40 protein-coding genes are annotated in these 46,235 nt (G+C 40.6%); 23 read left to right on the forward strand and 17 right to left on the reverse strand.

Translation table 11 applies throughout. The features are described 5' to 3' along the window. A partial coding sequence (locus AX660_RS09480; RefSeq protein WP_162266416.1) for a hypothetical protein occupies positions 1–836 on the forward strand: 836 nt, incomplete at its 5' end. Between the two features lie 313 nt (positions 837–1,149). Here AX660_RS09480 and AX660_RS09485 read toward each other — a convergent pair. Next, positions 1,150–1,920, reverse strand: a complete 771-nt coding sequence (locus AX660_RS09485) for an HNH endonuclease family protein (protein WP_068375907.1) — start codon at positions 1,918–1,920, stop codon at positions 1,150–1,152. A 447-nt stretch (positions 1,921–2,367) separates the two neighbouring features. Here AX660_RS09485 and AX660_RS23190 point away from each other — a divergent pair, with 447 nt between their 5' ends. The 4 genes from AX660_RS23190 to AX660_RS09500 all read left to right on the forward strand — a co-directional run bounded on the left by AX660_RS23190 (position 2,368) and on the right by AX660_RS09500 (position 7,501). After that, positions 2,368–2,541 (forward strand): hypothetical protein, encoded by a 174-nt coding sequence (locus tag AX660_RS23190; protein ID WP_157884320.1) that lies wholly within the window; start codon positions 2,368–2,370, stop codon positions 2,539–2,541. A 1,919-nt stretch (positions 2,542–4,460) separates the two neighbouring features. Next, entirely contained in the window at positions 4,461–5,762 is a 1,302-nt protein-coding gene (locus tag AX660_RS09490; RefSeq protein WP_068375909.1) for a site-specific integrase, read from the forward strand. A gap of 71 nt (positions 5,763–5,833) precedes the next feature. After that, positions 5,834–6,598 carry a hypothetical protein gene (locus AX660_RS09495; RefSeq protein ID WP_068375911.1) on the forward strand — a complete coding sequence of 255 codons (765 nt, stop codon included), beginning with the start codon at positions 5,834–5,836 and terminating at the stop codon, positions 6,596–6,598. A gap of 420 nt (positions 6,599–7,018) precedes the next feature. Beyond that, positions 7,019–7,501 (forward strand): DUF2165 family protein, encoded by a 483-nt coding sequence (locus AX660_RS09500; RefSeq protein ID WP_068375913.1) that lies wholly within the window; start codon positions 7,019–7,021, stop codon positions 7,499–7,501. A 51-nt stretch (positions 7,502–7,552) separates the two neighbouring features. Here AX660_RS09500 and AX660_RS09505 read toward each other — a convergent pair whose 3' ends face one another. Then, positions 7,553–8,323, reverse strand: coding sequence for an HNH endonuclease family protein (locus tag AX660_RS09505; RefSeq protein WP_082768827.1), 771 nt, complete (start codon positions 8,321–8,323; stop codon positions 7,553–7,555). Between the two features lie 207 nt (positions 8,324–8,530). Here AX660_RS09505 and AX660_RS09510 point away from each other — a divergent pair, with 207 nt between their 5' ends. Both AX660_RS09510 and AX660_RS09515 read left to right on the forward strand, forming a co-directional pair. After that, a complete protein-coding gene (locus tag AX660_RS09510; RefSeq protein ID WP_068377031.1) occupies positions 8,531–9,154 on the forward strand; it encodes a LysE family translocator in 624 nt (207 codons plus the stop codon). A gap of 93 nt (positions 9,155–9,247) precedes the next feature. Then, on the forward strand, positions 9,248–9,850 hold the full coding sequence (locus AX660_RS09515) for a DUF4202 domain-containing protein (RefSeq protein ID WP_068375915.1): 603 nt from the start codon (positions 9,248–9,250) through the stop codon (positions 9,848–9,850). Between the two features lie 105 nt (positions 9,851–9,955). On the opposite strand, the gene AX660_RS09520 is transcribed toward AX660_RS09515, so the two are convergent. From AX660_RS09520 to AX660_RS09530, 3 genes are all read right to left on the reverse strand, one after another. Continuing rightward, positions 9,956–10,807: a hypothetical protein gene (locus AX660_RS09520; RefSeq protein ID WP_082768828.1), complete on the reverse strand. Its 852-nt coding sequence runs from the start codon at positions 10,805–10,807 to the stop codon at positions 9,956–9,958. Positions 10,808–10,929: 122 nt separating this feature from the next. Continuing rightward, complete coding sequence (locus AX660_RS09525; RefSeq protein WP_068377034.1) at positions 10,930–14,142, reverse strand: DEAD/DEAH box helicase; 3,213 nt, start codon at positions 14,140–14,142, stop codon at positions 10,930–10,932. A gap of 140 nt (positions 14,143–14,282) precedes the next feature. Next, entirely contained in the window at positions 14,283–14,810 is a 528-nt protein-coding gene (locus AX660_RS09530) for a DUF2062 domain-containing protein (RefSeq protein WP_068375919.1), read from the reverse strand. Between the two features lie 48 nt (positions 14,811–14,858). On the opposite strand from AX660_RS09530, the gene AX660_RS09535 reads away from it, so the two are divergent. From AX660_RS09535 to AX660_RS09560, 6 genes are all read left to right on the forward strand, one after another. Then, a complete protein-coding gene (locus AX660_RS09535; protein ID WP_082768829.1) occupies positions 14,859–17,150 on the forward strand; it encodes a DNA internalization-related competence protein ComEC/Rec2 in 2,292 nt (763 codons plus the stop codon). Positions 17,151–17,247: 97 nt separating this feature from the next. Beyond that, complete coding sequence (msbA, locus tag AX660_RS09540; protein WP_068375925.1) at positions 17,248–19,017, forward strand: lipid A export permease/ATP-binding protein MsbA; 1,770 nt, start codon at positions 17,248–17,250, stop codon at positions 19,015–19,017. 38 nt (positions 19,018–19,055) lie between these two features. Beyond that, positions 19,056–20,054, forward strand: a complete 999-nt coding sequence (gene lpxK / locus AX660_RS09545) for a tetraacyldisaccharide 4'-kinase (RefSeq protein WP_068375926.1) — start codon at positions 19,056–19,058, stop codon at positions 20,052–20,054. A gap of 34 nt (positions 20,055–20,088) precedes the next feature. Beyond that, positions 20,089–20,286 carry a Trm112 family protein gene (locus AX660_RS09550; protein ID WP_068375931.1) on the forward strand — a complete coding sequence of 66 codons (198 nt, stop codon included), beginning with the start codon at positions 20,089–20,091 and terminating at the stop codon, positions 20,284–20,286. 43 nt (positions 20,287–20,329) lie between these two features. After that, positions 20,330–21,088: a 3-deoxy-manno-octulosonate cytidylyltransferase gene (gene kdsB, locus AX660_RS09555; RefSeq protein WP_068375933.1), complete on the forward strand. Its 759-nt coding sequence runs from the start codon at positions 20,330–20,332 to the stop codon at positions 21,086–21,088. Next, a complete protein-coding gene (locus AX660_RS09560) occupies positions 21,089–22,300 on the forward strand; it encodes a winged helix-turn-helix domain-containing protein (RefSeq protein WP_068375935.1) in 1,212 nt (403 codons plus the stop codon). A 1-nt stretch (position 22,301) separates the two neighbouring features. On the opposite strand, the gene AX660_RS09565 is transcribed toward AX660_RS09560, so the two are convergent. After that, the gene (locus tag AX660_RS09565) at positions 22,302–22,682 is read right to left on the reverse strand and encodes a glutathione S-transferase N-terminal domain-containing protein (protein WP_068375937.1); all 381 of its coding nucleotides are present in this window, start codon (positions 22,680–22,682) and stop codon (positions 22,302–22,304) included. A 325-nt stretch (positions 22,683–23,007) separates the two neighbouring features. On the opposite strand from AX660_RS09565, the gene AX660_RS09570 reads away from it, so the two are divergent. Next, positions 23,008–24,930: a S9 family peptidase gene (locus AX660_RS09570; RefSeq protein ID WP_068375938.1), complete on the forward strand. Its 1,923-nt coding sequence runs from the start codon at positions 23,008–23,010 to the stop codon at positions 24,928–24,930. 87 nt (positions 24,931–25,017) lie between these two features. Here AX660_RS09570 and AX660_RS09575 read toward each other — a convergent pair whose 3' ends face one another. From AX660_RS09575 to AX660_RS09590, 4 genes are read right to left on the reverse strand one after another with little or no spacing between them, the layout of a single operon-like run. Continuing rightward, positions 25,018–26,256, reverse strand: a complete 1,239-nt coding sequence (locus AX660_RS09575) for an ABC transporter permease (protein ID WP_068375940.1) — start codon at positions 26,254–26,256, stop codon at positions 25,018–25,020. Positions 26,257–26,266: 10 nt separating this feature from the next. Continuing rightward, on the reverse strand, positions 26,267–27,592 hold the full coding sequence (locus AX660_RS09580; protein WP_068375942.1) for an ABC transporter permease: 1,326 nt from the start codon (positions 27,590–27,592) through the stop codon (positions 26,267–26,269). Positions 27,593–27,601: 9 nt separating this feature from the next. Continuing rightward, positions 27,602–28,312 (reverse strand): ABC transporter ATP-binding protein, encoded by a 711-nt coding sequence (locus AX660_RS09585; protein WP_068375944.1) that lies wholly within the window; start codon positions 28,310–28,312, stop codon positions 27,602–27,604. Between the two features lie 43 nt (positions 28,313–28,355). Then, entirely contained in the window at positions 28,356–29,651 is a 1,296-nt protein-coding gene (locus AX660_RS09590) for an efflux RND transporter periplasmic adaptor subunit (protein ID WP_068375946.1), read from the reverse strand. A 196-nt stretch (positions 29,652–29,847) separates the two neighbouring features. Here AX660_RS09590 and AX660_RS09595 point away from each other — a divergent pair, with 196 nt between their 5' ends. From AX660_RS09595 to AX660_RS09605, 3 genes are all read left to right on the forward strand, one after another. Further along, positions 29,848–31,989: a molybdopterin-dependent oxidoreductase gene (locus AX660_RS09595; RefSeq protein WP_068375947.1), complete on the forward strand. Its 2,142-nt coding sequence runs from the start codon at positions 29,848–29,850 to the stop codon at positions 31,987–31,989. Between the two features lie 109 nt (positions 31,990–32,098). Then, entirely contained in the window at positions 32,099–32,902 is an 804-nt protein-coding gene (locus tag AX660_RS09600) for a potassium channel family protein (protein ID WP_068375948.1), read from the forward strand. Between the two features lie 20 nt (positions 32,903–32,922). Next, positions 32,923–33,249: a low molecular weight protein tyrosine phosphatase family protein gene (locus AX660_RS09605; protein WP_068375949.1), complete on the forward strand. Its 327-nt coding sequence runs from the start codon at positions 32,923–32,925 to the stop codon at positions 33,247–33,249. A gap of 38 nt (positions 33,250–33,287) precedes the next feature. Here the strand turns inward: AX660_RS09605 and glpT are convergent, their stop codons facing one another. Beyond that, entirely contained in the window at positions 33,288–34,634 is a 1,347-nt protein-coding gene (gene glpT, locus AX660_RS09610; RefSeq protein ID WP_068375950.1) for a glycerol-3-phosphate transporter, read from the reverse strand. Between the two features lie 400 nt (positions 34,635–35,034). Here glpT and AX660_RS09615 point away from each other — a divergent pair, with 400 nt between their 5' ends. The 4 genes from AX660_RS09615 (at position 35,035) to AX660_RS09630 (ending at position 39,549) form a co-directional block, all read left to right on the forward strand. Continuing rightward, positions 35,035–35,700, forward strand: a complete 666-nt coding sequence (locus AX660_RS09615; protein ID WP_068375951.1) for a transglutaminase-like cysteine peptidase — start codon at positions 35,035–35,037, stop codon at positions 35,698–35,700. A 5-nt stretch (positions 35,701–35,705) separates the two neighbouring features. Continuing rightward, on the forward strand, positions 35,706–37,640 hold the full coding sequence (locus AX660_RS09620; protein WP_068375953.1) for a bifunctional diguanylate cyclase/phosphodiesterase: 1,935 nt from the start codon (positions 35,706–35,708) through the stop codon (positions 37,638–37,640). 142 nt (positions 37,641–37,782) lie between these two features. Further along, positions 37,783–38,091 (forward strand): hypothetical protein, encoded by a 309-nt coding sequence (locus tag AX660_RS09625; RefSeq protein ID WP_068375955.1) that lies wholly within the window; start codon positions 37,783–37,785, stop codon positions 38,089–38,091. A gap of 477 nt (positions 38,092–38,568) precedes the next feature. Next, positions 38,569–39,549: an O-antigen ligase family protein gene (locus AX660_RS09630; RefSeq protein WP_235594706.1), complete on the forward strand. Its 981-nt coding sequence runs from the start codon at positions 38,569–38,571 to the stop codon at positions 39,547–39,549. 77 nt (positions 39,550–39,626) lie between these two features. Here the strand turns inward: AX660_RS09630 and AX660_RS09635 are convergent, their stop codons facing one another. From AX660_RS09635 to AX660_RS09645, 3 genes are all read right to left on the reverse strand, one after another. Beyond that, positions 39,627–40,313 (reverse strand): VpsP family polysaccharide biosynthesis protein, encoded by a 687-nt coding sequence (locus AX660_RS09635; RefSeq protein ID WP_068375957.1) that lies wholly within the window; start codon positions 40,311–40,313, stop codon positions 39,627–39,629. 34 nt (positions 40,314–40,347) lie between these two features. Then, positions 40,348–41,229 (reverse strand): hypothetical protein, encoded by an 882-nt coding sequence (locus AX660_RS09640; RefSeq protein ID WP_131811780.1) that lies wholly within the window; start codon positions 41,227–41,229, stop codon positions 40,348–40,350. A 130-nt stretch (positions 41,230–41,359) separates the two neighbouring features. After that, positions 41,360–42,139, reverse strand: coding sequence for an MBL fold metallo-hydrolase (locus AX660_RS09645; protein ID WP_068375962.1), 780 nt, complete (start codon positions 42,137–42,139; stop codon positions 41,360–41,362). Between the two features lie 64 nt (positions 42,140–42,203). On the opposite strand from AX660_RS09645, the gene AX660_RS09650 reads away from it, so the two are divergent. Then, positions 42,204–42,536 (forward strand): MerR family transcriptional regulator, encoded by a 333-nt coding sequence (locus AX660_RS09650; RefSeq protein ID WP_068375963.1) that lies wholly within the window; start codon positions 42,204–42,206, stop codon positions 42,534–42,536. Positions 42,537–43,070: 534 nt separating this feature from the next. Next, entirely contained in the window at positions 43,071–43,940 is an 870-nt protein-coding gene (locus AX660_RS09655) for a DMT family transporter (protein ID WP_068375964.1), read from the forward strand. Between the two features lie 80 nt (positions 43,941–44,020). Here the strand turns inward: AX660_RS09655 and AX660_RS09660 are convergent, their stop codons facing one another. The 3 genes from AX660_RS09660 to AX660_RS09670 all read right to left on the reverse strand — a co-directional run. After that, positions 44,021–44,740 (reverse strand): 2OG-Fe(II) oxygenase, encoded by a 720-nt coding sequence (locus AX660_RS09660; protein ID WP_068375966.1) that lies wholly within the window; start codon positions 44,738–44,740, stop codon positions 44,021–44,023. A gap of 97 nt (positions 44,741–44,837) precedes the next feature. Further along, a complete protein-coding gene (locus AX660_RS09665) occupies positions 44,838–45,305 on the reverse strand; it encodes a prepilin-type N-terminal cleavage/methylation domain-containing protein (protein WP_068375967.1) in 468 nt (155 codons plus the stop codon). A gap of 214 nt (positions 45,306–45,519) precedes the next feature. After that, positions 45,520–46,235, reverse strand: a 716-nt coding sequence (locus AX660_RS09670) for a urate hydroxylase PuuD (RefSeq protein ID WP_201027432.1), incomplete at its 5' end; no start/stop codon positions are given.

Here is a 46,235-nt window from a genome sequence, read left to right on the forward strand (position 1 = left end):
TACAGACTCTAATGGGGGCATGTTTTGGTGGAGGCCTGTTTGCAGCCATTCTTAAGTCGTTGCAATTTAACAATGTTTTTGGTGAAGAACTTGAAAAAATTATTTATTCAGAGAAGTTTTTAGGTTCAATCAAAAATATTGAAAATATTTGGTTGAAAGTCTCTGACGCACTTTACCCAATTAATAAAATGCGTTATTCAAGAAAAAAAATTCATAAAACAATATTACAACACTATTTTCCGCATTCTTTAGATTTTTATTACGAGAAAAGTGACCATACATACACAATATCTTGGGTTAACGAAGATAAAACAAAAATTTTAATAGAAAATGAAAATGTATTAAATGTTATTGCAGATTCAACAGACGAAATAGTATTTACTCCAACAAATTCAATTTTAGAATCAGACCAGTCCCAAAGTTACTCTGCAAATTTTTATGAAATTACCGGTAAAGGTAAAAATGAAAAAGAAACCTTAATAAAGCCCAAAAAGCCTTCAACTGCAAAGGTCAGCAAAAGAGTAGCCAGTGACCAGAATGAAATAGAGTACTGCCATGTAATAGCACTAAGCGGAAAAAAATCATACAAAGTACTACGAAAATGCCAATATGAGATTAAATTGAATGAAGATAGAGTGATAAAGTTTGCTGCAATCAAGCCACTTATGAAGCTAACCGTTCGAGTTGTTAAGCCGGAAGACCTTAATTGTCAGGTTATTCAGTGCGGCCTGCTAGACGAATTTGAGGATGGTCGAGCGAAGACATCTAAAGATATTTATGTCACTTACGATAACGTTATTTTCCCTGAACAGGGATATATAATGGTAATGACTTAATTTGTAGGGGTTGAATTACGCTAAATCACTACCATTTCATAAAAGACTCGTCTAAAATCAGACGCCAATCATAATATTCAATTGAGGATTGTTGTAAATGAGCCACACAGAAAGGATTTGAAACTTAATATTTGTGCTAACGGAATGCATACTTGTTACTCAGGTTAGTTTAACTCTGACCCAAATATAGTAGCTCGAACTTAATATTGCATTTCGCTGTTAACCTAATTTATTCGTTCACACACAGCAACAACGTAACATTTGTGGGAATCTTTTTTTGCTAAAATAATGGGCTTTGCAGTTTTTCAAAAATTTATTTTTGACATGCTTTAACCAATCTATTAACTATCCGTTGCTCTGTAGCAATATAAGCTAATTCATACTTCGCCATTACAGCATTAAAACGGGCTATATACTTACATCTATAAGGATGATTAGGTGGTAGCCATTCATCAAGCCCCTTTGCCCCTTTTTGACGGTTTAACGATAGTTCGGTCAATATTAGATTGTCAGGATCATTAGCAAATTCAGCCTTGCGTTTTCTATCCCAAATATCAGCACCGTGACCATGCGCAAATTTTAATGGGACGATGTGATCAAGGTCTAAGTCATTTGATATTGTAAACGTATCGCCCGAATAAGGGTCGTACCATTCACCACTTAATACGATGCATTGATTAACAGTTTTAAACTCAACAGGCTTGAGTGACGTTTGAATAAGTATTTCGTGTCGTGTGTTCTGACAATCGTTATCACTATCTAACCAATGCGGCCAATCATCCCTATTGTAGAGTCTGACAAATGCCCTATTTTGCTCAATTGCTTCAGTGGTAGCTTTGTCTATCTGTTCAACTTTGCCCTTTGGTAGTCGTCCACCAGCATCGATACAAGCATCCATAGAAGTGAACGGTTTATAATTCTTGGTTCTTTCATAAAAGGAGTTAGTACTGTCGTGACAAATACCTGAAGTTGATAGTTTTACTTCTGGTTCGCTGGTGGTATTGGCAAGAGTAGTGTTATTGCATGCAACAAGGCTTAAGCAGAGCCATAAGGTTAATACTCTGCTAGATTGATAGATTGTCATTAAAATCTCGGATATTGTGATACAAGGGCATATATTGCCATGAGTAAAAAATATGAAAAGGTACTTTGCAGGATCACTTTATGTTCAAGGGTAATTCGACGCCCGATGCTCGCGTTGTGCGTGGGTTTTGAATTGTATATCAACAACAACTTGCTAATAGCTAAAGTTTCACTAACTACCAGTTTCTATACAGCCTAGAACAACTAATTACTGCTACCGAGTTGCACAGTTAGCCGCATCAACACTAGGTCATTAGGTATTTATCCATAAGATTAAAGGTACTGTTTAGCTTGTCCTGTGTGGGTACGCAGCAGCGCAGAGTTTATCTAGCTATAACTTTTTAAAGTAAGGTTGTTGTTTAGTATTAGCGTTAAAGGAGGTCAAAATATTTGACGACTGAAAAAGTGTAATCTAACTTTAAATTCAGTCTATTCAGGGAAGATGATTATGTCTCAATATACCCCACCTGTAATATTAGTTAGAACTTGGCTGCAGTTAATTAGTTTAAATTCTGAAAAAGAAGCCAGAGACCACGCCAAGAAAATGATTAATGACAATTTTGGTAGTGTCGATTTAGCTATTATTTATCTAGAACAAAACCAATTTAAGAAAACAGGTTAACAATTAAGTATGACCTTGATAGAAGCTAATATTTTTTGGGTCCTTCTGGATAATATGTGGTGTGGGTACGCAGCAGCGCGCAATTTGCCTTGTGAGAGCTTTCCTAAAATCAACTTTTTGTTTTCTTCGGTACCCAAGCCTTACGTTGTCAGGCCAGAGCCTATAAGCACTATCAAGGAAAGTAATCTACGTTCTTATGTAAAACCCTAACTAAATCCAATCACCGGCTAACTTCACTAAGCCATCATTGAACAGCGCAATACAACAACCAACTTAACTAGGGGGCGGGTAAAATCTCTGTGAGCTGTGACTTACAGTACCGTGGCTCCCTTTTATTTACATGGCGGCAACTTGAAAATATTTTAACCTAAACTTTTAATCCCAATTTTAAGATTGTTCTGACATCATCACACGAACCAAAGCATGGTTTCTTCACCAATACGCGCGCGAACAGATAGAGTGTCACAGCGATGTAGCAGCGAGATTGAGAGATCACGGTAAGATTAGGGTAAGGTTAGGATAAGGTTAGGGTGAGAATAGGGTGAGTTACCCGGTAGTTTTTTTGGAGCCGATAGATAGCCAATAGAACGGCTATTTTACTGTGTAAGAGAACTCTAATTAAAAAAGGCCGTAAATTACCCGTATATACGGGCTTACCATAATACTTTAGTAAGGTTTTTCAACAGTCATTACGTAAGAATAAGGGTATATGGAACAGTACGAGCAAGAGGAATAAAGGGCGATTCAAAGACCATGTAAACGTCTAGATTAGGTCAAGATCAAAACAACAAACCTTAGGGCTAATTGACTAAAAAACAAAGGTTCAGCAAAGGGTAAAAACACTATCATTGCATTAACCTTTACCCGTTTATTATTTGTCAGGATTTTAATGCAACACAAACCCCATATTGACCTGTAGAAACTTGAGGTTAAAACAGATTTAAAAGCCTATGCAGACAACAAGATCGTAACAAGCATTAATCAACTAAACACCCTAAGATTACCCTGAGGGCAATAATTAAAAAGCTGGACAAACCCCATGTGAACGGCAAGATTAGGGCTAGGTCTAAACGTTTATACTGAAAACAATCATGCAAGAAAAACCAATTAAAATGACTGAAGCGCAAAATAACGAAGTCACTCGCGAAATACCAATTTACTGTACACCAACCATATTGTTCAACCATAAACCAAAACGTGAAACTATTACTCGAAAGTTATTAATATTTCTAGGCATTAAAAGTTAATCTGATCTGTTTAATGCTTAAACCAAGCATTACTAAAATTCTTTGCTCAATGCTATTAAGAGCTAATTCATACTTTGGCAAAGCATTAATAATACGAGCCTATTATGTTGTGGGTAAAAAATATAAAAAGGTACTGTGTGGTATCACTTAATATTCAAGGGTAATTCGAAGCCCGACGGTTCCATTGTGCGTGAATTTAAAATGACGATGACGACAACAACATCACTTTACTTTCCCCTATTAAACCCTATGTAAAACAAGGCCTATACACTGTTTGTAGGGCTGAAAGTTGCACAGTTACCGTCGTCAATACCTAACCACCAGCTAACTAAACTAGGGGGCATGAAATTGTTTTAATGGCATGGGAAACAAGCACCGCACCGTTAAATCAATTTTTATGCGAAACAAATAAGGATCTTTTTTCCGAATTTAAAAAAGTTTTCTGGTCAGAGCAGTATATAAACGCAAAAGGTTTGCACAAGGGTATTTAGTAACACTAGAAGTAACATTGGTGTTATTTGGTAAGTGTAAATCTGTATAAAAACAATCATTTAAACTATAAATATAGATCTGGCCCCGCACCATTTCTTGAGTAAACCCTTAGTTATCAAGCTATACAGCAGAGTTTAATCATCACTAGCATGCTTACGTTGACCAGATAGGTTGACCACAATGCATAATCTAGTCAAAAACCAAAACAACATTTATACCTACAGAAGAACGGTTCAAACTCATTCAATTAGAGTTTCACTGCTCACCAAAGATAAACTTGAAGCCCTGCAACTTGTTGAACACATAAACACTACATTAGACTTGGTTTATCCACTTAAGAAACACGAAGCGGTTAAAATTGTTCATGCAACCCTTCACAAATTTCAGCCAATCTTTCACAAGCAACGAATAGCTAAAGTTCAACAATATTTAGGTTTAGATCTTTCACAAGGAACAGGTGAACTATTATCGTATGTTGTTGAAAAGTATATTGATGAGAAGCTACGCACTAAAGCGTGGGCAGAAAAGACCTATCTTGGTTATAAGGTGATTTACAATAATCTGATTACTCTGCTTAAAGATAAATGCTTCAGAAATATTGGTGCTGTAGATGCACAACAAGTAAAAAATGCCTTGCAGAAGCTACCATCCAACCTTAACAAAAAAGCCGAGTACAGAGACAAGCCCATTAATCGCATATTGAAGATGGATATTCCTGTTGCACACCTTATGTCGATTAAAACCATTAACACTATGCTTGGTTGTTACTCAGAGCTGTTTAAGTGGGCAATAAAAAATGGTTATGCATCAACTAATGTATTCGATGGCATGCTGCTTAAAGATAGTCGAAAGGCGAGGGACTTACGTTCCCCATTTAATCCTAGTGACCTTAAGCGCATATTCTCTGACTCAGTAATCAGAAACCCGCATAAGAATTGGCAGAAGTGGCTCCCTGTCCTTGGTTTATACACAGGTGCAAGGTTAAATGAACTCTGTCAGTTTCAGAAAAAAGATATTGCTAAAGTTGAAGGTTACTGGTGCATATCCATTACTGACAGTGGAAGTAGCCAGATATTGAAATCAGTGTCGAGTAAACGTGTCATACCAATACATAAAAAACTCATTGAACTTGGTTTTATTGATTATGTAAATAGCACAGGGACAGCACAGAATAATATGATTTTTCCAGACCTTAAATTATTAAATGAAAGGTACTCACATACACCATCACGTTGGTTCAGCAATATTAAAAATAGGGTTATAGATGACAGTGATAGAAAATCATTTCACTCATTCAGGCATACATTTGTAGATTACCTATACAACAAGCTCAAGTTGCAGGGAAACCCACTTGTAAAGGCTCTGCTAGGTCATTCAGACAGTGAAATTACTTCAGGTGTGTATGGTTCATCATTTGAAATTGAAGACCTTAACAAAATTATTCAATCATTAGACTTTGACGCTTATGGTATCAGCACCTGAAACTTTATAACGTTTTCAAACCATGTATTCTGCCTGATATGATGGGCTGGATAAAAAGGGTATAGCACTAAATGACAGAACTTGAGATAACGACTGCTCAATGGTTAAAGCTGAAGTATGAATATTATCTATCGGCTAGGACACTTTGGCTCAATAATCAAATGCAGATGGGGGCTTTAATGTTTGCTTATGCTGTTGAAGCTCAGATTAAACACGCTTTAGTAACGTTCCCCAATAGCTGCCAACAAAGGCTTCTTAATAGTGGTCATGATATTCCCGAACTTTTTAAAGAAGCTAGGAAGGCTAAAATTTTTAAAGGTATAGAGGTCGATTCGTCGTTCTTAAATTTTATTCAGGATAACTTTCATCGTCGCTATCCACGACAAACAAAAGAGCAGATGAAGAAAGCAAATTCTGAGGGGAGGGGATTAGCTTTAACTCCAAATGTTCTTCCTTGGTATGATCGGTTCATTTTGAACTTAGATGAGTGGAGTTATCAAAACACATCAAATTTTAAATCAACGATTCGGCTAGAGGCAATAAAGCATATAGAATCCAAGGGGGGACATTATTTCTTTGAGCGAAATAATACTGCGTATAATAGTTTACCGCTAATCATTAACTTGCTTGACAAAGAAGTAGAGCATTACCTTGCTAAGCCTAACGGAGCCGACCAGTTTAATGTGCACTTAAAGTCTTTGACCAATAAGAAACAGATAGTGATTAAGACTATAGACTCTTTAGAATCAAAGCTTCCATATCAAGAAGTTGACTTATCAAACTTTTCACATCCTGGTCAGTTTGGGGTTCTCCATTCTATAAATATTCAATTGTAATTTAAAAGAAGTAGTGGGCCTTTAAACACTTGGGTCAACGTAAGCATGCTAGTGATGATTAAACTCTGCTGTATCGCTTGATAACTAAGGGTTTACTCAAGAAATGGTGCCCGGGGCCGGAGCAGGATCATACCTGTTAATGCCCTTGGAACCCGCATGTTTACGTTGGGTTAATGAAGCAATAACAATACACACGTCAATGGATCTGGCCAACGTAAGGTAATCAAGAGTTCAATTTCCAAATGCATAATTAAACTAGTCAATTCATTGATGGTTTGCCTCATACATGGTTTCAAAAGTCATTACCTGTTGGTAAAAATAGTCTGCATATTTGTAACGTTATCGTCTGAAACTGGCGAATTCGAACTAGTCCGTTAATATAATTCATTGGTAGATCTAAATTAAACAATAGGAAAATCAATGTTAATTAAAGCAAAAATTGCCATGATAGTAACCGTTGCATTGTGGGGCTTGATTGGTGCCTTTCATAACGTAGTCGATTGGGCAGGGACAATTGGGGCCGTTACGGCAGCCACGTCAATGGTAACTATACCTGGTGGGTCGGATCATTGGCAGGCAACCTCTAATCCTTTGGTCGTTTGGATTGGAGCACTTTTTATTGTGTCGTCAAAGATTGCATCGGCTGGTTTTTGTTCTGTTGGGGCTCTAAAAATGTGGCAAGTTCAAAAGTCAGACCCTGCCGCTTTTGTTGCAGCGAAGGAAATTGCGCTTACCGGCTGTGCTATAGCCATTGTTATGTTGTTTGGGGGCTTTATCGTTATTGCAGAAAGTTGGTTTGAATTATGGCGTTCAGAAGCGATGTTAACACCAGTACTAGGTTCAGCCTTTCGCTATGCGGGTATGATTGCTGTGATCGCGATCTTTGTGGCAAGCAAAGATTGAAACGCTCAGTTAAAAATAGGCAGACAAATCTTGAATATCCCTTTTACAAACTCACGCCCCACAAGCTTTAACCATTTTGTTTATTATGCGTTGTTCTGCTGGAATGTAGTTTAAGCCGTAGTTGTCCATTACTGCGTTAAATTTGCTGATGTATTCACAGCGATATTGATGGTTAGGGGGGAGCCATTCGTCGAGGCCTTTGGCGCCTTTTTGGCGGTTTAATGAGGCTTGAACCAGTAATAGATTATCGTAATCATTAGCGAATTTTTCTTTTTGTTCTCTGGTCCACTGATCAGCACCATGACCATGGGCGAATTTTAAAGGCACGATGTGATCTACATCAAGATCACTGGAGTTGGTAAAAGTTTGGTCTGAATAGGGATCGTACCAAGCGCCAAATATGACTAAACATTGCTTTTCGGTTTTGAAGGTAAGGGGAGCGTTTGAGTCTATTATCAATAATTCGTGGCGGGTATTTTGACAGTCTCTATCTTGATCACTCCAGTGAGGCCAATCAGCGCGGTCATAGAGTGTGACAAAGTCTCTATTATGCTCAGTCGCGTCATCAATAGCTTTATCCATCTGTTTGGTTGCAGATTTAGGTAAACGTCCACCAGCAGCGATACAGGCACTTATTGATGTAAAAGGTTTATAGCTTTTGGTGCGTTTATACGAGCTACTCGCGCTATCGTGACAGATACCGGTGGATGACTGTTTTACTGTTGGTGTTTGTTTTTCTGATAGAGAAAGTTCGTTTGCAGTGGATTGAAAGCTGGTAACAAATAGGCAGGTGAATAAAGAGGCAAGTGCCAATCTCAACATAAGTACGACTTTTAAATGTGTTAATTAACTGAATAATGCCACAGTGAAACGAAAAAGTATTTCTAAGTTTATGAATTTGTTTGAGTTATTTCGCGATAATACATTTAGTAAGTTTTATACATCCAACTTTTTTATTGCACACTAAGCTTGGCATTTAAGTACTGGCAACGCACAATTAACGCCCATTCAAGCAACTTGTTAAGTAACGTGGAATACAGCGCTTTAATTTTATTTACTATTGCCACCAGCATTACGCCAGGCCCTAATAATCTGATGATAATGACATCGGGAGTCAATTACGGCTTTCGCCGTAGCTTGCCTCACTTATTAGGCATCGACATTGGGTTTGTGTTGATGATTATTGGTGTGGGCTTAGGCATGAGTCAGTTGTTTGCTCAAGTACCGCAACTTTTGATTTGGCTTAAAGTCATTGGGATTATTTACCTAAGTTATTTAGCTTACCGCATTGCCACTAGTCCAACTAAACCTTTAGTAGCTGATGTTTTGGATGAAATGAAACACAAGCCTTTGAGTTTTTTACAAGCCGCGTTATTTCAATGGGTCAATCCAAAAGCATGGATAATGATTGTTGGCGCTATTGTGACTTATACCAACACGAGTATGGATTACAGCTTGCAAGTTGCTATTATTGCGTTATTTTTCCTGTGTTTAGGCACGCCTTGTACCTTTGTATGGCTTGGTTTTGGCACTGCTTTAAAGCGCTATTTAGCCAATCCGCTGCATCTAAAGATTTTTAATATAGTTATGGCTAGTTTGTTACTTCTGTCGTTGCTTCCAGTGGTATTGGAATTAGTTGAAATAACTAAATAGATACCCTTTATAAAATGCTTACTGTTTGCGTTCAGGTTAATATAAGCGCCTAAAATCCATTTTTTGTATCACCTTATTTTTACGGAGTACTTCATGACTCAAACAGCGTATGAGCTAGCGGTTAAATTGATCGATAACGCTAATAGCGACGATCCTAATATTGAACAAAGCCAAGGCAAAGATTGGCCTAAAGAATTATTGTATGGTCAACGTATGTCTGCGATGTTGGAGCGTTACAAAAGTAATGCTGATGAGGTAATAAAACTGGCTATTCGTGGCCAGCATATTCAACGCTGGTTATCACCGCGCAGTGCTTACCCTATGGATAGGCAGGGCTATCATAAGTGGCGTAGCGACCTTTATGTATTTCATGCCGATAAAGTGGCTGCCATCATGAAACAAGCGGGTTTTAGCGAGCAAGATATTGCGCGTGCTAAAAATGCGGTGGCCAAAGTGGGGATTAAATCCAACCCTGATACTCAGTTATTGGAAGATGTGGTGGGTTTGGTGTTTATTGAACACTACATGCTGGATTTTGCTGCCAAACATCCTGAATATACCGAGCAGAAATGGATAGATATTATCCGTAAAACGTGGGCAAAAATGTCAAAAGAGGCTCATGCCTTTGTATTAGCGGGCAATATAAGTTTACCTGAGGCCTTAACGCCGATTATTGTAAAAGCGGTACAAGCTTAATTTAGCTGACTAAACCCATGATTATTAGTGGGTTTAGTCGTCACTGTTTTTTGTTTGAGTCTAGCGACAGTAAAACAAATATTTGGTCACTATTTTTAGCGCTGTTCAATTGTTGATGATCTTCCACTTATGCTCAATCGCATAGAAAAAACCGGCGTCTGAATAGGCTTTATGGATTTGACCGGATTGGCGCATTTTGGCTATGCCAGTGTTAATTGCTTTAAAGGCGCTATCGGCGAGAGGATGGTTTTTCGAGATAACGTAGTGGCGGCTGTCATCTAGTTTTACGGCGATATTCGGTATTATTACCAACTCCAAATTGTTTTTAGCAAAACCTACATTAAATGGCGCCAGCATAAAATCCACAAATTGACGATCGACCAGTTTTACCTGCGAAACCCAAATGGATTCATCAATAAGTTGTTTTAAACCTAGTTGTTGCATGGCTTGCCAATCGGCGGTCCAGTTTTGGCTTGATACTCCGCTAAGTTGTTGAATGTCTATTAACGAACGCGCGGCGAGGGCTTTTTTATTGTGTGGGGAGGTGTAAAAGCCGGCAACATATTCGCCTTTTCGTAAAATGGGTTCGCTGATGTAGAGGTGCTCTTGGACTTTTTGGGCTTCGGTTAACCAGAAGGTATCAACACTTACTAGTAAAAATCCTTCTTCTAATAATTGTCGATTTCGTAGTTCATAATGACCCGTTCTAAAGCTGACGGGGAGTTCTAAGCCGCCGCGTTTTAATGCTTGTTGTAGCAAAATAATATCCACTACATCTCGTCTTGAACATGCGCCTGTAAAATCACTTATATCTAAGGGATCTCGCTCATTGAGCAGACACAAATAATCCTCATACACATCAGTTTGCACTGTGAGTATGATTTTGTCCGTGGCAGCCTGACTACAAAGGCTAAAACTGCTGAACAATAGAATGAATAAAAAATAATTAAACTGCATATTTCTCATATTCCTTGGATTGGCGTTAACAATCAACCTCGGATCATACAAAGATTAAAGCAGTAAAGGCTCGTACTGTGAAATGTTTATTGTTTGCCACTACCCAAAAATGGGGTTTCACATCAACTCAAGGGAGCTAACAGGGTATCAAGAATATCGTTTGTTAAACTCAAATTGCCTTCACTGACTTCTTCCGATAACAAAGCATTGGCTAACTCTGCTTTTTTCTCTTGGATCTGTTGGATTTTTTGTTCAATGGAGTTTTCGATAATCAACTTATATACAAATACCGGTTTGTCTTGGCCTATACGATAGGCGCGGTCGGTGGCTTGGTTTTCGACTGCGGGGTTCCACCACGGGTCAAAGTGGATCACAGTATCGGCCGCGGTTAAATTCAAACCCACACCACCGGCTTTTAAACTGATTAAAAATACTGGTACTTGGCCAGATTGGAACTGCTCAACAACATCCTGACGATTTTTAGTGCTGCCAGTGAGTTTGACATAAGGGATATTGTGTTCAGCAAATTCTGCTTCGATCAGCGCCAACATACTGGTGAATTGCGAAAAAATCAGGATCTTACGGCCTTCATCGATCATCTCGGGCAGGGTTTCCATCAAAAACTCTAACTTTGCGGATTGTTTGATAGCCTTAGCACCAGGTAACGACAGCAACTGCGGGTGATTGCATACCTGACGCAGTTTTAATAAAGCATCAAGAATTTCAATCTGACTGCGCTGCAGGCCTTTTTGCGCGATAATTTCTTTTAAACGTGTATCCATGCTTAAGCGCACAGACTCATACAATTCAGCTTGTTTGCCTTCAATTTGCAAGGTTTGCACTATGATGGTTTTGGCTGGTAATTCTTTGGCTATACGCTCTTTGGTACGGCGTAAAATAAAGGGTTTAATACGCTGGTTAAGTATTACTTTACGCTCATGATCATTATGTTTTTCGATGGGGGTTTTAAACAACTTACTAAATTGTTTGTAGCTGGCTAAAAATCCGGGCAGCAAAAAGTTAAATTGTGCCCAAAATTCGCCCAGATGGTTTTCCATGGGAGTGCCGGTTAAGCACAGTTTATGGTGCGACTTTATTTTTAATACCGCCTGATACAGCTTAGTGCCGGGGTTTTTAATGTAATGTGCTTCATCTAAAATCAAGTAGTAATAAAGCTGTTGTTGGTGAATGTCGTTATCTTTGAGTAGCAGGGGATAACTGGTTATCACAATATCGAACTCGTTAAGTTGCGCGAAATTTTCCTGACGTTTAGCGCCGTTGATCACGATGTAAGACAAACTCGGTGCAAACTTGTCGATCTCTTTAGCCCAATTAAACAAAACACTGGTAGGGGCGATAATTAAGCTGGGACCAGTTAAACGCCCTTGTTCTTTTTCTACCAGTAAGTGGCTTAGGGTTTGAATAGTTTTACCCAAACCCATGTCGTCAGCCAATATGCCGTTAAGCTCGTATTCCCGTAAAAACTGTAACCAATTAAGCCCTTGGTGCTGATATTCGCGCAGTTCAGCCTGCAAAGATTGAGGTAAGGTTACTGCTTGAATCGAGTCAAAATCTCGCAGTTTTTCAGCAAGTTGGCGCAATCTAGACGCGCCTGAAGTAATAATGCCTTGGTTGTCTAACTCGAACAGGGTTTGGTGGCTTTGAAAACGAGACAAGCGCATGGTGCCATCTTTTTGTAAGGCGCCAGGCATGAAGAGCTCAACAAACTGTTTAAGTAAGGGCTGGATGCTTTGATAGCGTAAGGCAATAAACTTGCCGCCCGCCAGTTCAACAAAGATTTTTTGGTCAGCTTCGATATAGTCACTGTCATTGAGCAAGATATCGTTAGGCAGTTGTTCTAAGGCACTGAGCAAGATGGGAAATGCCGGTACACTTTGCCCATCTATGTGCAAGTTTAGTCCGATGGAAAAAAAGTCATTGCCTTCTTGCTGTTCAACATTGGCATCAAATACGCTGTCGGTATCAAGTTCTTGATAGTGAAAATCATCATCAAGCTCAATGTGCCAACCCTGTTGGCGCAATACAGGTAGTTGGTTGTGCAAAAACGACAAATTGAAATGTCGGCCCTGTAACATCATTTCATAATCGTCGGCAGGGCGATTATAGGTTTTGGGTGCGCTGGTCAGGGGACTAAAATGCCATTGTTTAAGTGTATCTATTACTTTGTTCTCAAAGGCAAAATCTCGATAAAGACTGCCTTTACCTTGTTCTAATGCGATCTGCGGCGTTTTATCTAAAGGATTGAGTAAGTATTTTTGATAAGCAAACTGGAGCGTCAAATAGCTATTTTGTGCTTGTTGTTTATTAGGTGTTGTCAGATGAATATGCGGCACTGGGCGGGTTAGGGCCAAACCTTTTTTAAGTTGTGGTTTAGGTAACTTTTGTGCCAAATCACCTAAGGACATCTCTAGTTTACTTAATACCCATGGCAGTTTTTCTTCTGTAAACGCAGGGCCATGTAAAAAATCACCGTCATACTCACTATTAAGATCGGTTTTAACCAATCCTAGGGTGTTGAGTTTGGCATTGTAGTAGGTAATAGGTTGCGACTTGAGCAAGCTAATATCATCGTTATTGTGCTCAAGCACTAACTGTAATTTATGCACACCACCGAGTTTTTGCCATTGCCAATTTGCCTGCAGGGGCTCAGCCAATAAGATGGGATGATCTAAATTGGCGTCGTCTTGCCAAAAACAACGTCCGGTATTTACTAAGGCTTCTAATACCTTGTGTTGTGTGATCTTGTTTGAATAATCTCGACTACGCACGACTGCACTGACGATTTGCACGTCTTGTTCGCTTAAAAAATCTTGCGAAATAAGCTCACTACTAAGGTGTTCATAACTCAGGTTTTTACTCCAACCGCCATTTTTCTTTTTGGTCGAACTTTTAACGCTCAGTTGCAAATAATCGTTGGGCGCATAACGATTAGGGGTAATAAAGTACAACAAGGATTTTTGTTGCTGAAACGCCAGTGGCGCCTGACTTGAAAACTTGTTGAGCCAATCTTCTATTTGTTGATTTGAGGCAGTACTGACATGCAAACGTTTAAGATAATAGTGAGCGAGGGCCGCCGCATGTTTGCAATCGTATTTTAAATAACAATTACAGTAGCTTTCAATCTTGTCGGTACTAACATGATATTCAAAGCGACATAGGTAGGTTTGATTGCGTAGGGATTCACTTTTGACTGAACCACGTAATATGTTTCCATCTAAAGCTGCACTGAGAACTTGATTTTGCTGGTAAAGTCTTTCGCCTTTCAGCCAAGTTTGTTTACTTAATGCAGCTTGTAAATTGGTTTTGTTAAACATATTTAAATTAGGATCTAATGCAAAGTTGGAATGGCTAGGAGTGGCTATTATACCCATCCCAGTTCAAATTGCGTGTTAAGGGAGAAATAACTGACTTAAGTTCATTTGACTGAGTAAATACCAAACAATTTACTTAAATATTAAGACTTTTTGTTGGCTCTTTTTTGTATTCGCATACGCCAAGCTTTAACTGTTGACCAACGCCAGATGGTGTTGAGACTAAAATAGCCCACTAAACCAAAAAATACTGAGCAGATAGCACAGCCAACTAAAAACGCTGGGCCTATGGTTTCAACACTTTCTACCACCCACTGCCAACTCAGTTCAAAAGCAAACTTGCGCTCTGGAGACCCCAGCACTTTTACTCCAACTAAATACGCACCATAAAATATTGGAGGCATGGTAAATGGATTGGTTATCCATACTGTAGCGACTGAAAGGGGCAGGTTAACTCTAAGAGGAATGGCGACGGCTGCGGCTAACCACATTTGAAAAGGCACAGGCCAAAACGCAAAAAATAATCCTAAACCGAACGCGCCAGACGCTGAGCGGCGATTTAAATGCCATAAATTTGGATCGTGCAACAAAGTGCCAAACACCAACAGCGCTTTTTGCTGCTTTATTTTGCTCGGATCAGGTAAATAGCGCTTAATAAACTTTTTCAGGATAGTTCTCTATACTTATATTCTGATGGGATTATCTAATTTCAACATACTATGGACAGTAAACTTTTCATTTTTATTGCAGCTTGTTTCAGTTCACTCTGTTGGACCGGTTTACCCAGTATCCCTCTCACCTTGGCCTGTTTATTACTGGCACTTATCTGCTTTTTCTTTAGAAAATCCCGTTTACTCGCCTGTTGTCTTTTAGGATTTTCATGGATGGCGAGTGTAGGCCATTGGCAATACTCTTTGCAACTCCCTTTAAGCACCTTAGAGCAAGCAATTTTAGTCACAGGCGAGCTCGAGTCACTCACTCACCAATACAAGGAGCCACGATTTAATCTACGCATAGAGCAAATTGACACTGAGCCCTTGAGTTTTAAACGTTTAGTTAGAGTTAGTTGGGCAGAGCCCAGTTGGCAGCTTAAACAAGGTCAGCGAGTGCAATTAATGCTCAAACTCAAGCCTCCACATGGTTTAGCCAATGAAGGAGGATTTAATTATCAACAGTGGTTATTTAGTGAGGGTATTGGTGCCAGTGGTTATGTCAAAGCCAGCATTAATAATCTATTGCTTGCAGACAGCGTGTCGTTTCGCCAGCGTCAGCTAGATAGTTTGTTACAATTAAATTTGCCTCAACAGGCATGGATCGCGGCGTTAACCCTAGGTTACCGGGGTTTACTTGAGGATCAGGATTGGTTGTTAGTGCAATCCACAGGTATTGCCCATTTGATTGCCATATCTGGTTTACATTTAGCCTTAGTGGCGAGCTTGAGTTATTTCATCCTGGCGTGGTTGTGTGGGGCCTTAGTCAGTCGTTTTTATCAATTACACCATATCAATTTACATAAACTGGCACTGCTAGGCACGTTATTTACCACTTATTGTTATGCAGCACTGGCCGGTTTTGCCTTACCTACCGCACGAGCGTGGATAATGTTGTTGCTACTGATTACGCTGTTTCTATGCAACCTAAATTTAAGCCTCAAGCGGGTATTACTGCTGTGTACAGGCTTTTTTATGTTGCTTTTTCCACTGAGCATCTTTGGTCTAAGTTTTTGGCTGAGCTTTAGTGCGGTACTCATCATTATTTTTGTATTTTGGCGCTGGCCGCAAAAACACAATGGTTTTTCTGTGCTTGGAGCCTTAACCGTGATGTTACGCATTCAACTTGGTTTGAGTGTCTTGATGTTGCCCATAGTGGCCTGGCAATTTGGCTACATATCGTGGATTTCACCACTGGTTAATCTGTTGGCCGTGCCTTTTGTTACCTTAATATTAGTGCCACTGTGTTTAGTGGGCATCATTGGTTTGAACCTGTTTCCGCTAGTGGCGGAGTGGATATTTTCTGCAGTGGATCACTTGCTGGGTTTTGCCCTATATCTATTAGCTGGCACACAGCAGATACCATGGGCGGTCACTCAACTACTTGTTATTCCGGGGCTAGTTTGGGCTTTGGCATTAGTCGCTCTGATTGTTTTATTGTTGCCGCCGGTTGGCAAATACAAACCTTTGGTATTATTGCTGTTGTTACCTTTGCTGAGTTATGGATTTAAGGAAAAAAATGATAACTGGACTATTGATGTACTGGAGGTAGGACAGGGTACGGCAGTATTAATTACTAAAGATCATCAGGTGATCTTATATGATGTTGGCCCAGCATTTCCAAGTGGTTTTAATATGGGCGATAGTGTTATTTTGCCGCTGTTAAAAGCACGGGGCATAACATCGGTGGATATGGTTTTTATCAGCCACTGGGATAATGATCACAGTGGTAGTTTGCCAATGTTGCAAACACAAATAGCCATAAAACAGGTGCTGACCACCAGTGATATGTGTCGCCTAGGTCATGAATTAGCATGGCAAGGTTTGCAGATTAAAATCTTATGGCCTGATGATCCTAAGTTACATAACGACAATAATAGCTCTTGTGTATTGCACATTTCAGATAGTCAACATTCCATACTGTTACCCGGCGATATTGATGGAAAAACCGAGCGCGAATTAGTGGCGCGTTGGGGGGATAGTTTAAAAAGTGACATACTATTGGCCAGTCATCATGGCAGTAACAGTTCATCGGTGACGAGTTTTATCAATAAGGTCGCAGCAGACTATGTGGTGTTTAGTCAGGGTTTTATGAATCGTTGGAATTTTCCAAGACCTGAGGTATTAACACGATTTTCCCAACTTGATGCTCAGTTATTATCCACCTCCGATGTTGGGCAAGTCAGTTTTATCTTTGAGTATCAAAGTAAAAAGCTTGCCGTGCTGCAAACTTTCAGACAAGATCGTTATCCTTATTGGTATGCTAACTTCCCGATTGATGAAAAACTAAGGGACTTATAAAGCTGTGTGTGATGATTTAGTTGATTGATAGTTGGGGAATTTAACTCAAACAGGTACACTAACGAGGTATCTTAAAAAATCAGAAAGCCATGACAGCATGACCGCAAAAATTTCTCCCGTAGTTCGCGATCCTAACAAAATCTTTGCCCGTTTCAGACAGTATTTAAAGCCTTATAAACTGGCATTTTTTGTGGCCATTATTGGCATGATTGGTTATTCCACTATCGACGTACTGGTTATTTCCCAGCTCAAAACGGTGATCGATGACAGTCTAGGGCAGGGTAATTATGAATATCTGCGTATAGCGGCCTACTGCATTGTGCCGATTTTTATTTTGCGTGGCCTATTTAACTTTATGGGTAGTTATACGGTTGCGTGGATAGGCAGCAATATCGTTATGACTATGCGCCAAACCTTGTTTGCCCAATATATTCATTTGCCGGTAGAGTTTCACGATAAAAACAGCACGGGCAGTTTGATTTCTAAAGTTATTTACGACACCGAGCAAGTCTCAAATGCCGCAGGCAAAGCCTTGTTAACCTTGGTACAAGAAGGAGCTTTGGTTATCGGTTTGTTTATTTCGATGTTTTATTATTCTTGGCAGTTATCGCTGATCTTTTTATTGATAGGCCCAGTAGTCGCTGTCATTGTTTCAGTGGTCAGCAAACGGTTTCGTGCGGTCAGTAAACGTATTCAACACACCATGGGTTCGTTAACCTCGTCGGTAGAACAAGCGCTTAAAGGCCACAAAGTGGTACTGATGTTTGGTGGACAAAACCTTGAAGACCAACAGTTTGCAGAAAAAAATAACCATAACCGCCAACAAAATATGAAGTTGATCGTGGCGCGCATCCTCAGTGTGTCATCTATTCAGGTTATTGCTTCCATCGCGCTGGCCTTTGTATTGTACGTGGCGAGTTTTCCCAATATGGTGGATTCTCTGACTCCAGGTATATTCGTTAACGTAGTGGTTAACATGGTGATGTTGCTCAAACCACTTAAACAACTAACCACGGTTAACAGTGAATTTCAGCGTGGTATGGCGGCCTGTGCCAGTATTTTTGAGGTGATTGATCAGCAAATCGAAGTCGATCAAGGTAAACAAGCCATGGCTCGGGCCAAAGGTACTATCGATTTTGAGCATGTGACTTTTGCCTATCCCAACAAACAAAACCCAGCCTTACAGGATATTTCATTTAAGGTAAAACCCGGCCAAACCTGTGCATTAGTAGGGCGCTCTGGTAGTGGTAAATCCACTATCGCCAGTTTACTTACGCGGTTTTACGATAATCAACAAGGTGAAATACGTCTCGATGATACCTTGTTAAATGAAATTCAACTTAAAGATCTACGTCGTCAGTTTGCCTTGGTATCCCAACATGTAGTGCTGTTTAATGACACTATCGCTAATAACATAGCTTATGGCGCGTCGGGGCCAGTAGATAGAGCTAAGATTATGGCCGCGGCTAAAACCGCTCATGTATTGGAGTTTCTAGAGCAACTGCCCGAAGGCATTGATACCATAGTAGGCGAAAATGGTTTTATGTTATCGGGGGGCCAGCGCCAGCGTATTGCTATTGCCCGCGCGTTATTTATTGATGCTCCAGTGTTGATCTTAGATGAAGCGACTTCGGCACTTGATACCGAATCAGAACGTTTAATTCAGGATGCACTGGATAAACTTCAACAGAATCGTACCAGCATAGTGGTGGCACATCGCCTGTCCACCATTGAAAATGCTGACGTTATTTTAGTGATTGAAGCGGGTAAAATCATCGAACAGGGTTCGCACCACGTACTATTGGCACAAAATGGGATGTATGCCCAATTGCATAAGATGCAGTTTGGTGAAGAGCCACATGTATAACACGGAAAAAGCCTGGTATTTAACATGGGTAATGCTTAGTGTTTAGCCTTAGCCAACTTTGGTATGCACCTCGCTGGTATCATTGGTGTGTGATCATTCTACTATTGCCTTTAAGTCTATTGTTTATGTTGCTTGCGTCTGGGCGCAGACAAGCCTTTAAGCTCGGATTCAAAAAATCCAACAAAGTGAACGCTTTTGTTATCATCGTAGGCAATATCAGTGTGGGTGGTAATGGTAAAACCCCGCTGGTGGTTTATTTGGCGCAATTGCTCACAGAACAAGGTTATAAACCGGGAGTATTAACTCGTGGTTACGGTGGTAAAAGTGTTGATTATCCGGTGTTGGTGGATGAAAACTCCCAAGCAGCAGTAGTAGGTGACGAGCCTTTGTTGATGCGCCAGCATATATTTTGCCCCATAGTTATTGATCCCATACGAAGCCAAGGTGCAGCATATTTAGTTAAGCAATGTCACTGTGATGTGATTATCTGTGACGATGGTTTGCAGCATTACGCCCTACAACGAGATATTGAAATAGTGGTAATGGACGGTCAACGCCGTTTAGGAAATCACTTATTATTGCCCGCAGGACCTTTACGCGAAGGCAAGTGGCGGTTAAATACTGTTGATTTTATCGTGACAAATGGCGAACACGTTGAAAACGGCGAATATGCAATGGGCTTGCAGCCGGGTAACTTAATCAATGTTAAAAATCCTAATCGCCACTGTGGTATTTGCGATATCACTGAGCCTGTGACAGCGTTGGCTGGCATTGGTAATCCTCAGCGTTTTTTCAGTTTATTGGCAACTTATCAACTGAACATTAAACAACAACTGAGTTTTGTTGATCACCACGCATTTAAAGCCAGTGATTTACCTACAGGAACCGTGTTGATGACGGAAAAAGATGCGGTAAAGTGTCGTGATTTTGCCCACGATGATTGCTGGTATTTACCAGTAAAGGCTACACTGGCGGAAACGTTTAATCGGGCACTGTTGGCAAAATTGCAGTTATTAAAAGCCAATAAAACCGACTAAAGCTTGCTCCACTAAAACTAAAAACGAGAACATTATGGCGTTTGATAAAAAATTGTTAGATATATTGGCCTGTCCTGCTTGTAAAGGCAGTTTGGTCTATCAGGCTCAACATGCACGTTTGATTTGTAAATTTGACCGTTTAATCTATCCCATTGTGGATAATATTCCGGTCTTACTTGAGTCAGAAGCCAAAGCCGTATCCAGCGAAGAGCTGGAACAATTGTTAAAATAGATTTTACTCTGTCTTAAAGTCACAAAGCATTAAGAGGACGCCAATGAACTTTACTGTGATTATACCCGCTCGTTATGCATCAACTCGTTTTCCCGGTAAACCCTTGGTCGATATTAAGGGCAAACCTATGGTGCAACATGTTTACGAACGTGCCATGGAATCCGGCGCAAGCAGGGTAATAGTGGCCACCGATGACGCCCGTATTGCTAAAGTAGTCAGTGATTTTGGTGGAAACTATTGTATGACAGGCGCTCATCATGAGTCTGGCACTGAGCGACTGGCCGAAGTGATAGACATGGAAGGTTTGTTAGCTCACGAGTTAGTGGTGAATGTACAAGGTGACGAACCCTTTATCCCCGCGGTGAATATTCAGCAAGTGGCAGAAAACCTTTATCACCATCAGCAAGCTGAAATGGCCACTTTAGCAGTGCGCATTACCGATGTTGAAGAAGCCTTTAATCCCAACGTGGTTAAGGTGGTCACCGATAAACAAGGTTATGCCATGTATTTTAGCCGTGCGACTATTCCTTATGATCGTGCGCGTTTTTTAGATGAAGAAATCATCGATGAAATCGGTGATTATTATCTACGTCATATCGGCATCTACGCTTATCGTGCCGGGTTTATCAAGCAGTATGTCAGCATGTCGCCCTCTGGTATCGAGCAGATTGAATCATTAGAGCAACTACGCGTACTGTGGCACGGTGAAAAAATCCATGTGGATATCGCCAGAGAAACACCACCAACAGGCATTGATACTCCAGAAGATCTTGAGCGTTTGTTAGCATTCCAAGGGCTCTAAGTGGCTGAGCAGCTTAGTCAAAAAGAGGCACGTAAGTTAGTTTTGGTCTGCCAGGGATTACATAAAACTAATCCCTTTGGTACGGGGGAAAACGGTATATTACGCAGCCTGCAACAACTCAGTTATATTCAGATTGATACCATCTCAGTGGTTGAGCGAGCGCACCATCATAGTTTGTGGAATAGGGTTAATAACTATTCAGCGGATAAACTTGCCAAGTTAATCGAAGATAAACAAGTATTTGAGTATTGGTCACATGCAGCGGCTTATTTGCCTATGTGTGATTATCGTTATTCTCTGCAACGAAAACATGCCATTGCGGGGGGCGAAACCCATTGGCACAGCAAAGATAAAAAGCTCACCCAGCAAATTTTACAACGCATACGTACAGAAGGTCCGCTGCAGGCCAAAGACTTTGAGCGCGAAGGCGGTGCTAAAGCGGCAGGCTGGTGGGATTGGAAACCAGCCAAAAAAGCCCTCGAACAATTGTTTATGGAAGGCGAGTTGATGGCGGTAAAACGCCAAGGTTTTCAAAAGGTTTATGATCTTACTGAAAGGGTATTACCTGTAGGTATAGATACCAGCGTTCCCACTGACGACGAGTTTTATCGATATTTGATCACTCGTTGTTTACAGGCCAATGGTTTAGCTACTGGTAGCGAAATGGCCTATTTACGTAAAGGCATTAAACGCCAAGTTGAAACTCAGTGTGTGCAGATGTTGGAGAATGGCGAGTTACAAGTTCTTGAGTGTCAGGGACAGCGATATTATGCCTTGCCTCAGGCTCAGGAAAGTTTAAAAAAATCACTCAAACGCTCTCATGTTAAGATCTTATCGCCTTTTGATAATCTGCTTATTCAACGTAAACGTATGCAACAACTGTTTGATTTTGACTATCAGATTGAATGTTATGTACCTGAGCCCAAACGCCAGTATGGTTATTTTAGCTTGCCCTTATTGTGGGGTAATGGGTTTGCAGGACGCATGGATGCTAAGATAGAACGTAAAACCGGTTTGTTGCTCATCCAGCATTTACATATCGAAACAGCAAAAATAGAAGCCTTTATTCAGGACTTTTTACCCGCACTACGAGAGTTTTTGCTGTTTAATCAAGGTACAAAAATTGAAGTAAAACGCTTGTCTGCGAAATATGATTTGTCAGAACAAAACATAAGAGCCTACAGACAAACTATTGAAAACATATGTATATAAACTACACCACTGCGCCAAAACGCTGCTCTAAATAGTTAATGATCTCGCCGCTTTCATACATCCAAATATCTTTACCTTGCTCTGTTATGCGCAGACAAGGCACTTGAGTTTTACCACCTTGTTGCTCAAGTTCAACACGATAGTCACTGCCTTTAGTCGCATTACGCGTTTGTATGGGTAAATTTAAACGATGTAAAGCACGGCGAGTTTTAATGCAAAACGGGCAAGCAAAAAACTGATAAAGCGCCATAGATTTTAATTCACTTTCTACTTGTTGCTGAGCCGCAAGACTGCGTTTTTGCTTGGATGGACGAGTTACAAAATCAACTAGGGCAATAATTGAGCCTAGTAAATTACGGATTAGATTAATTAAAAACGACATAGAGAGAATATTACCTTAAGAAAGTGGCCTTAATAAATTGATGGCGCATTATAAATGAATAGCCAATTAAGGTAAGAGCTAATACTCATCTATCTCTCATAACTTCTACGCTTTATTTTTGTTTATCCAGAATGGCAGCTAAAACAGCATATTAAGGCTAGCAATTTTTTATAAAACAAGCCAAAAGGAGACGACATAAGACATTGCAACAATAGTATTTTTAGCAAGTAATAGCACAATATATAAACAACTTGTGTTACCTAAGCTATTGCCTATAGTAATACGGCGAAATCCCAGTACAAGCCCAACAATAAAAGGAATACACATGGTGAGCAAGTTAAAAACCTTAAGTTTTATATCAATACTTTTGCTGCTGTTACAGTCCTGTAGCCCAGCAACTAAGCAAACTGAGTCAGCGTCGGCAGACCTGATGCAAAAGCCAGCTTTTCAAACTTACAGTGCAGAAGAGTTTTATAAAACCACCTCGGTTTTTGGATCGTCCATTAACCACGATGGTACTTTGGTTCTGGTCAGTAATGATGCGAGTGGTATTTTTAACGCATATCAAATTCCGCTGGATGGTTCAGCACCTACTCAGTTAAGTCATTCGACCCAAGAGTCTATCTATGTTGACAGTTGGTTTCCGGTCGACAACCGCTTTTTATACACGGCTGATCAGGGAGGCAACGAGCTCGATCATCTATATGTGCAGGAACCCGATGGCAAGGTTACGGACTTGACCCCTGGTGAAAATTTAAAAGCTAATTTTGTTGGCTGGCACGAAGACGACAAACATTTTTATGTAGTGAGTAACGAGCGTAATCCGCAGTTTTTTGATCTCTATATTTACGCGACTGAAGATTACTCGCGCAAATTGATTTATGAAAATGTAGACGGTTTAGCCTTAGAAAGTGTCAGCCCAAACGGAAACTGGGTGGTGGGTAGTAAGGTTAATAGTAATGCCGATTCGGATCTGTATTTAATTGATTTAAAAAATACAGCCCTAAACCCAATGTTGCTCACGGCTCACCAAGGCGATATAACCTACAGCGCTTTTACCTTTAGTCAGGATAGTCAAAAACTGATTTACGCTACTGATGAATATGGGGAGTTTGTTCAAGCTTGGCAATATGATTTAACTAACAAAGAGCATCAGGCGGTGCTTAGAGCAGATTGGGATGTCAGTTTTGTGTATTTTTCTAAAGACGGCAAATACCGTATTAGTGGCATAAATGCCGATGCTCAAACTAAGTTAAGCATAGTTGATACACAAACCGGTAAAAATATCGCTTTACCTAAAATGCCTGATGGTGATTTGCGTGGCGTAAATTTTTCTAAAGACAGTTCAACTATGGTCTTTTACCTCAATTCAGATACGTCTCCTTCAAACTTATATGTATATCAAGTTGGTGGCGATAGCGTTACTCGTTTAACTAATACCGGTAATCCAAACATTAATGAATCTGATTTAGTTACTGGTGAAGTGGTGCGTTTTGATAGCTTTGATGGCCTGAGTATTCCGGGGATTTTATATAAACCCCAGCAAGCGGTTGATAAAAAAGTGCCTGCTTTAGTGTGGATCCACGGTGGTCCAGGTGGGCAAAGTCGTAAAGGTTATTCTGCCTTGATACAACATTTGGTTAATAACGGTTATGCCATTTTACAAATCAATAACCGTGGTTCGAGTGGTTATGGAAAAACCTTTTTCCATCTGGATGACAAACGCCATGGTCAAGATGACTTACAAGACGTGGTGTATTGCAAACAGTATCTGCAATCTTTACCTTGGGTTGAAAGTGAAAATATCGGGGTTATTGGCGGTAGCTACGGTGGTTATCTGACAATGGCGGCCATGACCTTTACTAAAGAATTTAAAGTAGGCATTAATATCTTTGGCGTAACTAATTGGGTGCGTACATTAAAAAGCATCCCGCCATATTGGGAGAGTTTCCGTAAATCTTTGTATGACGAATTAGGTGATCCTGAGACTGATGAAGAAAGACTGCATAGTATTTCACCAGTATTTTTTGGCCATAAAGTCACTAGCCCAGTATTGGTAGTGCAGGGTGCTAATGATCCACGGGTATTAAAAATAGAAAGTGACGAAATGGTCGAAGCCATTCGTTCAAGTGGTACCTACGTTGATTACCTAGTATTTGATGATGAAGGTCACGGTTTTAGTAAAAAAGATAATCGTATAGCTGCGTCTAATAAGTTTGTGAGCTTTTTGGATAGTTATTTGAAATAGCTTTCTTTTTCAGGCGCTACAAAGGGTAAAAATCAAAAAGCGGGTAATTACCCGCTTTTTGTTATCTTAATATGTAGTTGTAGATAGTTAAACAGTACGTGTCGCCAGTGCTGGTGGGATGTTGGCGGCTTTTTTAGCTGGAGCAAATACTGCAATCAGACCCACTAACCATAGCACTACCATGCCAATGGGGATGTAGTACCAGTCGATTTTATCTAGGTTAAAAACGTTAACCAATATGATGTTAAGACCTAGGGTTAACATGGCACCTACAACTACACCAACCGTACTAATAATTAGATTTTCCACCATGAAATAGCGCACTATAGCCCCTTGACTGGCACCTAATGCACGACGTGTACCTATCTGTTTTTTGCGCTGGTTTACACTGAAGGTAGCCATACCCACTATGCCTAGGGCAGTGACTATGGTCAGGATCACCATAATAGTGCTAAGGATTTTAATGAGGGCAGTGTGGCTGCGATAACTGCGTTCACGCGTTTCTTGCAAACTGCGCATACCTTTAATAATGCGATTTTTATTACTGTTGGCTAATAACTCTTCAATTTGCGGCATCAAGTCATCACGGCGACCAGGCTCTGTTCGAATGATATAACGCGTGGAGTCTTGATCCATTTGTTCTGGCGAGAGCATGACATTTTCCACTTTGTCCCAGCCTATCCAAGGCGCTTGTAATTGATCAATAATGCCACCTATGGTCATCGGCTCTATGTCATTTATATAGACGGTTTTACCCACTGCAGTTTGCCATTCATCATCGGGAAACAACGAAGTGGCTAAGGCTTTAGTGATGATGATTTTATCTGGCCAGTCACCTTGAGCAGGTTCGCGCCAGCGAATATCAGTAGGTGTGAATTTTTCGCCGGCGATGAGCTCCACATCCAAAGTGTTAAGTACATTTTGATCCACCATGTAAACGGCAGTGCCAACACCATCGTATTCAGCCCCAGGTTTGGTTTGCAGACCCATTGACCAACCGCCACCACTAATAGGAATGGCATTGATTTGCATGGCATCTACCACACCGGGTAAGTTGCGTAACATATTTAAGTCATCTTGAATGCTGACTTTGGCATTAAAATTTTGACCAAAACCTAGACTAGAAAGATAAAAAGTATTGTCTTCATCTAGGCCACTTACCCTCTGCATTTGTTGATCGCGCTCTACGATAATAAAAACCGAATTGACTATGATGGTCATAGTCACGGCGATTTGAATGGCAATAAGTACGGCACCCACTTTGTTGCGTAATAAAGCACGAAAGATAGGTCCAACTTCCCAATTAATTGCTGTTGTTTTTGACATGGCTGGCTCCTTATTGACTTTTTAGTTGACTGGCTGGGGCAATATTACAGGCTCGCCAAGTGGGATAGACACCTGCCAGTACGCTGGATACTACGGCCAATAACAACGCTACCACCACCATAGTGCCATCGAGTGATGACAGATTATTCACATAGTCGCCATACAAACTCTTAATGCCTTGTAAGCCCAGCACAGCTAAACCTAATCCGGCAATACCGCCTAATAATCCGATACAGCCCGCTTCAATAATGTGTTGTTTAAACAACTCGGCTTTGGTGGCACCAACGGCACGACGTAGGCCAATTTCCGCGGCTTTACCGGTAAATTTAGCCAGCAGTAAACCTATGGTATTAAGCAAACAAACGAGCAAAAACATAAATGACAACCACAACATGAGTCTGGCATCTTGCTCAACCACTTTTTGCTCATCTAACCAGGTCATAACATCAGATAGACGGTTATTTAGTGGGCGAGGGAAACGGCCAAGGGATTTTTGTTCGGCTACGTAGTTATCTAAAAAAGCTAAATAATCTGCTTTGGCCTTTAGATCAGGTAACTCGACCCACATTTGAAAATTAATACATTCTGAGCGCAAAAATGCTTTAAAACCTTCACCTTCAGGGCTTTTCCAGCAATTGGTATTACCCCAATTAGGTAGTTCTAATTCTTCTTTGAGATAAAAGGGCATGTAGACTTCTTCGGGCTCGTCAAAGGCGCCATTTTGAATGTCGTAAAACTTAGGCACGGGTTGCCAATTGTTCATGACACCCACTACTCGAAAGTTTTTACCCGCCATGACAAAATCTTTGCCTATGGAGTTTTCACCACCAAAAACCTTGTCGTTGATGTTTTTACTCAGCACCACCACCAAATCGCGCTTATCGTCGGATTGTTGATCCCAGCCACTGCCGTAGAGAAATGGCACATCAAACATGGAAAAAAAGTCAGCAAAAGTAAGGCGGATAGAGGCTTCAAATGGTTTCGAATCAAGGCCTTTGGGCTCAATAATGCCACCTGATTTGGCCATGGCCGTTTGTTTATTGGCCTTTTTAGCGGACATTAAATTAGTGGCATCTGTCCAGGTGAGTTGGGTTGGGGGGGGATTGTTGTCATCACTATCGTCACTGAACGCATTATGAGGATCCCAACTGTCCACTTGTACATAAAACAGTTGGTGACTTTTTTGTGGGATGGGATCAGCCGACATCAAGTAGTTGACGGTAATCGTAGTCATACTAGCACCAATGCCCAAGGCAATCGCCGTGACCATCAATAAACTTAAAATAGGGTTGCGTTTAATACTTTTAAACGCAAGTTTTAGATAGTAGCTAAACATGCTTGCCTCCTACTGCACAGCGGCTAAATGTGCGTGATTGGCAGTGGCACTTTTGCCTACTTCACTTACTTTACCGTCTAGTACATAAATATTTCGTTTAGCTTGTTTGGCAAGGGCTGCATCGTGAGTCACCATAATTATAGTGGTGCCATTTGCATTAATCTCCTTGAGTAAGTCCATTACGCTATTGGCCATTTGGGTATCTAGGTTACCAGTGGGCTCATCGGCTAATAAAAACCGTGGCTCACCGGCTAATGCTCTGGCAATGGCAACACGTTGTTGCTGACCACCCGATAACTGTGAGGGTAGGTGTTTCATCCGTTGGGCGAGGCCAACCATGTCTAGGCTGTGCTCAATACGTTTTTTACGCTCAGCTGCATTAAAACCTCGATAGCGTAAGGGGACGTCAACGTTATCAAAAAGATTTAAGTCTGGAATTAAGTTAAAACTTTGAAAAATAAAGCCTATTTTTTGATTTCTAAGCTGACTACGTTGTTTGTCATTGAGATCACTGACGTCTTGACCGTCTAATTCAAAACGCCCACCGTCGAAGGTTTCAAGTAGGCCGGCGATATTTAAAAACGTGGTTTTACCCGAGCCTGAAGGGCCGGTAACTGCCACAAAATCACCTTCTTTAACGTGCAGATTAAAGTCACGTAGGGCATGGGTTTCAACTAAATCAGTGCGAAAAACCTTTTTTACATCTGTCATTTTTAACATGTTGTTTTCCTGTCTTAAGTTTTTATTGTTTTATTTAGTAAAGTTATTGGGTGATCAGTACCGCCTGAGCACCATTGAATTGCTCAGTACCAGAGACGATGATGGTGTCTCCAACACTTAAGCCACTAATGATTTCAACGCTGGATAAACTTCTGGCACCGGTGTCGATGGCGGTTTTTTCGGCTAGGCCATCACGTAGTACATAAGCGATACGGCCATTTCCACTTTCTAAAAATTGCCCCCGTTGCACCATTAATACATCCAGTTTGTTTTCCATCAATATACGGGTAGTCAGGCGTTGATTTTGGCGTAAACCTTGGGGTTGTTTGGTACTGCCATCGGGATTGAGGTCGGCGAAACGCACCCGGCCTGTAACTTGATTGTTCTCAATTTCAGGGGAGATAGTCACAAGCGTTGCTTGGTGTGTTTCGCCGTTAAGGGTGACTTCTGCCGCCATACCTATGGCTAAATCGTCGGCATAACTTTCAGGGATATCCACTTCAAGTTGAAATTCGGTTAAATCCACTACGCTGAGAATAGGTTGGTTTTTAGCAACTTGATTTTTTTGCTCTACTGCTAGATTACCCACTATGCCATTGACCGGAGAACGCATGTTTAACTCGTCTACTTTGCGACTTAACTCGGCCACCAGCAGGGTTTGGCGTTCAACTAATAATTGTTTGGTTTTTACTTCAAAAGCTAAACTTTCTAGGTTTAGTTCAGCATCTCTAACCGCATGTTGATAAACCAATTTGGCATTTTCTAACTCGTCTTGAGATTTTTCGAAATCAATTTCACTAATGGATTTGGAAGAAAAAGCTTTATCAGCTCGACGTTTTTCACGGTCAGCGGCTGTCAGAGCGACCTTGGCTAAATCCACGGCTTTTTGATAGATCAACGCTTGTTTACTGGATTGAATACGCTCGCGATCCAATTCTATTTGCAGGCGTTGTAAATCTGATTCTTCTTGTTCTAGCTCATTGGTGAGTTCAGGGCTGTCGATTATGGCCAGAATTTGTTCCTTAACCACGTTGTCGCCGGCGTCCACTTGGAAAGAGATAGTACCTTGGGCCGGACTATATAAACGTGGGCTGACGGCTGCAACGACTCTGCCTTGCACTGATAAGTCCCGCACAAAGTCACCTTTAGTTACTGTGGCTAAACGCAAACGTGCACGGGAAATGCTGGTATCAGAACTCGACCAGTTACTGAGCGAGGGCGCTACACTGACTATAACCAGTACGATAATGATGATGACGATAAGCCCTGACCAGATTAGTTTTTTATTAGATTTTTTTTCGACAAGTCTATCTTGCCCGCTGGTGTCAGCTATTTTCATCTGTGGTTCCTGATATTAATTTTTGAACAATCACTGCTTAAGTCGTTGGCAATGTTAAAAAGGTTTAAAACTTTAGCAGATATTTTTGTCATGGTAGGTTTTTTATACTTTTAAGGCGACTATAAATATAAATGATGCTTGTCTATAAAGGGCTTGTTCGCTAACGTTTTATTAACATCCTTTAAGTAATGTCATTATGTCCAGTCCTGAGCGCAAACATTTTTCCACCTGTACCTTATGTGAAGCCATGTGTGGCATAGAAGTCACTACTGTCGAGCGACAAATAATCTCCATAGTGGGCGACAAACAAAATCCCTTCAGTGAAGGACATGTTTGCCCCAAGGCCATGGCTTTAAAAGATTTGTATGAGGATCCAGAACGTTTAAAACAACCCATAGAGAAAACTGCCACAGGTTGGCAAACAATAAGTTGGGACGAGGCTTTTGATAAAGTTGCACAACAACTCTTTGCCATACAACAGCAATATGGCAAAGATGCCGTTGGCATGTATTTAGGTAATCCTAATGCTCACAATATGGGTTCCATTTTATTTGGTCCGTATTTTTATCGCGCCTTAAAAAGTCATAATCGTTATTCCGCCACCTCGGTTGATCAACTGCCACATCATATTGTTAGTCGCCAATTGTTTGGTCATCAGTCACAAATTCCTATTCCTGATATTGATCATACTGATTATTTTATGATTATCGGCGGTAATCCGCTGGCATCCAATGGCAGTATTATGACAGTGCCTCACATCAAACGCCGCCTAAAAGCTATTCAAGGGCGTGGCGGTAAAGTGGTGGTTATTGATCCTAAAAAGTCCGAAACAGCGGATATCAGCAGCGAACACCATTTTATTAAACCTGGCAGTGATGCTTTGTTACTGTTAGCCATGCTTAATACCTTGTTTCTTAAAGACTGGCAGAAGCCTGGCATATTGCTGCAACACGCTCCTGATCTATTAGCGGTTGAATCTTATGTACAGGATTATCCAGCCGTCAGAGTCGCACCGCTGATTGGCATGACTGAGCAACAAATTGAAGGCCTAGTAAAAGGCTTTTGTGCAGCAAGCTCGGCGGTGTGTTACGGCAGAATGGGTGCGAGTGTGCAGGCTTTTGGTACCTTAACTCAGTATTTGATCATGCTGTTTAATATGTTAAGTGGTAATTTAGATAAGCTCGGTGGCATGATGTTTACCCAGCCTGCTGCAGATCTACTGCCACATTCGGGTCGTGGCAGTATTGGCCAATATCATTCTAGAGTACGCAAACTACCTGCCTTTGCCGGTGAATATCCGGTATCTGCCTTAGCCGAAGAAATGACCACCCCAGGTGAAGGGCAAATTAAAGCCATGGTGATAGGTGCCGGTAATCCGGTATTAACCACACCCAATGGCCAACAACTTGATGAGGCTTTTGCGAGTTTAGACTTTGTGGTGGCGGTGGACTTTTATATTACCGAAACCACACGCCACGCCAATATTATTCTGCCACCCGTCACAGCCTTAGAGCGTGACCATTATGACGTGATCTTTCATAATTTTGCGGTGCGTAATAGTACGAAATATTCTCCTGCGATCTTTGAACCTGAGGAAGATAGCCTGACCGATTGGCAGATTTATTTATCTTTGGCGGAGCGTTTAGACCGCTTAAATGGCAGCGAAACCAAACATTATGCAGATCTTTGGGCCAAAGAGCCTAAAGGTGTGGTAGACGACTTACTAAAAAGCAGTAACTATCAACATGAAGAACAGGGATTAAGTTTGCAACTGTTGTTAGACCATCCCCATGGCATTGACCTTGGCGCATTGCGCCCCGATTTACCCGCTGCTATCTATCATGTGAATAAACAAATTGATTTAGCATTTGATTATTTTATGGCAGATTTACCTAGGTTAGAGCAGCATTTTTTTAGTGGCAAAGTTCAAGATCCTAATGCCTTGTTACTCATTGGCCGCCGCCACTTAAAAACCAATAACTCTTGGCTGCATAACAGTGCACGTATGGTTAAAGGTACTAATAATGGTTTGTCGCGTTGTACTGCACAAATTAATCCTACTGATGCACGACGTTATGAAATTGAAGATGGGCAAATGGTAGTGGTGACATCGAGGGTAGGGCAAGTCACTTTACCCGCTGAAATTACCGATAAGATCATAGCGGGCGTGATTTCTATTCCCCATGGCTGGGGTCACAATAAAGCTGGCTCTAAGTGGTCGGTGGCAGAGCAACATGCCGGGGTGAGTGTCAATGATCTCACCGATGAGATGGTGCTGGATGAGTTATCAGGCAACGCTGTATTAAACGGGGTACCAGTCACCATAGCACCTGTTTAAAGACTCTAGTTTCAAAAACTACGTTTCAAAAAATAAGTGAACATTAAAAATGCATTAATGCTAATAAGAAAGAGATAATGCGATTATATAAAGCCAATTAAGTAACACTATGTCAATTAAGCAAAACAGTAATATTAGCCTCATACCCAATTGGCAGCGAAAAATAGAGTCGTTGTATAACGGCAATAGTAAACAAGCAAACTCGTTTCGCTGGGGGCTATTGGGTTTTGATGCCTTAACCATAGTGTATTTTATAATATCGTCTTTTTTTCATTATGTGGCTGAGTTACGTTGGTTAGAAATCTCCATTGGCTTAATTTATGTTGTTGAGTTTTTTGCCAGAACGTTGATCAGTAAAAGGCGTTTACGCGACTTACTACATCCCGTTGGATTAGCTGATTTGATTGTGATTGTTTCGCTATTTGCACCGTCTTTGGCAGCCAACTTTAGTTTTCTGCGAATTGCCCGAGCCTTACGTTTGTTGCGCTCCTATCATGTAATTAAGACGCTGCGCAAACAATCTAGTTTTGTAAAAGCCAATGAAGAAATTATTTTTAGTGTAGTGAATTTACTGGTGTTTATCTTTGTTATAACCGCCATTGTGTTAGTTAGCCAGGTAGGGAAAAATCCAGGCATTGCTAACTACGTAGATGCTTTATATTTTACGGTCGCCACACTGACCACCACCGGATTTGGCGATATCACCTTATTAGGTAATGACGGTCGCATACTCGCCGTACTTATCATGATCTTTGGTATTTCGTTATTTTTACGACTCATTCAAACCATATTTCGTCCCAGTAAAGTGAAATATATCTGTCCAAGTTGTGGTTTAAGTCGTCATGAAAGTGACGCCGTGCACTGTAAACATTGTGGGCATGTGGTGAATATTACTACAGAGGGTAGTACTTGATTACAAGGGGTATGAAGTAATTGAATTTATTATTTGTTTGTTCAGAAAATCGTCTCAGAAGTCCTACTGGCGAAGAGGTGTATTCTCAATATGTTGGTGTTAATGCCATAGGCTGTGGCACTAATGCCGATGCTGAAACTCCGTTATCCGGAGATCTAATTGAGTGGGCTCATGTCGTATTTGTGATGGAAAAAACCCATAAAAGCAAAGTGACAAAAAAGTATTCTGCCCTGTTAAAAGACAAACGCTTAATTTGCCTAGCGATTGCAGATAACTACCAGCGTATGCAGCCAGAATTAGTAGTGTTATTAAAGAAAAAAGTCTCAATGCACATTCATCTTGACTAACGAAGTGCATTGATTAGCAGCTAGACAAATCCACTTATTTAAACTTGTTTACGCCTTTCATGGGCTATTTCATGTTTTAAGGTCATGGCAATCAATATTATCGACGCGATACAACCGCCTACCAATAATACAAAACCGCCATCCCAACCAAAGTGATCCACTGTGTAACCCAGAGCTATATTGGCCACTACCGCACCGCCTAAATAGCCAAACAAACCGGTTAACCCAGCTGCCGTGCCAGCGGCTTTTTTGGGCACTAATTCAAGGGCAAACAAGCCAATTAACATCACAGGTCCGTATATCAAAAAGCCAATAGCCATAAGTGCTGCAATGTCCACCGCTGGATTGCCCGCCGGATTTAACCAGTAAATTAACACCGCAATTAATACCAGCACCATGTACAAAATACCTGCTGGGGCGCGGCGGCCTTTAAACCACTTATCACTAATATAACCACACAATAAAGTACCGGGAATGCCAGCCCATTCGTATAAAAAGTAGGCCCACGAACTTTTATTGATGGAAAAGTCTTTGGCTTCAGATAAATAGGTGGGTGCCCAGTCGAGTACGCCATAACGGATCAAATACACAAAGGCATTAGCTACGGCGATGTACCACAGCAACTTGTTGTTGAGTACATAGGTTAAAAAAATCTGTTTAGCGCTGAGCTCTTCTTCGTGTTTGTGATCATAGTTTTTGGGATAGTCTTGTCGGTAGTCTTCGATAGAGGGTAAACCCTGAGACTGGGGAGTATCGCGCACAGTGAGGTAAATAAAACCCGCCACAAAAGTCGCCACTGCAGCGGGCAAATAAAAGGCACTGCGCCAGTCATTAAACCATGCCATGCCGATGATAAATAAAGGACCAATTAGACCACCACCAATATTATGGGCGATATTCCACACAGATACCGTAGTGCCACGTTCGTTTCCTGAATACCAATGCACCATAGTGCGACCACAAGCGGGCCAGCCCATGCCTTGGGCCCAACCGTTAATAAACAGTAAAATAAAGATACTGGCGACACTTTGTGTGGCCCAGTCACAAAAACCAAAAATAAACATAATGCCAGATGAAACGAGTAAGCCAGCCATTAAAAAATAACGTGGGTTACTGCGGTCAGAAACACTGCCCATTAAAAACTTACTGAGTCCATAAGCTATGGAAACCGCAGATAAGGCAAGGCCTAATTGGCCTTTGCTGTAGCCATATTCTTCAATTAAAAAGGGCATGGCGAGAGAGAAGTTTTTACGGACTAAATAATAAGCGGCATAACCGACAAATATGCCAACAAAAATCTGCCAACGGTGTTTTTTATAGCTATCGTCAATTTGCTCAGCGGGAAGTAAAGGCAAGTGGGGAGCGGGCTTAAAAATTCCAAACATAACAAGGCTTTAATTATGGTGTTTGGGTGATTAGAGCAGATTAACTTTAGCCTTGTCTAGGTACTTAACATCTTATTTACATTTTAAAGGGCTGACTTATTATTTAACTTCAGCTGCTTAAGGTCTATTTATTAGTTTTGTTTTATTTGTCATACTTTCTGTACTTGAAACGATATTTTCTTTTACAAAAGTCTCGTATTTATTCAATCTAATCAGCGGTATGAAACTTAAAATGGCAAGTTAATTCAATGCGTTTAACGCTAACAATTGCCTAGAGTATCTATAAAATGTGCCATATCCCTATCAGTGCCATTATAAATGGCTCTAATTTATTAACATTGTTATTGTGGTGCTAACGTATGACTCTTTTTTCGAATAGCAGCCTAGGATTACCACTTTAGTGAATCTAAAGAATAAATGTTATGTCCTGTTTGCTGGCGCTATTTTTCAGTCTGTTGCATGGCATGCTCAGGCAGACGCCACAGTGAGTAAAAACACCCTAAAAAAAGTTCAGCAAATATATGGGACACAAGCCTCTCAAAACGTCGCTAAATGGAACGACCTACTGCTGGAACTAGCCGGTCAAGATATTCAAGAACAACTTTCTAAGGTAAATGATTTTTTCAATCGTCAAAAATTTGTGGATGACATAGTACATTGGAATAAGGAAGATTACTGGGCCACACCTATAGAGTTTATTGCTTCGGGCGGCGGCGATTGTGAAGACTTCAGTATTGCCAAGTACTTCAGTATGCGAGCATTAGGTGTGCCTGCAAGCAAGTTACGTTTAATGTACGTCAAAGCACTTGAATACAACATGGCTCATATGGTGTTGGCCTATTATGAGCAACCTAATGTCGTGCCTTTGGTGCTCGACAATATAAATAAAAATATTTTACCCGCTAATCAAAGAGGCGACTTGCAGCCCGTATATAGCTTTAATGGTGAAGGGTTGTGGGCAGCTAAAGAACAGGGCCGCGGTAAACAGTTACAAAATGGTGGCAATAATAGCCTGTGGAAAGATCTCACTAGTCGAATGAATCTAGAAAAAAATAATGAGGAATAACTAATATGCCATTGTCGAGACAACTTATTTTAAGTCTGTTTTCTGTTTTACTGGCCGTGTTTTTAGGCACATTAATGATTAATGTGAGTAATACTAAGGATGCTATCGAACAACAATTAGCCTCTCACGCTCAAGATACTGCCACGTCTTTCGGTCTATCGATTACTCCCTACATCGGCGATGAAAGTGATCTGCCTTTAATCGAGACAATGATGAACGCCATTTTTGATCGCGGTTTTTATCGTTCCATCGTACTAAAAGATTATCAAAACACAATATTGTTGGAAAAGCATAATCCTGAATCAGTAGAGGGGGTGCCCACTTGGTTTATGCAGTTGTTTCCACTCAATCCACCTGTGGTGGAATCTGAAATTAACAATGGCTGGACTATAGCTGCTGTTCTCACGGTGCAAAGTAATCCGAGTTTAGGCTATCAGCAGTTATGGCGAAATATGCTAGACGTGTTTGCTTTGACGTCTTGTATATTTGTGTTCGCATTAGGTTTGTTATTAGTGTTAGTTCGCCTCATTACAGTACCTATCTCGGCAGTAGTGAAACAAGTCGAGGCGATGAGTGAACAGAAATTTGAACAGTTGCAAATCAACCCAAGAACTCGTGAACTCAAGGTTTTCGTAAAATCTTTTAATAAAATGTCTGAGCGCTTAAATGATTTATTCACTCGCTTATCTGATCAAACCGAGCGTTATAGACAATTTGCCTATTCGGACAACTTAACCAAAGTAGGTAACAGACGAGCATTTGATCTGGCTTTCGACGGAATGTTATCAGATGCCGAACTACAACCCCATGGTTTTTTGTTGCTGATCCGGCTGTCAAGTTTAAGCCAAGTGAACAGCAATATAGGTTTTGTTGCTGGGGATGACTATATCAAGGGTGTATGTAAAGTCATTCATCAACTGTTAGAAAGTCAAAGTAGCCCCTGTGTTTTATATCGCCTTAATGGAGCCGATTTTTGTGTGTTATTAGAAGATATTGAAGAGGCTCAGGCTATCATTGTTATCCAAAGTTTGATGGATAAATGCAAGGCAATTGAAAAGCTTGAGTATGAGTCAGGCGCGGTACATATAGGTGCGGGTGGTTTTACTTACGGAGACAATAAAGGAAAAGTACTAGAAAAAGTAGACAGTGCACTGACCAAAGCCGTCTCTGAAGAACAACGGTGGCAGATAGTCAGTCGGCTTAGCATGGTGCAAAGCAATGATGTTTGGCGAGAAAAAATCACTTTGTTACTTAAGAGTGGGACAGCCGATTTTGTCGCCCAACCCATAAAAAACAACAGCGGCGAAGTAGAATATCAAGAATGGTTTGCTCGTTTCCGCGATCCTATTAATGATCAATATTTACCGATGGCAGAATTAATCCCTGTATCTATTCGTTTGGATTTTGCGCAAAAACTGGATGAATTGTTAGTTCTCTGTGCACTAGAAAAAGTAAAACATGTTACTGGCAATGTGGGGCTAAATGTTTCGCGTTTGTCGCTTTTACAACCCGTCTTTCAATATTGGTTAATGGAACAACTTTTTTTGCTTGGTGAGTCTTGCCAACGTTTGATACTAGAGATCCCGGAGCGTGCCTTGTTAGGAGACATTGAATCTTTCGGTACTTTTGTGGCCAAATTAAAGACAATGGGCGTAAGAATAACTATAGAAAGGTTTGGAGCTCAGTTTGCAGCGTTTACCCAGTTGCGAAAAATGCGACCAGATTACTTAAAATTGGATGGCCGATATATCAAGAACATCGACAGCGAAGAAGATAATCAGTTGTTTGTGCATTCTTTAGTTAATATAGCTCACGGTTTAGGCATCAAAATTATCGCTGAGCGAGTGGAAACAGAGCAAGAAGCCCAGATCCTTAAAGGTATGCAAGTAGACTTTGTACAAGGCTACTTTGTAGGTGAGCCGATAGTCTTAAAAAGTTGAAAATTTTTTTAAAGCAACACGTAAACAATTGGCTAATTTGCGTAAAATGTATAAACAATGCAAGTTAGTTGGTTGTATAATATACAGCAGCTCAGCACTAATATGGATTAGTGTGAGGTATTACATTTAGAAGGTAGTTGGCATGAAGTTTTCAGTTGTTGGTGCTTTATTTACTGTTGGTGTAGTAGCAGGTTCAATAACCTTTGGTTTGATGCGAAACAATGTTGCTGGGCACGCTGAAGCTGCTCAAGATGTGGTTCTTGCTGCGGCAATTACCGAAGTAAGCGATCCTAATGATGAATTACTTGCTGCATTAGCCGATGGTGCTGATCCTAGTACTTTGTCAGCACCCACAGCAGCGGGTGGTCCGGTTAACGGAGCAGGTTTGCCTTTTGCTGGATTAGGCGGTGACGGAAACGGCGGTGGAGCTCCTAGCGCCTCCTTAAACTAACTAAAAAATAGTGTCTTTAAGCCAAGGTATAATCCTTGGCTTTTTTATAAGTCAATATGAGCAATTGCTCATTTCGTCAATGGAATTTTATTGCACCCTTTTCTGTTAAATTTTCTATTTGTACTTTTGCTTTGGTTACCTATCCCCTTAGGTTCTAATCGACCTTGGGCCTGGCTAATCTTCGAGTTATCAGCCTTCAGTCTTTTGTTGGCTTGCTTGGTGCTAAAGCGCCATAACGAATGTTTGGGCTTAGCAAGGTTTAAAACACCTATTGTAATTTGGTTTGCCTTTCTATTTATCTGTTTGTTACAAATAATCCCACTACCAGCAAGTTTAATTGAGCTGCTATCACCTAATAGGCTAGGGGATCATTTAACATCAGCCATGCCGGCTTATTATTTGTCAACTGACTTAGGTCAGAGCCAAATCAGTTTTATCAAAAGTTTAGGGTACTTCAGTCTATTTTTAAGTTGCTTGATGTTAATTGATGATGAAAAACACATCCGTCGTTTACTTTTGGTCTTACTATTTAGTGGTCTTATTCAGGCCATTTATGGCGTAGTGGAAGTGCTTTCAGGTAGCGGGTTTAGCTTGGTTTTTGACTTAGCTATCAGTGAGTCTGCCACGGGGAGTTTTGTTTATAAAAATCATTTTGCTAATTTTTTGTTGCTTTGTCTAAGTGCAGGAGTTGGTTTAATGGTAACTGATATAGAAATAAGCAAATCTCAAAAACCGCAAGACTGGCGTATCTCGTTGATTACCACCTTACTGTCTAGCAAAACATTGATCCGAATATGCCTCGCTATCATGGTGATAGCCCTAGTTATGTCACGTTCTCGAATGGGTAATACAGCATTTTTTACAGCGCTAATAGCAGTGAGTTTGTTTGCATTGTTGTTGGATAGAAAAAAATCTAAAGGTCTGGCTATACTGCTCATCAGTATGCTGCTAATAGATCTATTTATTGTCAGCAAATGGTTCGGCTTGGAAAAGGTACAACAAAGATTAGCAGAAACCAGTTTCAGTCAGGAAACAAGAGACGAAGTGGTTATCGATTCGCTAGTCATCATTGAAGATTATCCATTGTTGGGTTCCGGAGGCGGCAGTTTTTACAGCGTTTTTCCAGGATATAAAAACTCGATTATCAACCCTTTTTATGACCATGCTCATAATGACTATCTAGAAATAGTCATTGAGTACGGCATCTTAGGTTTTACTTTGTTAGGGCTGCTTGTACTGTTCTCATTTATTAAGGCAATGACAGCCCTCAAAAAAAATGCCAGTCCACTGTCTAAAGGTACTTCGTTTGCCTGTCTCATGGCTTACTTAGGCATGTTAATCCATATGTCGGTAGACTTTCCGCTGCAAGCACCAGCAAACGCGGTTTATTTTATTATATTTATTGTTTTACCCTTGGTTGCCAAAAACGCAATTGTTAATCGGTCTGCAAACAATTGACACATTAAAGCTGCTACTAACAATGGCAATGCTTCAAACAATGGTTTTAGTGGTCAAGACGTTGAGAATGAACTAGCTCATTTGCATTTGGCAATGAGTTTTCGCGTATTTGAGTCTTCATTTTTAAGCCAATTACAGGCTACTACTTGCAACTTATATTGGTCTATCAGCTTTCTTACCTGTTCTCGAGTATTAGGATGCTTGAGGCCAAGCACCAGCCTTCGATTAAATTCTGGACGAATATTTATCAACATAAAGTGATTGTTTGCATAGAGCGCCAAGCCTAATTCAACCACCAAAAGGTGTATCTCGGGCTTTTGCGGACCGAGCGTTGTAGCTCGCTCAAAATAATATAACAACTCTTTGTCAAATTCTTGTAATCGCCATTTAAGTTTAATTAAAGCAGCCCAAGTGTCTGGCCAAAGAGGTCTTAACTCGGTCGCACGTAGATAGTGCTTTTTTGCTTCTAACAAGCCACTTTCACGTTTTTCATAGCCAAAGATAAATCCCCACTCGGTAACTTGTGCCAAATGATCCCAATACTCAGCATGGTGAGGGTGATGCAACACTGTTTGTTGAGCTCTGGTTTTAAAATGCGAATAGTCTTTATTGTTGTGCTCTAGTGGAAAGTTTTGCCAATGTTTGAGCATATTGCTTACCGCATAATGATCATAACTTGCCCTACCAAAAGACAGGGCTTGGTGTAATCCGAAACCACATAAAGTGATGATAAAAGCCACAACAAAATAATGAGCTCTTGTCATCCTGCTGCACCAATAATAAAACTATCAGATAAAGTCATGTGTTTGATTTACTGCTTTTAGCAGTGAGCAGCTGATTTTTATACCCGTCTGCGGCCTGAAGACGCACAAGAAGCAACACAAGTGATGATATGACTAAAAGACTTACTAAAAAACTCATACTCACTATCAATATCCTATTGGGCTTTAAACGTATAGTCGTGTAGTTGCCTATATGAATATTTGAATCTACCGTATTAGCAAGGGTAGATGGTTGCATAGTGTTTAGCTTAACTTGCTGCTCAAATTGCTCAGTCAACTGCGTTTTTGTCTCAGCAACACTCTGCACATATAAATCTGCGGCTAACTTGGCAATAATAATAGCAAAAGTTGCATTTCGATCTTTATAGTCAATATAGACCTCCCTCTGACGCGAGGAATAACGCAGGTGCAAATTTTGAATAAGTTGCTCTTTTGTATAATTGTTTTTTAACATAAGTAGTTGTTTGGGAGCTAAAAAATCTGGGTCTTGCTGTGGCATAAAAGGTAAAGCCGTCCTGATTTTTTGTTTAATTCGAGTAATAACAACATATTCTGTTAGTGCTTTTTCTAATTCACTGTCTACATCAGATAATTTAAGTTTTGTTAATTTAGTTAACAGGCCTTTAGTAATGTTTTCCAATAACATTTCTTCGTAAATACTCGCCAATTCATTATGCTTAAGCGTCTCGGTCAAGGGCAAATGTGCTTCGCTTGCTAGCGCCGTTTGCCGAGATAAAAATTCCAGCTTAGCCGTTCCTAGATAGGTAGAAGGAATAGTACTAACGATTAAAATCGACAGTATTGTGAGCAAAATAGACAGGCGTAAAATACGCCACTGGTAGTCTTTGATTGCCTGCCAATATAGCGCTGTCCTAAAAGATTTATCACCTAAAAACATAATGTTAAAACTGGCATAGACTCTCGAATCCATTGACTTGTTAAGCGAGATATATTTCTGCAGAAAAGGTCGCTAAGGCGTAACTCGAATTAGCATAAACTATTGTATTGTAGCTAGTACATCTTTTGGTCTACCAATTTGGTAAATGAAGCGCTAGGGTTTCACCGTCATTTGGAATAATAAAGCGTTCAACTAAGTGATGCTCTTTTAATATTATCGCTAAGTCTTTACGACTGATTCGACAATGATCTAAGGCATCCATATGATTAGCGATAATGATGCCCGTACTCAGTGAGGCTAATTCAATAATATCTTCTTCACTTAATAATAAAGGTGCGCCTAGATCAAACTGGGCTTTGCCAGTGGGGGCGACGATGTAGTTCGGCTGATTATGACAAATAAACTCCCGTATCTCATCGGTCAGAATGGTATCACCCATAAGATAGAGGCTCGGTTCATTTTCTAACTTGATAAAGTAGCCAACCCCGTGTTCCATAAATGGGGTTAACCAGCCGGTAGTGTGGGTTGCTGAAATTTGTTGGATGCTGCCGTTAAAAAAGGCGCTAACATTTTTTTCAAAAGCTCGTGTGACAATCCCTTTTTTACTTAAGTAATTCACATCTCGAGTGGTACAAAAAGTAGTAATGTTGTTTTTTCGTAACCAGTTTACACCAGCCCGGTCTAAGTGATCGAAATGCCCTTTTTGACAATGTGTAATGAGTGCATAGTTAATTTGTTTTTGTAGTTGATGAAAGGAAACTGGTAGTCCTACTAATGGATTACGTTGATTGCTCTTGAAATAACGTAGTTTGGGTAAAGTCGATTGATCAGCAAGCATGGGATCAACCAAAATAAAATTGTCTTGGACTTCAATGATTAACGTCGCGTTTCTGATTTGTGTGATTTTCATAATATCTCCTGATTAGTAAAACCATGGTAAAGTATGGATTTACTCCATAGTCAAGGCTTAGATTATGAAAATTGCTGAATTTGAAAATAAGGTTGGAATATTGCGTGATACGTTGCGCTATTACGAAAAAATTGGAATGCTGACTCCACCTAAGCGAGGGAGTAATGGCTATCGATGTTATGGCAAAATTCAAATTGAGGAGTTAGCCTTTATTGAACGAGGTAAGGCGATAGGTTTTTCACTCTCTGAAATAAAAAGTGGATATGAACGTTATAAAAAATTGGGTTACTTATGCCCCGAATTTCGTAAGCAATTAATAGATAAAAAAACCATGCTTACTGGGCGTATTGCAGCGGACCAAGACAGTATTGCAAAAATTGATCAAATGTTGGCGTAGTTCAAACTTAATTGAACCCCTATAGTTTTATACTTTACATCCCTGTTATTCACTTCATCTAAACCAGTTATCGCTTTCTTTCGAGGCGACTAACCACAGTTTATGTTGAAGCTTTTCAAACCTAAAACATTCGACATGATCAGGAGTCGCTTCGCCCGTTGCACAAGGAAGTAAACCAAGGGTATCTCCTGACTGGAGCGCAACAGCCAAGTTAGGAAGCGCATTCTCTCTAGAAGGGCATTACAAGTGTTCCTAGAACTGGTCTCAATGCCAACAAAATAGTGTCCTTTTTCAGCTTGGGATACAAAGTGCGGTTCAGTTTGATTTAAATATCGCTACATAAACAACTTTTAGTAAACACCCTATTCAGAGCAATACCAACTCGTCACATTATAACCCTATGTAGCTGCCTACTATCCCTTGTATAAAAAACACATTACAGGATAATCCGCGGTCGATTGTATCTTCTGACTTGCAGAAACTCGCGAATTGGCTTTGAAATTAAAGCGACTTATTTGGATCCGGAGATTTTAAATGACTTGGGTTGTTTACGCATTATTAGCGGCGATACTGTTTGGTTTGCGGGGTGTTTTTTATCAATGGACATCGCAAAAAACTATGAATCGCAACTTGATGTTGTGTGGGGTATTTTTTACTGGTTTGGTGGTAAGTACCTTGTTTTTTTTGCTAGGAAAAATAGCAGTTGATATTTCGACTAGTCATCTTGTGGTTGGCAGTAGTATGGGGATTTTGTCATTTTTAGGCAACGCATCTCTATATAAGGGATATGCAGTTGGCAAAGCGTCCCTGGTCAGCGTACTTGCAGGCTTAACACCATTAATAGTGGTTATACTTGCTTATCTAATTTGGAATGAAACCTTAACAGTCATTCAATTGTGGTCTTTCGGCATTATATTTTTGGGTATTTACTTAATTCGCTGTTCCAATGATCTCAGTTTTAAAGATTTAAAGGGCGCACAATGGGGTTTGCTCGCGGCCTTGTTTTTTGGTTTGAACGATATTATGGGTAAACAGTCCACCCGGGTTGGCTCGGATACGTTTATTACCTTGGCGCTAATGTTTGGCGTGGGTAGCTTCTTGTTTTTAGTTAGCTGGTTAGCCAATAGAAATAGTCGTAACCAAGGAGTCGCAACGTTATCATGGTCTAACACTCGAACCTTTAGTGTCGGTTTACTTGTTGGACTCACCAACGTTGGTGGTATGGTCGCTATTCTAACGGCCTTTGCTACTGGCCCAACTGGCATGGTTTCGGCAATTTCCGCGCTTAGCTTGTTAGTGATATTGCTCTATACACGTTTTGTTTTACATATCCCGTTTCGTTTAATGGAATTGTTAGGTATTGGCTTTGCCTTAGTAGGCTTACTTTTACTGAGACTTTTTTAAGTTAGGCATAGGCTGTTTCCGTGATGCTTACGCTAGGCCGTCACACCAAATTAGTTACAGGCTCCTTACTTAAAAAAACACTATTCAGACCAATACCAACTAGTCACATTGTACCTAAACCTATCCGCGTACTTCGTGTTCAAACTATTCACCCAATGTTCTGAGCCCTCTGTGGAGGGATCAAACAGTACACATCGGTTATGTAGTGGTGGGATGCTAATCTGTTGATCATTTTTACCTGCAAAGACTAGCTCTCCTCCCGTATGGGCGTCCCACTCTTGGTTTAAATATAACAACATACACACTTCTCTTCCGGGAGAGTCATCGGCGTGTTCGGCAACAAAGTCGTTGGGGCCTAGTCGAAAATAGTTGGTATTAATTGCAGGATCCGCCACATGCATATCGGTGAGTGTCACATTAAAAATGCGCGACAATACCGGCATAAACTCATTGCCACGTAAGTAGGCTAAAAAATCATGGGCTATGTTTGAATTAATATTATTGGTATGGGAGGTATTAGTGTCATTAGCGCTAAGGGCATTACGCAACCACACATCCCGTTGTACAAAACGTTGTTCTTTGTTGGCTTTTTGCCATTGTTTGTCATCTACATATAAGCCAAAGTAGGTATGTTTTTGGGTTTGCCAGCAAGAGGATTGTTGTAAAACCTTGACGACCTCATCCAGTTTGCTTAGGTCGAATAAGCCATCAATGACAATATGTTTTGGAATAGATTTTCTGAGCAATTTACGATATTGGGATATTGCAGCATCACTTATTTTTTGTTCATTCAACCACATTCAAACTGCTCACTGATGTTGTTAGCTATTGATTAAATTAATTCCTAATTAAAGCCAAACAGAATAAGGACAAAAAATCAAAGTAAGCTTAATGTTATTAACAACCTGTAGTGGTTAATGTGAATGTTGGAGCTCTAGTTGATCTAGCCGAAGTATATCGTATCTTACAATTGGCAGGGTCTGGTGCGTCATTAAGTCGTACATCAATCGATCCCAATTGTCCGCTACAATTACCACCAACCCATACAAAACTATCATCGAAAGAGACTGTCTTGGCTATTCCGTTTGGGTGAGGGCAAGGATAGCCGCAACGTAAGGTTACTGATTCAGTCCCTACTTGAATCGTGGGATTTGTCGCGCAATCCGTTTTTCCAGCCATAATTGCTTTTAAATTGACTAAGTTTGATGCCGTACGCATGGATCCTTCAAATGATTCGAGTACCGATATTCGGGCATCGCTACTAATATCGATGAACTTAGGTGCAGCAACGACCGACAGTATTCCAAGTATTACAATTACTATTATTAACTCAATAAGGGTAAAACCTGTTGCTTTATTACTCATTAATTTGTCCTGATAATAGCTGCGCACGGAGTGTAATGTTTTATTGTTAAAATGAAAAATTTAACATAGCAGCATAGATATTAATGTGGGCCGTCTTAAATAGAGCTGGCCCTAGGGGATTTTTTTGATTCGCTCCAGCGGGGCACATCTAAGGCCACTCAGTCCCATCATTTTACGTTATTTACCTCTGTATTATCTGTGTCCTATGTGGCACTTAGTCAACTCTATTTAAGCTTTTGTACCATGTTGCTATCAGTTCGCGTTCGACCTCTGTCATGCCAGTTTTATTCATCATGGGCATGTCTTTAGTGACTGAGGCTCGGCGATATATCACTGCGGCGCGAGCCTCTATTTGCTGCCAGTTATCAAAGGTTAGCCCTAAGGGGGCAATCACAAAAATATCGTCTGTGGGTTTAGCTGAGTGGCAATTGGCACAGTGGGTTTGCATGATGGCCATAACTTGGCTTTGTTGTTCGGTTAGTGCAGGGGCTGTCTGCTGTACCTCACTCTTAAGGTTTTGACTAACAACAGGAACAGCACGAGGCATAGAGACCCACAACGCAATTAATAACATACCAATGGCACCAGTAATGAGTACCGAAGGGCGGCTAATACCGATATGTTTGAGATTAAAATAGTGTCTTATCCAAGCCGACACCACACCAATCGCGACTAAGATCAACCAGTTGAGTTCGTGCTGATAAGTCATGGGGTAATGATTGCTGATCATGATGAACAACAGGGGCAAGGTGAAGTAGTTGTTATGTACCGAACGTAACTTAGCGCCTAGTCCCCATTCGGGATCAATCTCGGTTTTGTTGGCCACCGCTTTTACCATTAAACGCTGGGCAGGCATGATTTTGAAAAATACATTACCCGCCATGATCGTACCGATCAAGGCACCCACATGCATAAAGGCACCACGGCCAC

Origin of the sequence: Paraglaciecola hydrolytica (genome assembly GCF_001565895.1) — a bacterium.
In the GTDB taxonomy this organism is placed as follows: domain Bacteria; phylum Pseudomonadota; class Gammaproteobacteria; order Enterobacterales; family Alteromonadaceae; genus Paraglaciecola; species Paraglaciecola hydrolytica.

Coding starts and splice junctions, on each gene's coding strand:
- AX660_RS09485 (WP_068375907.1), bottom strand. CDS start 1,920: ATGACAATCTATCAATCTAGCAGAGTATTAACCTTATGGCTCTGCTTA.
- AX660_RS23190 (WP_157884320.1), top strand. CDS start 2,368: ATGTCTCAATATACCCCACCTGTAATATTAGTTAGAACTTGGCTGCAG.
- AX660_RS09490 (WP_068375909.1), top strand. CDS start 4,461: ATGCATAATCTAGTCAAAAACCAAAACAACATTTATACCTACAGAAGA.
- AX660_RS09495 (WP_068375911.1), top strand. CDS start 5,834: ATGACAGAACTTGAGATAACGACTGCTCAATGGTTAAAGCTGAAGTAT.
- AX660_RS09500 (WP_068375913.1), top strand. CDS start 7,019: ATGTTAATTAAAGCAAAAATTGCCATGATAGTAACCGTTGCATTGTGG.
- AX660_RS09505 (WP_082768827.1), bottom strand. CDS start 8,323: ATGTTGAGATTGGCACTTGCCTCTTTATTCACCTGCCTATTTGTTACC.
- AX660_RS09515 (WP_068375915.1), top strand. CDS start 9,248: ATGACTCAAACAGCGTATGAGCTAGCGGTTAAATTGATCGATAACGCT.
- AX660_RS09520 (WP_082768828.1), bottom strand. CDS start 10,807: ATGCAGTTTAATTATTTTTTATTCATTCTATTGTTCAGCAGTTTTAGC.
- AX660_RS09525 (WP_068377034.1), bottom strand. CDS start 14,142: ATGTTTAACAAAACCAATTTACAAGCTGCATTAAGTAAACAAACTTGG.
- AX660_RS09535 (WP_082768829.1), top strand. CDS start 14,859: ATGGACAGTAAACTTTTCATTTTTATTGCAGCTTGTTTCAGTTCACTC.
- msbA (WP_068375925.1), top strand. CDS start 17,248: ATGACCGCAAAAATTTCTCCCGTAGTTCGCGATCCTAACAAAATCTTT.
- AX660_RS09550 (WP_068375931.1), top strand. CDS start 20,089: ATGGCGTTTGATAAAAAATTGTTAGATATATTGGCCTGTCCTGCTTGT.
- kdsB (WP_068375933.1), top strand. CDS start 20,330: ATGAACTTTACTGTGATTATACCCGCTCGTTATGCATCAACTCGTTTT.
- AX660_RS09565 (WP_068375937.1), bottom strand. CDS start 22,682: ATGTCGTTTTTAATTAATCTAATCCGTAATTTACTAGGCTCAATTATT.
- AX660_RS09570 (WP_068375938.1), top strand. CDS start 23,008: ATGGTGAGCAAGTTAAAAACCTTAAGTTTTATATCAATACTTTTGCTG.
- AX660_RS09575 (WP_068375940.1), bottom strand. CDS start 26,256: ATGTCAAAAACAACAGCAATTAATTGGGAAGTTGGACCTATCTTTCGT.
- AX660_RS09580 (WP_068375942.1), bottom strand. CDS start 27,592: ATGTTTAGCTACTATCTAAAACTTGCGTTTAAAAGTATTAAACGCAAC.
- AX660_RS09585 (WP_068375944.1), bottom strand. CDS start 28,312: ATGTTAAAAATGACAGATGTAAAAAAGGTTTTTCGCACTGATTTAGTT.
- AX660_RS09590 (WP_068375946.1), bottom strand. CDS start 29,651: ATGAAAATAGCTGACACCAGCGGGCAAGATAGACTTGTCGAAAAAAAA.
- AX660_RS09595 (WP_068375947.1), top strand. CDS start 29,848: ATGTCCAGTCCTGAGCGCAAACATTTTTCCACCTGTACCTTATGTGAA.
- AX660_RS09600 (WP_068375948.1), top strand. CDS start 32,099: ATGTCAATTAAGCAAAACAGTAATATTAGCCTCATACCCAATTGGCAG.
- glpT (WP_068375950.1), bottom strand. CDS start 34,634: ATGTTTGGAATTTTTAAGCCCGCTCCCCACTTGCCTTTACTTCCCGCT.
- AX660_RS09620 (WP_068375953.1), top strand. CDS start 35,706: ATGCCATTGTCGAGACAACTTATTTTAAGTCTGTTTTCTGTTTTACTG.
- AX660_RS09625 (WP_068375955.1), top strand. CDS start 37,783: ATGAAGTTTTCAGTTGTTGGTGCTTTATTTACTGTTGGTGTAGTAGCA.
- AX660_RS09630 (WP_235594706.1), top strand. CDS start 38,569: ATGTTAATTGATGATGAAAAACACATCCGTCGTTTACTTTTGGTCTTA.
- AX660_RS09635 (WP_068375957.1), bottom strand. CDS start 40,313: ATGACAAGAGCTCATTATTTTGTTGTGGCTTTTATCATCACTTTATGT.
- AX660_RS09640 (WP_131811780.1), bottom strand. CDS start 41,229: ATGTTTTTAGGTGATAAATCTTTTAGGACAGCGCTATATTGGCAGGCA.
- AX660_RS09645 (WP_068375962.1), bottom strand. CDS start 42,139: ATGAAAATCACACAAATCAGAAACGCGACGTTAATCATTGAAGTCCAA.
- AX660_RS09650 (WP_068375963.1), top strand. CDS start 42,204: ATGAAAATTGCTGAATTTGAAAATAAGGTTGGAATATTGCGTGATACG.
- AX660_RS09655 (WP_068375964.1), top strand. CDS start 43,071: ATGACTTGGGTTGTTTACGCATTATTAGCGGCGATACTGTTTGGTTTG.
- AX660_RS09660 (WP_068375966.1), bottom strand. CDS start 44,740: ATGTGGTTGAATGAACAAAAAATAAGTGATGCTGCAATATCCCAATAT.
- AX660_RS09665 (WP_068375967.1), bottom strand. CDS start 45,305: ATGAGTAATAAAGCAACAGGTTTTACCCTTATTGAGTTAATAATAGTA.